Raw genomic sequence first — 57052 nt, forward strand, 5'->3', positions numbered from 1 at the left:
GATCATACAGCTCAGCTAAGGTAAGGCTAATACAGATAAGGACTCCACTGAACCCCACCGATTAAATCGCACCTTCCTTAAATAAATATCATGAATGATTAATGCTACACCAACAATCACTGTCAGTGAGACGCACCAGCAGCACCAATAAAAATCGGCATAATCAATGTCTGGCGCAATGATAAAAATAGATTATAAAAACCACCAATAATAGTGTCAATATTACGCATAAAACGCAAAACAAATATCACTAAATGTAATTTATTTTTAAAAACAAACAATACAATAATTTTATATTAGCCACCGCTAACATACACCGCATTAATATATCAGGTGATACTTCACCCTGGATATATCGCATCCGGCGATAACCATACGGCAAAACAACAAGGAGTATGACCATCCCCCCTGGCAATATTTTGTGATTTATTGCACAAATCTTGATCTGCTCCCGCGCCATCATGAGCACAACCTGTGCTAAAAAGTAGCCATTCGTGCCACATCATGTGGGACTTGAGCAACATCACCAGGGCTATCATGCAGATGCAAGAAGACCAGTCATCACAACGGGCCATCACACGTCTGTGTATTCAGTGCGGCCTTTTTTTATTACAACATGGTGCAGAGAGCGCACTGGTTGAGGAATTATCCACGCGCCTGGGGCTGGCACTGGGTATGGATAGCGTCGAGAGTTCTATTTCGTCAAATGCGATTGTCCTCACCACCATTAAAAATGGGCAGTGTCTGACCTCAACACGTAAAAACAGCGATCGCGGCATTAATATGCATGTGGTGACCGAAGTACAACACATCGTCATTATGACGGAGCATAAATTGCTCGACGCCAAAGATGTCGAAAAACGCTTCTCACAGCTCAAGCCACTGCGTTATCCCCGCTGGCTGGTGACCCTGATGGTTGGGCTTTCCTGCGCCTGCTTTTGTCGGCTGAACAATGGTGGCTGGGACGGCGCTTTTATCACTTTTTGCGCCAGCAGCGTGGCAATGTATGTGCGACTGGTGCTGGCAAACCGCCATATGCATCCGCAAATCAACTTTTGCATTACGGCGTTCGTGGCGACCAGCATATCCGGGCTGATGCTAACATTTCCAACGTTTCTTCATACCTCTACCGTCGCGATGGCGGCAAGCGTGTTACTGCTGGTTCCCGGCTTCCCTTTGATTAACTCCGTAGCGGATATGTTTAAAGGGCACATTAACACCGGCCTTGCGCGCTGGGCTATCGCCAGTCTGTTAACTCTCGCGACCTGTATCGGTGTAGTGATGGCAATGACCTTGTGGGGGCTGCGCGGATGGATGTGATCTGGTTTGTGCTGGCTCTGATTCAGGACATGTTACTTTCCGCCATTCCAGCGGTGGGCTTTGCGATGGTGTTCAACGTACCACACCGGGCGCTGCCCTGGTGCGCGCTGCTTGGCGCTATCGGTCACGGAACGCGTTTCGCGATGGTTCACTGGGGCTTTAATGTCGAGTGGTCAACTTTCGTCGCCTCAATGCTGGTTGGCAGCATCGGCATTCGCTGGTCACGCTGGTATCTGGCACACCCAAAAGTCTTCACCGTTGCGGCGGTCATTCCCATGTTCCCCGGCATTTCTGCCTACACGGCGATGATTTCTGCGGTGAAAATTGGCCATTTAGGCTATAGCGAAGAACTGATGATCTTGTTGTTGACCAACTTTCTTAAAGCCTCATCGATCGTGGGCGCGCTGTCGATAGGCCTGTCCGTTCCGGGGCTATGGCTCTACCGCAAACGCCCGCGCGTCTGAAATTTGAGTTATTGCGACGCCGTGGTAATAATCCTTATCCCGATATGCCTGATAAGGAACGGATGTGGAACAGCAAAGCATTTATGCCCCTGATGATTTTGACGAGTCCCGGGTGAAAGACAAAATCTTCCTTAGCGCCATTGCCCTGTTTGCAGAGTACGGGCTTAATGGCGCGCGCATGGAGCAGATTGCTGAGAAAGCGGGCACCACCAAACGGATGGTGGTTTACCATTATAAAACCAAAGAAAACTTGTACTTACAGGTTCTTGAGTACGTTTATGCTTCAATCCGGGCCAGCGAGAAAGCCCTGAACCTGTCAGCTCTCCCTCCGGTTGAAGCCCTGGTACATCTGGTCGAAAACACCTTTGACTATCACGCTGATCATCCTGATTTCATTCGTATTATTTGTATGGAAAACATGCAGCGCGGGCGTTACATCCAACAGTCCACCTGGCTACGGGATGTAAACCGCAGCGCCCTCACCTTGCTCGAAGATATTCTCAGCCGCAGCCAGCATAAGCAGTTGTTTAATCAAAACGTCTCGGCTCGTGACCTGCACCGGGTGATCAGCAGTTTCAGCTTTCACTATGTCGCCAACAGTTACTCGTTCTCGATGCTCTTTGAAGACCATGAGGACCGCCAGCAACAGCGTCAGCACTCCCGTAAAATGGCCGTGCAGGTCGTATTGCGTTTTATTTGCGCATAAATAACTTGCAATTAAATCGTACACTATCTATATTCAAAAACATGAAAACAAAACAGACCCACAACGCGCAGCTTGAACTCGACAACCAGTTTTGTTTTGCACTTTACTCAACAAATCTGGCGCTGCATAAATTGTACCGACAGCTTTTGACGCCGTTAAACCTGACCTATCCACAGTATCTGGTGATGCTGGTTCTGTGGGAGAAGGATGACGTGACAGTGTCGGATATCGGCGAACGCCTGTTTCTTGATTCGGCAACACTGACCCCTTTGCTCAAGCGTCTGGAAAGCGCAGGGCTTCTTTGTCGCCAACGCTCACGCCAGGATGAGCGCCAGGTGGTCATTACCCTCAGCGACAAGGGTCGTGAACTCCATCAACAGGCACAATCCATTCCGAACGCCGTTATGTGTTCTCTGGATTGTGACCATGGCCAGTTAATGGCTCTCAAGCAGCAGCTTGAGACCCTGCGCCAACAGTTTCAGCGCGTATAACGACCTCAGCAATGAGGTATTATACGCCCATTTAAATAGCGCACGATATTATCGCAATCTACTAAGTTAATAAGGAACCTGTTATGTCTTTAGAAAAAGTGATTTACACCGCTAATGCCAAAGCTACTGGTGGTCGTGATGGTCATGCGACCTCTTCTGACGGCGTGCTGGATGTCAAACTCGGTGTGCCTAAAGAGATGGGCGGCATGGGTGGCAACGTAACAAACCCTGAACAACTGTTTGCCGCAGGCTACTCCGCCTGCTTCCTCGGCGCGATGAAATTCGTTGCCGGACGCGACAAAATCAGCATGCCGAAAGATGCCTGGACAGAAGCAAACGTCGGCATTGGCCCACTGCCTACCGGTTTTGGTATCGAAGTTGAGCTTAAGATCCACCTTGAAGGTATGGACGCTGCTGAAGCGAAAAAACTGGTCGATGCAGCACATATCGTCTGCCCGTATTCCAACGCCACCCGCGGCAACATTGATGTGACCTTAACCATCATCGCGTAATACGAAACCGGACAGGCTTTAGCCAAAGATCCGGTCGCCAGCATCATTGGGAAAACACCGCCGGGGCAACCCGGCTTTTTCCGTTGCCATCCTCCCTCGCCCGCTCTGTGTTACTATGTCCTGATATGCCTGCAAATCTTTAATGCAGTGCGCCCGTACGGTTTTTCCTGTTTGAGAACACGTTATGTCTTCCAGAATCCTGACGTCCACTGTTATCGGTGTTGATGAGTTTATGCGCGATCACGCCAGCGTGCTGGCGCGAACTGAGGGCGGAGCTGTCGCCGTCTTTGCCAATAACGCCCCGGCGTTTTACGCCATTACGCCCGCACGTCTGGAACAGCTTCTGACCCTGGAAGCGCGCCTTGCTCGTCCCGCCAGCGATGTTGCACTGGATAGTCAGTTTTTTGCCGAACCCACTGCCGCGCCAATGCAGGTTCCGATGGGCAAATTTGCCATGTATGCTGACTGGCAGCCGGATAGCGATTTCCAGCGTATGGCGGCACTGTGGGGCGTTGCCCTCGCCCAGCCGGTTGCCCCGGAAGAGCTGGCCGCATTTGTTGCTTACTGGCAGGCCGAAGGCAAAGTATTTCATCACGTACAATGGCAGCAGAAGCTGGCGCGCAGCCTGCAGATAGGCCGGGCGAACAACAACGGGCTGCAAAAACGCGATATCAACACCCTGTCCGAACCGGACAAAGAGATCCCGACTGGATTCAGAGGTGCCAAATGAAAAATATCAGCCACATCCTGCAACGCCTGCAAAAAATGATGCCTGCGAATATTAAGCCCGCGTTTAAATCGGGTGAAGAGCTGATGGCCTGGCAGAAGGAGCAGGGGGAACTTCGCTCTGCGGCGCTGGAGCGCGAAAACCGCGCCATGAAGATGCAGAGAACCTTTAACCGTTCCGGCATTCGTCCGCTGCATCAGAACTGCTCCTTTGAAAATTACAAAATTGAGTCCAAAGGCCAGCAGGACGCCTGCAATGCCGCGCGGCAATATGTAGAAGAGTTTGATAGCAGCATTGCCAGCTTTATTTTTTCCGGTAAACCCGGCACCGGCAAAAACCATCTCGCCGCAGCCATTTGCAACGAACTGCTCCTGCGCGGCAAATCTGTCCTTATTATTACCGTTGCCGATATTATGTCGGCGATGAAAGAGACCTTCAGCAATCGGGAGAGCAGCGAAGAACAACTGCTTAATGACCTGAGTAACGTTGACTTACTGGTTATCGATGAAATCGGTATGCAGAACGAATCGCGTTACGAAAAAGTCATTATCAACCAGATCGTTGACCGCCGTTCATCCTCCAAGCGCCCAACGGGCATGCTGACGAACAACACGCTGGATGAAATGAACAAGCTGCTCGGTGAGCGCGTGATGGACAGAATGCGTCTGGGTAACAGCCTGTGGGTGATATTCAACTGGGAAAGCTATCGTAGCCGCGTTACGGGCAAAGAGTATTGAGATTTATCCTCTGAGAGTCGCTGGCATGCGGGGGTGTATACTGGCCCTTTCCAGTCAAACCCAGGGTTCAACATGATGTCTTTTGCTAAACGCCTTCTCTGCGCCACTCTCGCCAGCGGCGTGCTGTTCTCCGCTACCACATTCGCCGCCTCCTGGCAGGACAGCCTTTCCAGCGCCGCCAGCCAGTTGAGCCAGAACTCGGGCTCGCAGCAGGGCGGTATGTCATTATCGTCCCTGACTGGTTTGCTCAATGGAGGCAGCCAGTCCCTGAGCGCAGGCACCATGAACAACGCCGCGGGCATTATGTCTTACTGTGCGCAAAACAAGCTGGCCTCGCTGACCAATACAGACAACATCAAAAATCAGGTGATGGATAAACTGGGGTTGGGACAGCAGGAGCAGAAACAGGACACGAATTATCTCGAAGGCTTACAGGGGTTGCTGAACACCAAAAACGGTGAGCAGCTCAATCTGAACAACATCGGCAACACGCCACTGGCAGAAAAAGTGAAAACCAAAGCCTGCGATCTGGTCCTCAAGCAAGGTCTGAATTTCCTGTCATAAGTTCCTCTTCTCGGATTTATCCATCACTGGCACAAATACTTTTTTGTCTGAGTGCCGCAAATACCGCTAACTCGCCCCCCGCGTCGGGGTGAGATAGCGGTCAAACTTATACCGTATCTAAACCAATTCCTAATAACTCGCGAAAAAAGTGACACTACAATTGCAGACGTGTTACATCGAAATTAAATTGTATCCCCTTGTAAAAAAGTAAACGCTGACCGTTTCAGTCAGCATCGCAGAGGAAAAACGGTTGGCCGAGTTACTTTCAATGGTCCTCTTTCTCGCATCCGTGGTGATTTACGCATGGAAAGCGGGGCGTAACACCTGGTGGTTCACCGCAATACTGCTGGTACTGGGTTGCTTCGTGGTGTTGAACATCACGCTGTATGCCAGTGACTACTTCACCGGCGACGGGATCACTGATGCCGTTATTTACACCCTGACCAACAGCCTTACTGGCGCAGGTGTCGGTAAATATGTGCTACCTGGTGCGGCCATTGTACTGGCGCTGCTGGGCGTTTTTTTCACCCTGGGCTGGGTGTTACGCCGTCGCCGCCATCTTCCTTATCATTTCGGCTACAGCTTGCTGGCTCTGGTGCTGGCTCTGGGCTCGGTGGATGCAAGCCCGGCGTTTCGTCAGATAAGCGAACTGGTAAAATCTCATTCCCGCGAAGGTGACCCTGACTTCACCGCTTATTACAAAGAACCGGCGAAGAAAATTCCCCATCCAAAGCTCAATCTGGTCTACATCTATGGTGAAAGCCTTGAGAGAACCTATTTCGATAACGATGCCTTCCCGGACCTGACGCCGGAACTGGGGGCACTTAAAGAAGAGGGGCTGGACTTTAGCCAAACCGAACAGTTGCCAGGAACGGATTACACCATTGCCGGAATGGTCTCCTCCCAGTGCGGTATTCCGCTGTTTGCTCCCTTTGAAGGTAACGCATCCGCATCGGTATCCAGTTTCTTTCCACAGAATATCTGCCTCGGCGATATCCTGAAAAACTCCGGTTACGAAAACTATTTTATCCAGGGCGCGAACCTGCGCTTCGCGGGCAAAGATGTCTTCCTTAAATCCCACGGTTTTGATCATCTGGTCGGTGCCGAAGAGCTGAAAACCAGGGTCCAGGACCCGAGCTACCGCAATGACTGGGGTTTTTACGATGACACCGTGCTGGATGAGGTGTGGCAAAAATATGAAGAACTGGCGCGCTCCGGTAAGCGCTTCTCCCTTTTTGCCCTGACGGTGGATACCCATCATCCTGATGGTTTTATTTCCCGTACCTGCGACAGAAGAAGCTATGCCTTTGATGGCAAACCGAATCAATCCTTCAGCGCTGTCACCTGTAGCCAGCAGCATATTGCTAAACTTATCAACAAGATCAAAGCCTCTCCGTGGTTTAAAGACACGGTGATCGTTGTCTCCTCTGATCATCTGGCGATGAACAACACCGCATGGAAATACCTGAATAAAGAAGATCGCAAAAATCTGTTCTTCGTCCTGCGTGGTGATGAAGCGCAGCAGGATACGCTGGCGGTCAAGCGTAGCACTATGGACAACGGCGCTACCGTCCTCGATATTCTCGGCGGGGATAACTTTATTGGCCTTGGCCGCAGTAGCCTTTCTGGTGAGTCGCTCTCCACGGTCTTCCTCAACATGAAGGAAAAAGTGGTGGCCTGGAAACCGGACATCATCCGTCTGTGGAACTTTCCAAAGCAAATGAAGGACTTCACCATCGACAGCGACAAGCAGATGATTGCCTTCTCTGGCAGCAAATTCCGCCTGCCGCTGCTGGTCCGCGTGTCAGATCAACGGGTCGAACCCTTGCCTGAAAGCGAATACTCTGCGCCGTTACGCTACCAGCTTGCTGATTTTGCCCCGCGCGATAAGTTTGTCTGGGTCGATCAGTGCTACAAAATGGCCCGCCTTTGGGCGCCTGAGCTGGTGCTTTCTACCGACTGGTGCGTCTCTCAGGGGCAGCTTGGCGGCCAGCAAAGTGTGCAGCAGGTTACGAAAGCGCAATGGAAGAGCAAAACGGATCTTAAAGAAACGGTGATCAGCGCTGACCGCTATAAGCAAAATATCGATATGCTGAAAATTGTGGATGACGATATACGCTATAAAGCCGACAGCTTTATCTTCAATGTGGCGGGCGCGCCGGAAGAGGTGAAAAAGTTCACTGGGATCTCACGGCCTGAAAGCTGGGGGCGCTGGTCCAATGCGCAACTGGGGAACGAAGTTTCCATCGAGTTTAACAGCCCGCTACCAGAAAATTTTGAGCTGGTGATCACCGCCAAAGCCTTTGGTCCTAACGCTAATCAACCGATCCCGGTTCGGGTGGGAGATGAAGAACAGGAGCTGATGCTCGGCAACGACGTCTCCACCACCACGCTGCGTTTCACTAATCCGACGCGCAGCAGCACGCTGGTTATCGTACCGCCGGACCCTCAGTCCACCAATGAAGGTAATATTCTCGGCCACTCACCCCGCCAGCTCGGGATTGGGATGGTGGAACTCAAAGTGGTGAATACCAACGGCTAAAAAAATGCGCCCAAAATTCCCCGGGCGCTGAATAGCAATCGTCTCACCTCTCCCCTGGCGCTGCCGGATACCCGTGCTGGCGCCAGCACTCTTGTGCATTTCATTGCGCATCCGTCTGATGATCAGAACGAGATAACGCCTTTAATCAGTTCGCGGTTATTAATTACCTGCTGCTCGTAGATCTCCGCAAGGGCGGTAAATTCATAGCGATGAGTAAGCATCATCGCGGCGGTGATACTCCCCTGCGCCATTAAACGCCCGACTTTGGCAAAGTCCTCCCCGGTGGCGTTACGGCTGCCCATCATGGTGGTCTCCTTTTTATGAAACTCAGGGTCAGAGAACTGCAGATCGCCTTTAAACAGGCCAACAAAGGTGATGCTGCCGCCGTGGCGAATCAGATTCACGGTGTTGTTCATCGCATGCTGATTACCCGTCGCATCAATGACTTTTTGCGCCAGCGAACCGCCACACGCCGCCCGTAATTGCGCATCAAAATCCCCGTCAGACGGGTCCAGCGCCACCAGCCCAAGGTGCTTTTCCACATGCTCACGCCGGGCCGGACTGGTATCTGCGACCACCACCTGCGCGCCATCCGCTTTGGCAATTGCAGCCGCTCCCAGCCCAATAGGCCCTGCTCCCACCACCAGCACCGGTTCACCGGGCTGAACGGCTGCACGTCGCACTGCATGTGCGCTGATGGCAAAAGGTTCGATCAACGCAGCGGATTCAGGATCAATGCCATCGACCACCAACAAGTTGCTGACCGGCACGCTCAGGAACTCACTGAATCCACCGTCCTGATGCACCCCAATAACTGAAATATTTTCGCAGCAGTTCGTACGCCCACTTTTGCACGCCGGGCATTTATCGCAGGACACGTAAGGAATAACCGAAACCTGCTGACCATGACTTAACTTATTGATGTTTTTACCTAAGCCAACAACCTCGCCGCATATTTCATGGCCTAACACTCGTGGATAACTAAAAAAAGGTTGATGGCCAGCCCACGCATGAATATCAGTGCCGCATATACCCACCTTTTTAATTTTCACCAGCGCTTCATTATCACCAGGAATGGGGACTTCACGTTTTATCCATTGCATTACTTTCGGTTCCTGGCACACCAAGGTATTCATTTCAGCCATCGCTATTTCTCCCGTATTTTCTGTTGCAACAGATATCGGGGAAAATGGAAAACAAAACGAAATGGTGCTTCTGATTTGTGAAACTCTACACATAAAAATGTTTTAAATACGTTTTTAATAGCGAAAAAGGAGCCATCAATGAGCCGTTCACAAAATTTACGTCATAACGTTATCAACCAGGTTATCGATGATATGTCCCGGGGACATATCCCGTCGCCGCTGCCGACACAAAATGCGCTGGCCGAAATGTACAACATCAGCCGAACCACCGTGCGGCACATCCTCAGCCACCTTTTGGATTGTGGCGTTTTGACGCAAATCCACCACGATTACGTCATCGTACGCAAACCCGATAATAACGATGGATTTACCTGTATTTCGGCCTCCCTGACGGAGCAGACCCGTATCTTCGAACAGGCATTTTTTACCATGATTAACCAGCGCCAGTTGAGCGCAGGTGAGTCATTTTCAGAGCTCCAGTTGGCCCGCTCTGCAGGCGTCAGCCCGGTTGTCGTCCGGGAATATCTTTTAAAATTCGGCCGTTATAACCTCATTCAAAATGAAAAGCGTGGGCAATGGAGCATGAAACAGTTTGACCAGGCCTATGCAGAACAGTTGTTTGAATTACGCGAAATGCTGGAAACCCACGCGCTCCAGCACTTTCTCAATTTACCGGATGATGACCCTCGCTGGCTGGAAGCCAGGACCTTACTGGAGCGCCATCGCATGCTGCGGGACAGTATCGGCAGCAGTTTTCGTATGTTCTCGCAATTAGATCGTGACTTTCACGCCCTGTTGCTCTCCGCGGCAGACAACGTCTTTTTTAACCAGTCTCTTGAGATCATTTCGGTTATTTTTCACTTTCATTATCAATGGGATGAAAGTGATTTAAAGCAGCGTAATATCATCGCCATCGACGAGCATATGACCATTCTTAGCGCATTAATCTGTCGCAGCGATCTGGATGCCATCCTGGCACTGCGTAATCATCTGGATACCGCTAAAGAATCCATGATTCGTTCCATCAGACAATCTCTGGCCACCAGTCATTAAGTACCAATTAAAAACAGCAAATGTCTATCGGGAGCACGCTTCAGATACAAGCTGGAGAAATAAAAATATCGTCACTTCTATGCTCTGATTAAGTCGACTGAAAATAAATAGTAGTTCGTGAGCGGTGCCGAATTAAAACCCGGCATCAGTATATTAATTTTCATCTTTCTTATTCAGGAAAAATGACAAGCTACATTTTGGGAGTCAGGCGTGGAAAAAAATGATATTACACTTGGGCCACGAACAAGTTATGACAAACCGGTGGACACAGATATTCCCGTTCCACCTGCAGGTTCATTACAACGCAGCGCAAGAATTAAAAAGATACAAACCACGGCGATGATTTTATTATTTTTTGCTGCCGTTATTAATTACCTCGACAGAAGTTCACTGTCCGTTGCCAATTTAACTATTCGCCAGGAGTTAGGGCTAAGCGCCACCGAAATTGGCGCCCTGCTCTCCGTATTCTCGCTGGCCTATGGTATCGGTCAGCTTCCCTGCGGCCCGTTGCTGGATCGCAAAGGCCCGAGGATCATGCTCGGCTTAGGCATGTTTTTCTGGTCACTATTCCAGGCACTGTCAGGCATGGTACATAGCTTTACGCAGTTTGTGCTGGTGCGCATCGGTATGGGATTGGGAGAGGCGCCAATGAACCCTTGCGGTGTGAAGGTCATTAACGACTGGTTTAATATCAAAGAGCGCGGTCGCCCGATGGGATTTTTTAATGCCGCCTCAACGATAGGTGTCGCTATCAGCCCACCGATTCTGGCTGCAATGATGTTGATGATTGGTTGGCGCGGCATGTTTATCACCATTGGCATACTGGGCATTTTCCTCGCCATTGGCTGGTATATGCTCTATCGCAATCGGGAAGATCTTGAACTTACCCCTGTAGAGCAGAGCTACCTGAATGCAGGTAGCGTGAACGCTCGTCGCGATCCACTGAGTTTTGCCGAGTGGCGAAGTCTGTTTCGTAACCGAACCATGTGGGGCATGATGCTGGGCTTTAGCGGTATCAACTACACCGCATGGCTGTATCTCGCCTGGCTCCCCGGTTATCTGCAAACCTCATACAACCTTGATTTGAAAAGCACTGGGGTAATGGCCGCCATTCCGTTCCTGTTTGGCGCAGCCGGTATGCTGACGAATGGCTATGTGACCGACTGGCTGGTAAACCGGGGGATGGCACCGATCAAGAGCCGAAAAATCAGTATCATTACCGGGATGCTTTGCTCCGCAGCATTTACTTTCGTGGTACCCCAGGCAACCACTTCGATGGCAGCAGTACTGCTGATTGGAATGGCGCTATTCTGCATCCACTTTGCCGGGACATCCTGTTGGGGTCTGATCCATGTTGCCGTGGCTTCACGCATGACTGCATCGGTAGGCAGTATTCAAAACTTTGCGAGCTTTATCTGCGCCTCATTTGCACCAATTGTCACGGGTTTTATCGTGGATACCACCCAGTCTTTCCGCCTGGCATTAATGATCTGCGGATGCGTCACGGTGTTGGGGGCGATCGCTTATGTTGTGCTGGTGCGCAAGCCAATCAGCGACCCGAAACAGAACTAAACGAACAGGCTGACTCTCAGATCACCGTCCGCATTTCAAGCTGACGGATTTGCATCAACCTGTACCCCGCTGACGCAAACAGCGGGGTAAAAGACTCCGGCACCGCCACGCTGGTACCCAGCCCGGCGAAATGATGGCTCAGAGCAATCAGCATTTCACGGGCAAACCCCTTATGCCGATACTCAGGCTCCACGTACAGAAAACGCAGTTGAGGCGTTGGCGTCAGGGTGGCGATCGCCGCATAAGCATGTTTACGATACTCAAACACCCGGCAAGGCAGCGTGATCAGAGAACAGGGGGCTATCTGCCAGGGCAGGCTCTCTTTGACCTCACCCAATGAACGCCAGACCAGTTCGAGGGGGTTGACCTCGTGCAACAGATTTTCCCCCACCCCGGAAACCCCATCGCTCTGAAATCCGCACAGTACCCTTTGCAGCTCAAATCCCAGCGCGCGGTACAGTCCGATGCCCGGCTGATTATCCGCAATCACCTCCAGCCACATCTGGCGAACACCTTTGGCCCGCAAACTTTGCATAAGGGGTTCCAGCAGGCGTATTCCCAGGCCCATCCCGCGCCAGGCCGGACTCAGGGCAAATGCCGCCAGCCGCGCAGATTCGGCACGGCGAGTGATGATGGCTATCGCAACCAGTACCTCGCCGTCCCACCAGACGCAGGAGTCAGGCAGGCTGATATGTTCGGCGCCGAAACGGTGGGCAAAATGCTCTGCAGCGATCGAGAAGGGAATGCTGTAGCCTGCAAAGCAGTCACTTAAAAAGACTGAAAGCTGTTCGCTACTGTAGTGAAGGGCAGAAATAGAGGTCAGATTCATCATGCATCTCCGTATTTAAAATAAGGATAACATGATGAAAAAGTAAAATGCGCCCCACATCAGCAGGGCGCGAAACGACTTAGAAGGTTTCCCAGTTATCTTCGCCACCGGCCACTTTTGGCGTCTGCGGTTTAGACAAAGTCGGTTTTACCAGCGTCGGCGCAACGTATGCTTCGCGGTTCACACGACGGGTACGGAATACAGCAACGGCCTGAGTCAGACGGCTGGCCTGCTCTTCCAGTGCCGCCGCCGCTGCCGCGGACTCTTCCACCAGCGAGGCGTTCTGCTGGGTAACACGGTCCATTTCAGCCACCGCCAGACCTACCTGGTCGATACCACGGCTCTGTTCATCAGATGCCGAGGCAATTTCGCCCATGATATCGGTCACACGGGTCACCGCGCTGACGATCTCGTCCATGGTTTCACCCGCGCTTTCCACCAGGGTAGAGCCCAGTTCCACGCGATTCACCGAGTCTTCAATCAGCCCTTTAATTTCACGTGCTGCCTGCGCACTGCGCTGGGCCAGGTTACGGACTTCACCGGCCACCACCGCAAAACCACGCCCCTGCTCACCCGCACGCGCTGCTTCTACGGCGGCGTTCAACGCCAGGATATTGGTCTGGAAAGCAATGCCGTCAATAACGCTGATGATATCGGCAATTTTCTGCGAGCTGGCGGTAATGTCGCGCATGGTCTGCACCACGTTATCCACCACTTTGCCGCCTTTTTGCGCAGTACCCGAAGCACTCAGCGCCAGATGGCTTGCCTGACGCGCGTTCTCGGCGTTCTGTTTCACCGTTGCGGTCAGCTGTTCCATGCTGGCTGCGGTCTCTTCAAGAGAAGCGGCCTGCTGTTCGGTACGGGAAGAGAGATCATTGTTGCCGGCAGAGATTTCACTCGCGCCGCTGTAAATGGCATCTGCACCGTTACGCACATCACCTACCGTGCGTACCAGCTCACCCTGCATATGGCGCAGGCTTTCAGCAAGCTGACCCATTTCGTTGGTGCCGTGAACGTTAATGCGCTGCTCCAGATCGCCACCCGCAATATGACGGATGTTTTCGATCAGGTGGTTCATCGGGCCAATCACACCCCGTTTGATGCCCAGCCACGCGGCCACAATCACCACCAGTACCACCAGCAGCACCGTGAAAATGATCCACAAGGCAGTATCATACGAGCTGTTGCTGTCGATGACCGCTTGCTCATACAAATGATCGTTTTGCTGCAAATAATCGAGATACGGCTTCTCAAACGCATCCTGATAGCCCTGAGTCGGCTGATCGAAGAAATCGTTGATTTTACCTGCACCCAGCAGTTGAATCAGCTCCGCCAGCGCATTGTGGTAAATCTCATAGGTGCGGCTAATTTCTGCAGCTGCGGCCTCGCTCTGGCGCGGATCGCGCGGCGTGGACTGATACTCTTTCCAGTGCCCTTCCGCGGCTTTCAACGAGGTGCTGGCGATCTGCATCAGGTCATTGACCGTCGCCCCACTGCCAATATTGTTCTGATCCATCATATAACGCGTACCTGCGCGGTTAAGCGTGTTACGCGTCTGCAACAGCGCAACCCAACTGGCGTTGAGCGTTGACTGCTGCTGACGGATGGTTTGTAAAACGGTGAAATTTTCTTTGTCGTGCTTGAGCGCATTAAAGAACAAGCCGCCAGAGGTGAGTTGTAACAAGCCAAAAAGTCCCAGTACTAAAAGTAAACTGGTGACAAGTTTCATACGATTTAACATGTTTTTTCTTCCATTATCCAGACAACAGAGTTTCGGCCTGGAAAGCGAAAACTTTATGGGGAGACGTGCTAAAAAACACGGGTTTACATTAACAATCAGGCAACAACCCCGGTTAAAGACGCACAGTAAAAATGGGTAATATGAACAATCATACGTGATCATTATCACACATTTTTCGCCGCTTAACCCCCTATAAAACCGCTTACCCCGATGGCTGACCGCTTACCCCCGTTTTCCTGCCACTTAAGCAAATCGCGCCCTTTTTACGCTTGTAATTTGTCATGATCGCCGCCAGCAAAATCGTCTTTCAACACACCATCCCCCATGCCATTTTTCTGATAATCAGGTCTGATATGGATACTAAAAAGCTTTTAAAACATATACCCTGGCTGCTTGTCGGCATCCTCGGCGCTTTCTGCTTATCCGTCGTTGCATTACGACGTGGTGAGCACGTCAGCGCACTGTGGATTGTTGTCGCCGCCGTTTCGGTGTACCTCGTTGCCTACCGTTACTACAGCCTGTACATCGCCCAGAAGGTGATGAAGCTGGACCCAACGCGCTCCACACCGGCGGTCATCAACAATGATGGCCTGAACTACGTGCCGACCAACCGCTACGTGCTGTTTGGTCACCACTTTGCCGCTATCGCAGGTGCCGGTCCATTGGTTGGCCCGGTTCTCGCCGCGCAAATGGGTTACCTGCCAGGTACTCTGTGGCTGCTGGCGGGCGTTGTGCTCGCGGGTGCGGTACAGGACTTTATGGTGCTGTTTATCTCTTCCCGCCGTAACGGCGCCTCTCTTGGTGAGATGATTAAAGAAGAGATGGGCCGCGTACCAGGCACCATCGCGCTGTTCGGCTGCTTCTTAATCATGATTATTATCCTCGCCGTGCTGGCGTTGATCGTGGTTAAAGCGCTGGCAGAAAGCCCGTGGGGTGTGTTCACCGTTTGCTCCACTGTACCTATTGCCCTGTTTATGGGTATCTACATGCGATTCCTGCGCCCAGGCCGTGTGGGTGAAGTGTCAGTCATTGGTATCGTGCTGCTGGTCGCGTCGATTTACTTCGGCGGCATTATTGCCCACGACCCGTACTGGGGCCCGGCGCTGACCTTCAAAGACACCACCATCACCTTTGCGCTGATCGGTTATGCGTTTATCTCCGCATTACTGCCGGTCTGGCTGATCCTCGCACCGCGCGACTATCTGGCAACCTTCCTGAAAATCGGCGTAATCGTCGGTCTGGCGCTGGGTATCGTTATCCTGAACCCGGAACTGAAAATGCCGGCGATTACGCCGTACATTGATGGTACCGGCCCGCTGTGGAAAGGCGCGCTCTTCCCGTTCCTGTTTATCACCATCGCCTGTGGCGCCGTCTCTGGCTTCCACGCGCTGATTGCTTCCGGTACCACGCCAAAACTGCTGGCAAACGAAAACGACGCCCGCTTTATCGGCTACGGCGCAATGCTGATGGAGTCCTTCGTAGCGATTATGGCGCTGGTTGCAGCGTCCATCATCGAACCAGGTCTCTATTTCGCCATGAACACCCCGCCAGCCGGCCTTGGCATCACCATGCCAAACCTGCATGAAATGGGCGGCGAAAACGCAGCGGTTATTATGGCGCAGCTGAAAGATGTCAGCGCCCACGCTGCAGCAACCGTCAGCTCCTGGGGCTTTGTTATCTCTCCTGAGCAGATCATGCAGACGGCAAAAGACATCGGCGAACCGTCGGTCCTTAACCGTGCAGGTGGCGCGCCGACCCTGGCCGTGGGTATTGCTCACGTGTTCCACAAAATCATGCCGATGGCGGACATGGGCTTCTGGTACCACTTCGGTATTCTGTTCGAAGCGCTGTTTATCCTGACCGCACTGGACGCCGGTACCCGCGCAGGCCGCTTTATGCTGCAGGACCTGCTGGGTAACTTCGTGCCGTTCCTGAAGAAAACTGACTCTCTGGTGGCCGGTATCATCGGCACTGCGGGTTGCGTCGGTCTCTGGGGCTACCTGCTGTATCAGGGCGTGGTTGATCCGCTGGGCGGCGTGAAGAGCCTGTGGCCGCTGTTCGGTATCTCTAACCAGATGCTGGCGGCTGTGGCGCTGGTTCTGGGTACCGTTGTGCTGGTTAAAATGCAGCGCACCAAATACATTTGGGTCACCGTGGTTCCGGCTCTGTGGCTGCTGCTGTGCACCACCTGGGCGCTGGGTCTGAAACTGTTCAGCACCAACCCACAACTGGAAGGCTTCTTCTTTATGGCTAACCAGTACAAAGAAAAAATTGCTGCCGGCGGCGCTGACCTGACTGCCCAGCAGATTGCTAACATGAACCATATCGTGGTGAACAACTACACCAACGCAGGTCTTAGCATTCTGTTCCTGGTCGTGGTCTACAGCATTATTTTCTACGGCATCAAAACCTGGTTGCAGGTGCGTAACAACACCGTGCGTACTGACAAAGAAACCCCGTACGTTCCGGTTCCGGAAGGCGGCGTGAAGACCTCTTCACACCACTAAATCGACAACGTCCCCCCTCGTCTTTCCTCCCTCGCCCCTTTGGGGAGAGGGTCGGGGTGAGGGGAACAATACCCGGCAGACTTACCTCGCCGGGTATTTTTATATCTGGATAACCCAATGTTTGGTAACTTAGGCGAAGCAAAAAAATACCTTGGCCAGGCGGCAAAAATGCTGATTGGCATCCCGGATTACGACAATTACGTCGAGCATATGAAAACCAATCATCCGGATAAGCCGTATATGACTTACACCGAATTCTTCCGCGAACGCCAGGACGCACGCTACGGCGGCGGCGATGGTAAAGGTGGCGTGCGCTGTTGCTAATGGAGGCAAGATGACACCGATTGCAGTTACCCTTCTTACCGGCTTTCTCGGCGCGGGCAAAACCACTCTGTTGCGCCACATTCTCAATGAACAGCACGGCTTTAAAATCGCGGTTATCGAAAACGAATTCGGTGAAGTTTCCGTTGATGACCAACTGATTGGCGATCGCGCCACCCAAATCAAAACCCTGACCAACGGCTGCATCTGCTGCACCCGTTCTAACGAACTGGAAGACGCGCTGCTGGACCTGTTAGACAGCCTCGATCACGGCGATATCGCCTTTGACCGCCTGGTAATTGAGTGCACCGGCATGGCCGATCCGGGCCCGATTATTCAGACCTTTTTCTCCCACGAGATCCTCTGCCAGCGCTATCTGCTGGATGGCGTGATTGCGCTGGTGGATGCGGTTCATGCTGATGAGCAGATGAATCAGTTCACAATCGCCCAGTCTCAGGTGGGTTACGCTGACCGGATCCTGCTGACCAAAACCGACGTAGCAGGCGAGAGCGAAAAACTGCGTGAGCGCCTGGGCCGCATTAACGCCCGCGCCCCGGTTTACACCGTGACACATGGCGCAATCGAGCTTGCCTCGCTGTTTAACACCAGCGGTTTTATGCTGGAAGAGAACGTCCTGCCGGGCAAACCGCGTTTTCACTTTATTGCCGATAAGCAAAACGATGTCTCGTCGATCGTCGTCGAACTGGATTACCCGGTCGATATCAGCGACGTTTCCCGGGTGATGGAAAACCTGCTGCTCTCCTTTGCCGACAAACTGCTGCGCTACAAAGGCATGTTGTGGATTGATGGCGAACCAAACCGCCTGCTGTTCCAGGGCGTACAACGCCTCTACAGCGCCGACTGGGACAGGCCGTGGGGTGAAGAACAGCCGCACAGCACCCTGGTATTTATCGGTATTCAATTGCCTGAGCAGGAGATCCGCGACGCCTTTGCAGGCCTGAAAGGTAGCTCATCCCTGGCGTGATGCATCCACGGGTGTTTGCACCGTATTTTCCTCCGGCTCGTCCAGCGCTTCGGCAATCAGCGTCAGGCGTTCGTGCTCAAAGTCACGATGGGAAAGCTCCAGTTTCGGCAGCTCTTTATTGACCTTCTCAGACAGCTTGCCGAAGCGCTCCACCTTGCCGTACAGGCCCTGGTTACCGACCAGTGCCGTGACGGTGGCATTGTACTGATTGCTGGCGGTACTCAGCGTGCCGCCCAGCTTACTTAGCCGGTCAGCCAGCAGGCATACGTTATTGAAGATTTCCCCGGCGCGCTCGCTGATTTCCCGTGCTTCGCTGTTGCTGCGCTCAATCATCCACAGGTTGGAAACGGTGCGCAGAATAGGGATCAGAGTGGTATGGGAGACCAGCACAATACCTTTACGGTAGCCATACTCGAACAGCCCTTTATTGGTCTTCAGCACCTCAATATAGGCCGACTCGATCGGCATAAACATCAGCACAAAGCTGGGGCTGCGGATCCCCGCCAGACGTGTGTAATCCTTCGACGCCAGATCATCGATATGGCGACGGACGGCCATAATATGCTCATCCATCGCCCGTAACTGCTCTTCCGGCGTCGGCGCAGAACAGACCCGGTCCCAGGCATTGAGCGTCACTTTGCTGTCAATGATGATGTGCTTGTTATCCGGCAGACGGATCAGATAATCAGTCTGTTTGCGCTTACCCTCTTCATCGCGAAACGCGCTTTGCACCTCGTAATGCTCGGCTTCCACCAGCCCGCTCATCTCGAGGGTTCGCCGTAACTGCGCCTCGCCCCAGGCGCCGCGCTGCTGGGAATCGCCTTTTAACGCTGACGCCAGGCTGGTCGCCTCGGCACTCATCTGCAAACCTATCTCCAGCACTTTTTTAATTTCAGCGTTCAAATCCGCGTTACCGCGAATCGCGGCATCGTGAACCTCGTTCACCCGCTTCTGGAAACCGTCAATCTGCTCCCGGAAGGGTTTGAGCATGTCATCCAGGCTGGTTTTGCTGGTGGTGGTAAAGGTTTTGCCCTTTTCTTCAAAAATCTTATTGGCGATATTTTCAAACTCGCGCGACAGGGATTTTTTGGTCTCATCAAGGTTGGCAAACTGCTCGCGGAAGTGCTGTTCACGCTGGGCCAGCGTGGTTTTCAGCTCGGTGTAGTCGTGGTCAAGCTGAGCAGACAGACGGCGCTCGTCCGTTAACTGCTCTTCGGCTTTACTCAGACGCTGGAGTAATTCTGCGCCCCGCCCTTTCAGGTCGTTAATCTGCTGGCGCAGGACGCTGGTATCGATATCCAACTGATGTTTTTCGTTGCGCAGCGCTTCCGCTTTTCCTTCCTGCTCGCGAAGCAGCTTCTTGCTCGCCATCAGTTCGTCTTCCGCACGCTCGGTCTCATGTTCAAGAGCCGCCGCTCTTTGCGCAAAGGTCTGCTTTGTCAAAAACCAGCCCAAAGCGCCGCCCAGCAGGGCGGCTATTGCGGCAGCAATCACCGTCACCGTCATATCAGTCATTTATTTCTCCCTCTTGTCTGCGACTACCATACCCGTGGGAATTGCAGATGCAATCTTTGCTTATCCGCCCGCTCGCTTTTCCCCCTTACCTCTGGTTTTTTAACGCCGGGACCTTGAAAATTCAGCGAAATTCGCCCTCTGGCTCTATGCTTAAAAGTATGAACAAAATCACAGAACTTAAACGCGCCAAACGGCTGGCGCTCTCATTACTGCTGATTGCGACGGCAGTTTTTGTCATCACGCTGTTTCTGCCTCCGGGTTTCTGGGTCAGTGGGGTGAAAGCAATAGCCGAAGCGGCAATGGTCGGTGCGCTGGCGGACTGGTTTGCGGTGGTGGCGCTGTTTCGCCGGGTGCCGCTTCCGTTTATCTCCCGACATACGGCAATCATTCCCCGCAATAAAGAGCGGATTGGCGACAATCTCGGCCAGTTTGTGCAGGAAAAATTCCTCGATACCCAGTCGCTGGTGGATCTTATTCGTCGTCATCAGCCCGCGCAGATGATTGGCGTCTGGTTCAGCCAGCCGGAAAACGCCCGGCGCGTGGGCCAGCATCTGTTGCAGGTGATGAGCGGATTTATGGAGATGGCTGATGATACCCGGATTAAAAACCTGCTCAAACGCGCCGTTCACCGGGCGATCGATAAGGTGGATCTCACCCGAACCAGCGCCTCAATGCTGGAGAGCATGACCAAAAATCAGCGCCACCAGGTGCTGCTTGACGCCCTGATAGGGCAAGTGGTGCTACTGCTGCAAAAAGAGAGCAGCCGGGAATTTATCGCCCACCACATCGTTCGCTGGCTGAAAACAGAGCATCCACGCAAAGCGAAAATTCTGCCGACCGAATGGCTCGGGGAACAGAGCGCTGAGGTGGTGACCCGCGCAGTCAACACCCTGCTTGATGATATCTCGCATGACAGCGCACATCAGATCCGCCGCGCCTTTGACCGGGCTGTGCTGCTCCTTATCGACAATCTGAAAACCAGCCCCGAAATGGCCGCCAGAGCCGACACCATCAAACAATATCTGAAAGAAGATGAAGCCTTTAACCGCTACCTTGGCGAGATGTGGGGAGATCTGCGCGACTGGATTAAAACGGATATCCAGACCGATGACTCACGCATCAGACTGCGGATCACCGAAGCGGGCCTGTGGTTTGGCGAAATGCTGCTGGCAGATCAGGCGCTGCGTACCTCGCTGAACGAACACCTGGAGCAGGCAGCCCATAACGTCGCCCCGGACTTTGCCGCCTTCCTCACCCGCCATATCAGCGATACGGTGAAAAGCTGGGATGCGCGAGATATGTCACATCAGATCGAGCTGAATATCGGTAAAGATCTGCAGTTTATTCGTATTAACGGCACCCTGGTGGGCGGATCTATCGGTCTGGTGCTTTATCTGCTGTCACAAATACCGGCCCTGATTGCATAATCAAGGGTCTGCCATCTGGTCAGGGAGTCACTTATGTCATGGAAGCCTGCATTTCTCACTCGCTACGCCGGGGTTTTTATCTTCCCGATGGCGCTGGTGCTCTACGATTTTGCCGCCTACCTGACCACCGATATGATCCAGCCCGGCATTATTCAGGTGGTACATGATTTCGACGGGGATGTCAGCCTTGCCCCGCTGTCGGTCAGCCTGTATATGGCTGGCGGCATGGCGCTGCAATGGGCGCTTGGGCCGCTGTCAGACAGAGTTGGCCGCCGGCCGGTGTTGCTCAGCGGAGCGCTCATCTTTACCCTGGCCTGCCTTGCGACGCTCTTCACCACCACCTTTGAACAGTTCCTGGTGGCCCGTTTCGTACAGGGCACCAGCATCTGTTTTATCTCCACCGTGGGCTACGTCACTATTCAGGAAGCCTTTGAGCCGACCAAAGCCATTAAGCTGATGTCGATGATCACCTCCGTCGTGCTGCTGGCACCGGTTATCGGCCCGCTCGGCGGCGCGGCGCTGATGCATTTTGTGCACTGGAAGGTCATCTTCGCGCTGATCGCCGCGTTCGGTTTCATCGCCTGGCTTGGGCTGCTGCTGGCGATGCCGGAAACCATCCCTCGCCAACGCGAACCGCTACGGGCGATGAGCGTGGTGCAGGACTTTTGCGCCGTCTTTCGCCAACGTATCTTTCTCACCGGCGCGGCCACGCTCGCACTCTATTACATCCCCTTGATGAGCTGGGTTGCCGTTTCACCGGTGATCCTGATCGATGCGGGAGGCATGAGTACGGCAGAATTTGCCTGGGCGCAGATCCCGGTATTTGGCGCGTTGATCGCCGCCAATATTGTAATGATGCGCTATGTCGATGATCCGACGGATCCACATTATATCCGCCGCTCGGTGCCCGTTCAGCTTACCGGGCTGATGATGCTGGTCGCCGGTAATCTGCTGTTCCCGCATCCGTGGTTATGGTCGGTGATGGGCACCAGTATTTACGCCTTTGGTATCGGGCTGATTTTCTCCTCGCTGTACCGTTTTACGCTGTTTTCCAACACCCTGCCGAAAGGTACGGTTTCCGCATCATTAAATATTGTGGTGCTCACGACCGTAGCGCTGGCTATCGAAGGGGGGCGCTGGCTGTGGTTCTCTGCCGGAGGGCTTATCCCGTTCCATCTGCTGGCGCTGCTCTCAGGCACACTGGCAGTATGCTGCCTGCTGGCATTGCTGCGTAAAGTACAGCAGTACGAGCACGCCTGCGAACGCGCTTAATTTCGCGGCAGATCAACAAAACCATATTTTAATCATGGTTATAATCTTTCCTTCGACGGCACTCAGACCGTCTCGTTTTTCATTGCTCCCGTGTTACGGGGAAGGAAAAATTATGTCTCTCATTACAGAGCTTCCACAAATTTTTGAGCAATTCTCCGATGCCCGACAGAAAGGTTTTCTCAGCGTGATGGAGCTGAAGGAGCAAGGCGTCCCGCTGGTCGGCACCTACTGCACCTTTATGCCCCAGGAGATAGCCATGGCGGCAGGCGCTGTCGTGGTCTCTCTTTGTTCCACCAATGACGAAACCATTGAAGAGGCGGAAAAGGATCTGCCACGTAATCTGTGTCCGCTGATCAAAAGCAGCTATGGTTTCGGCAAAACCGACAAATGCCCGTACTTCTATTTTTCTGACCTGGTGGTGGGGGAAACCACCTGCGACGGCAAGAAAAAGATGTACGAATATATGGCCGACTTCAAAGCCGTACACGTAATGCAACTCCCCAACAGCGCCGCCGATGCCGCTTCCCGCGCCTTATGGAAAGCCGAAATTCTGCGCCTGCAACAGCAAATCGAACAACGCTTTGGTCAGCCCATCAGCGAAGCCGCCCTGCGCGAGGCCATTGTGCTGAAAAACCGTGAACGGCAGGCGACAGCCGATTTTTACCGCCTCGGGCAGCTAAACCCCCCGGCGCTCAGCGGCAGCGATATCCTCAAAGTGGTGTATGGAGCCACCTTCCGCTTTGATAAAAACGCCCTGATTAATGAGCTCAATGAGATGACCGCCCGCGTGAAAACGCAGTGGCAGGAAGGCACACGCCTGGAATCGCGCCCGCGCATTCTTATTACCGGCTGCCCGATTGGCGGCGCAGCGGAAAAAGTCGTGCGGGCCATCGAAGAGAACGGCGGCTGGGTGGTGGGCTATGAAAACTGTACCGGAGCCAAAGCCACCGAGCGCAATGTGGCGGAAGAGGGCGATGTGTACGATGCCCTGACCGACAAGTATCTGGCGATCGGCTGCTCCTGCATCTCCCCCAATACCGAACGTCTGCGCCTGCTCAGCCAGATGGTGGAAGAGTATCAGGCCGATGGCGTGGTGGACGTGATTTTGCAGGCCTGCCACACCTATGCCGTGGAGTCGCTGTCCATCAAACGCCACCTGCGCCAGCAACATGACCTGCCTTATATGGCGGTGGAAACCGACTACTCGACCGCCGATATCGGGCAGCTTAGCACCCGCGTCGCAGCTTTTATCGAAATGCTCTGAGGGCCTGCCGTGACCTTTACCGTCGGGATTGATTCCGGTTCGACCACCACCAAAGGGATCCTGCTTGAGGGCAGCACTATTATTCGCCGCTTCCTGTGTCCGACCTCGTTTCGTCCGGCAGACAGCATCAACGAGGCCTGGGAAACCTTGCGGGCAGACCTTGAGGAAAAACCTTTTCTGACCCTTACCGGCTACGGGCGGCAACTGGTGGATTATGCCGACAAGCGGGTGACGGAAATTTCCTGCCATGGGCTGGGTGCGCGCCTGCTGTTGCCCCAGGCACGCACGGTGATTGATATTGGCGGCCAGGACAGCAAGGTTATCCAGCTTGATGAACAGGGTAATCTCAGCGATTTTCTGATGAACGACAAATGCGCCGCCGGAACGGGGCGCTTTCTGGAAGTGATATCCCGCACTCTCGGCACCCGGGTAGAAGCCCTGGATGGGATCACCGAAGGTGTGGAGCCGCATCCGCTGACCAGCATGTGCACCGTGTTTGCCGAATCCGAAGTGATTAGCCTGCGTTCTGCGGGCGTTGCGCCTGAGGCGATTCTGGCCGGAGTGATCCATGCCATGGCGCGGCGCAGCGGCCATTTTATCTCCCGCCTCTCAACCCAGGGCCCATTGCTGTTTACCGGCGGCGTGAGCCACTGCGCACGCTTTCGGGAAATGCTGAGCAGCCATCTGAAGATGGCGGTGCATACCCATGAAGATGCTCAGTATGCAGGGGCGATTGGCGCAGCGCTGGCAGGCCAACGGAAGGGAAAAGGTTGATGGAAGAGTATCTGTTTTTATTTCACTCAACCGTTGGGGTTTTCCAGACCCGTAAACTGTTAGAGGCCTCTGGCGCAACGTTTCGGGTGGCGGACATTCCCCGCTCGCTACGTGGCGGCTGCGGGTTATGTATCCGTCTGCACTGCCTGCCCGGCGAGGAAAAACAGTGGCTGCAGCCGGGTATTACCCAGGCAATTTACCGCTGTACCGGTGAAGCATTTGAGCAGGTCGCAATGCTATGATTGCCCTTTTCACTTTTCGGAAGCCCCATGAGCAAAATTGACCTGAGCCACGGCGAACGCGATCTGCTGCGCGAAAAACTGCAAACTTACTGTGCTGACCACCTTGATCTTGAACTGGAACAATTCGACGCTGAATTTTTCGTGGATTTTATTATCGACAACCTCGGCCCGGTGCTGTTTAACGCCGGGATCGACGAAGCGATCCGCACCCACGTGGCCTACAGCGAACATATTCAGGAAGAGATGGATCTGAAGAAAATCTACTGATCCTCAATCACAAAGCGGGTGGCCTCAAAGCGATTTAAGAAAAGGTGCACCAGGAAGACCATGGTCAGGGTACCCAGCAGCGCCACCGTGACGGAGACGATTCGGTACAGATCGCTGAACACCAGATCGGTATCCGGGTGCAGGTTTTGCCCGAACATAATGCCGATAGTAGTTACGCTGGCAAAACCCACACCCGCCCCCACTTTTTCCATCACATGCAGCCGGGCGCTAAAGGCCAGCCCAAGGCCAATCAGCGGCATCATCAACAGCATATGGCTGCTGTGGTTATAGAGCACCATCTGCACCAGCAGGATATAGAGGCAGGCAATAACCACGCCCACCACACGCCAGAGCGAGCTCATTACCGCGCCGCGATAATGCATCGGGAAGAGGATCAATATGCCCGCCATCAGCGCCGACAGAGAGTCGCTAAGATCGCTCAACTGGAACACGACAAAGACAACCGTCGCCACGCTGCCGGAGAGCAACGACTCGTGGCGCACGCGGGCATCGCTCTTCTCGATCCGCGGCGGCGGATTACGTGGCGTTACATCCGGGATCAGATAGTTCATCAGCGCGCTGAGCGCCACCGCCATCATACTGGCTTCAATATTGGAGAAGATCAGCGTGTGCCAGTCGCTGGTGGGGTAACTCATAAAGTTGAGCATGGTGCTTTGACACACCACCCCGGCGGAGCCGAAAAGAAACAGCGGCCCTTTGCTCATAAAGCGAAAGCGCATGACATACAGGGCAAAGACCACCAGCGTCATCATCAGCGGCCACTGCGCCAGATAGCCAATAATCAACACCATTTCGATGCAGTTAATCACTGCGCTAAACACAAATTGTTTCGCCACATGACGGTTAAACACCGGCACCAGCGAGAGCAGCATAATTGGATAGACGACGTAAAACACGCCATAGCTGGTGTTATAGAAACTCGACACACTCAGCGCCACCATCCCGGTAAAGACAATACGCAGCGTCTGGCGAAAATCATTCGCCGTGTAGACGATATTGCCGTGCGGGGTAAAAACCCGTGCGAGCGTGTTAATAGACATAGTGCAGCCAGCTGACCAGGTGGATTTGCAGCCCGGAGAAGAAGCGCGCAAAAGCCCCTTCGCTGTTGTAAAGCTGCACCGTGGCCCGCGCTCCGGTTGGCAGAGATTTTGGCAGCGCGTCGTCGAGTTCGACGTGAATACGCATCCGCTGTGCGTCACGCACCCAGCGGTTAGAGGTTTCCGGTTCCGACAATGAGCCGTTTACCGCTTCCTGCCCGGCCAGCACCCCGGCATCGCTGCTGGTGACATGCGCGCGGAACACCTGCCCTGGCAGGGCGTCGAAGACCACGGCGGCATCGGTACCCGGATGGGTATGGCGCAAACTTTTCTCGCGGAAATCCGCCACTATATCAGCGTTGTTATGCACCAACGCCAGCGCGGCGCTACCCGCTGCGGCATAAAAACCCGGACTCAGCTGCAGGTTGCTCACCTTGCCATCCACTTCGGCGCGCACCTGCGTCCAGCCAAGGTTAAGCTCGGCCTGCTCAAGGCTATTCTGATATTTTTGCAACGTCACATTGCGGCTGTCGTCGCGTTCGCCACGTTCGATGATAAGCGCATGAATGCTGGCATTCAGGTTATTGACCGACTGGACGCTGCCCTGCCAGGTGGTGCGGACCTTATCCAGATCCGACTGCGAGACGTTCTGCATGGCGCTCAGGCGCTGATAGCGGTCAAAGGTCACCTTGTCATTCTGCGCAGTTAACTGGGCGGTTTTCAGGTTCGCCTGCGCCGCCGCGATTTGGGCATCCAGCTGTTGATTGGTTAACCGGGCCTGGGCGAGGGCAATCTTTGCCGCATCCACCTGAGTGTTAAAGGGAGTGGGATCCAGTTCGAACAGCAGATCGCCTCTCTTCACCACGCTGTTATTCTGCACATGAACTTCAGCGACATATCCCGCCACGCGTGAGGAGACCGGGGTCACCACGCGCATAACGGTGGAGTCCGGCGTGAGCGGGATCCAGATATCCGCAACGATAAAATAGACAAACATCAGCAGGAAAGAGGCAATACTGACCCTTACCCAGCGGGCAAACTTTTGTTCAGGCGTCATCATGATTTATTGAGTCTTGTTATCTTCACTACGCATCAGGCGTAAATTGCAGGCGATTTGGTTCAGGGTGGCGCTGAAGATATCCATATTTTCAGCCGGGATGTTTTGTGATGCCCGTTGCTGACAGGTCTCAATCACGCTGGTGATTTTCTCCAGCATCACCCGCCCTTCAGCAGTCAGAGTGAGCAGGCGAATACGCCTGTCGTACGGCGATGTGCTACGCACAATCAGCCCCAGGGTTTCGAGTTGCGTGAGGGTGCGCATCAGCGGCGGCAGTTCAATGCCCTGAACCTCGGCCAGCTCGCTCACCGACACATTATCTCCCAGTTGACGAAGCTGCATCAGCACTGTCCAGCCTGACTGCGTCAGTCCGGTATCGGCCAGCGCATGATCAATAGTTGCACGCCACTGGCGCACAAGCATTGCCATACGCATCCCCAGCGGACGGCGGGCAAAGAGTTCATCTTCAGTCACAGGAGGCTCCTCTTTAAGCAATGAGGAGGATAATAGTTACCATGGTAACTATCAAGAAACAGCGATCGGAAAGAGCATGGAATGTGAAAAGGCCAGCGCAGCGTGGCCCGGATTATTTCTTGTTCAGGTCGCGCAGCATGGCCTCACGTAAAATAGCGTTCAGCCGCGTCTGATAGCCTTTGCCAGGCCGTTTCAGCCACGCCATCACATCGGCATCAATACGCACGGAGGCCTGGGTTTTCAGTGGGCGATAAAATTTTCCCCGTTCCGCTTCAGACCACTGCGTATCTTCTGTTGCGGGGAGATCGCCGTAGTCGATTTCATCATCAGGTTTATTGGCCAGCGCATCCAGTTCTGCCTCACGCCGGGCATCACGAGCAAGTGTTTCGCCGCGTTTATGTTTAACCATGCTCATATCGATTCCTCTCCTTTCTGCCAGCCTTGCGTGCCATTCAAACTCCGTCGGCATAGTGTATCCTCCCTTTTTGTATATACAAAAAAGAATATACAAAAAAGCTCAAAATACACACGAAAATAAGGTCTGGCTCAGCAAAAAATGGAAGGCGGATTCAGAAAACGTCCACCAGTTGCTGCCTGAGCCATTGATGCGCGGGGTCACGATGCAGGCGCTCATGCCAGAGCATCAGCATATCAAAGCCGGGTAGCGGCAGCTGCGGCTCCACCACCTGCAATTGCGTGTTGTTCTTCACCAGACGTTCCGGCAGCACCGCCACCAGGTCGCTGTTCGCCAGGGTCTCGAGCATAAACAGGAAATGCGGAACTGACAGCACCACCTTTCTTTTGAGACCGCTTCTGGCCAGAACCTCATCCGTCATCGCGCTGAAGCCACCGCCATCGGGGGAGACAATCACATGCTCCAGTTTGCAAAATTGAGCAAGCGTCAGGCGGCGTTTTAACGCTGGGTGATTCAACCGTCCGGCCAGCACATAACGTTCGCTAAACAGCAGCCGCTGATGCAAAGAAGCCGGAGAACCCTCGCGAAGATGGAAGATCAGATCGACATCGCCCTGCTCCGCCTGACGTAAAATCCGCGAAGGATTGAGTTCAAGTATCGCCAGCCGGGTGTCGGGGGCTGCGCTGCGCAGACGATTCAGCGCAGGCAGCACCACCACTGACTCGGTGTAATCGGTCGCCACAACGCGCCAGGTGTTGTCGGCGTGTAGAGGGTCAAAGACACCGCCCGTTGATACAGCCCCTTCCAGTGCCTCCAGCGCACGACGCAGTGGCGCACGCAATTCGTCTGCCCGCGCTGTTGGTTGCATCCCACGTGGACCCGGCAGCAGCAGGGGATCGGCAAAAATTTCCCGCAAACGGCCAAGTTGCACGCTTACCGAAGGCTGGGACAGATTCAGACGCTGCGCTGCCCGGGTAACATTCAGTTCGCTCAGCAGCACATCCAGCGTCGCCAGCAGATTCAAATCAATTTGCCTGAAATTAACCATAACTATACCTGAATTATCAGCAATTAATTTCTACTATACCCAGGAGCTGCCTATTGTGAAGAGACATTCTCTCACCGGTACAAACGATGAATATTTTAATTGTTGCAGCTTATCCTAACGCGCACTCCCTGAACGCTGCGCTCAATACTTTTGCCATTCAGCATCTGGAAAATGCGGGCCATCAGGTGCAGGTTTCCGACCTTTACGCCATGCAATGGAAATCGCAACTGGATGCGAATGACAGCCAGGCCTCTCCCGTTGGTGAGTTTTACCATCCCTCCCTCGACTCGAAATATGCATTTGAGCACGGCACACAGAGCGCCGATATCACCCGTGAACAGGAAAAATTACGCCAGGCAGATGCGGTTATTTTCCAGTTTCCGCTCTGGTGGTTTTCAATGCCTGCCATCATGAAGGGTTGGTTTGATCGGGTGTATGCCTGCGGTTTTGCCTACGGCGTGGGTGAACATAGCGAGACGCACTGGGGGGATCGTTACGGTGAAGGGAAACTCGCGGGCAAACGGGCCATGCTGCTGGTCACCACCGGCGGCTGGGCGTCCCATTACGGCCCGCGCGGAATTAACGGGCCAATGGATGACATCCTGTTTCCCATTCAGCACGGCATGCTGTTTTATCCCGGCTTTACGGTGCTGCCGCCGATGGTGATTTACCACACCAGCAAAATGACCGAGGAGAAATTTGCCGCCCATTGTGCGGAGCTTGCCGGGCGACTGGACAGCTTATGGCAGACGGAACCTGTCCCCTTCCGCCAGCAAAATGCTGGGGATTACAGCATTCCTGCACTCACCTTGCGTTCGGATATCGCCCCTGACGCAAGCGGCTTTGGGATACATGTGCGGTGATGCGGTAGCCTTTAAAGGTTAAAGGCAGGAGCCATGCGCTCCTGCTCACTGCGCGAAATCATCAGGCTTGCGGCGACGGCTCGCCGGAATAGAGTTCAAGATCGGGGTCGATTTTCAACGCACCCGGCGCGATCAGCCATGCTTCATCATAGCGAAAGCTAAAATGTTCGCCGCTACGTATAGCATCCGAGCGCAAATTTCCGATACAGGCAGGATGTTGATAGTCCTCCCAGTCGGCATACACCCACACATCCGTCGCCATCTTCGCTATTCTCCCTTCTTCCTGAGCAGTTCAATATCCTGCAATTTGCGGCCCAGCTCATCATCCCTGGCAACCCCCAGTAAATCATCGACCAGGCCCAGCACCGCCAGCACCGAAACGTAATGCCCGATGGCAACGCTGGCATCGCCCTGCTCAATTTTACGAATGGTCATACGGCTTAATCCGGTGCGCTCGGCAATCCTCGTCTGCGTGAGTTTTCTACGCTTACAGGCAAGCTTGATGTTTTCACCCAGTTGCAAAAGAACTTTTTGATGGCGAGGAAAAACAACCGGACTGCGTTTTTCTGCGATACCCATAGCTACTACACTTACCAATAGTTACCTTTTTGGTAATTATAGTGTTCAATTAAACCCGGGTAAAGTTTATACATTTCAAAAAAATGGCATATCTGCTTACCAAATTACCCATATATGGATAGCAGAGATGCCATTATTGCAAAACGGGTTTTATTCCGGCTCTTTTACCTGGGCCACAAATGACGGGAGATCCCAGGTGCCGCCCGCGCGAATATAGCGGCACATGCCGGTGGAAGACTGACTGCTCCGGGCAAAGGCTTTGCCATCCCACACCCATTCAGAAGAAGCCCAGCAATCACCAATGCCACGACCGCGCTGGCCCAGCGAAATCAGACCATCGCTGTAATCTGAGGCAGAATCCGTGACCAGCACCGGCGTAGCCTGCATTTTGCTGTCGGTCACCCAGAAACCATAGCCTTCGTTATAGGCCGCCCGCCAGCAGAGGGCAGAAATAAGCACCTGATCGCCACTGAGCGGCGTCAGCGTGATGTCATTATCGCCCTCTTCCGCTGTTTCATCCGGCGTTTGCAGGCGATCGCAGCCGCTGTCTTTGCCAAGAGTAGCGATAAGCTTCGGCTTCAGTGCCGCCACTTCCACGGCATTCAGCACGCGTTCCGGGGTATCGCTGACTCTTGCTGCGTTGATAACCGGCGGCGCCACGGCAGCGGCCACGCTGCTTTCTGGTTTATCGCCTTTTTTGATAAGCGCGCCCGGCGTGCCGACACGTCCCTGCACATCGTCCATTTTCAACAATACCGCCGTCGCGCCATCGCCGGAGAGGACAAAAGGCTTCGCATCGCCCTTAAATTCCACGTTGCCGCTGCCTTTAACTGCGCTAATCAATGCCGCGGTCTGGGCTTGGGAGAGACGCCAGGTATCGCTGTCCTGAGCTTCCACTTCCCCCTGCTCCGCCCCGTCAATCCACAGGGTGAGTTTGGGCTGCGGTGCTGTTTCATCGCTTTCCATTTCCGCCAGCACAACGTCGGCGGTGACAGGAGCGTCAGCCCCCGCTTTTCGCGTCAGCAACACCGAACCGCTGGCCTCTTCTTCCTGACTGTAACCAGCCGCGCGGCAGGTCAGGGTGTTGTCGCACACCACTTCCCAGTTCTTGTGGTTAAAAGCGGTGCCGCTGTTGTCCGCAAGCACCGGCGCACTGACCGTCGCCATCATCACCAATGCGGCTTTATAACTATTATTCATGCCGTTTCTCCGTAATCAGAATCATCGACAGTGTGAATAAAATCGGCCGTGCGGAAAAGTGAATTTTTGAGGATAAGCAGAGGAAAAAACGTTGATTTTTGCCCCCGCCTGATGGGCGAGGGCAGCGGGCAGATAAATCAGTCCAGATTCAGCTCTTCATAGCTTTTGACCACGCGGGAAACGATTCCATAATCAATGGCTTCCTGCGGGTTCATCCAGTAATTGCGATCCGTATCCTGTTCCACTTTTTCGACCGTCTGGCCGGTCGCATCGGCGATAAGACGGTTAACGCGATCGAGCATGCGAATGATCTCTTTCGCTTCGATCTCAATGTCGCTGGCCTGACCGCGAACGCCGCCCAGAGGCTGGTGGATCATAAAGCGGGTATTCGGCAGCGCGTAGCGATGCTCTTTTTTCGCCGCGAGTAAAATAGTGATCCCGGCGCTGGCGACCCAGCCGGTGCCAATCACATGCACTTCCGGCTTGATAAACTTGATGATGTCGTGAATGGTGTCCGCCGCTTCAACATGGCCGCCCTGGCTGTTGATATAGATCTTGATAGGCTTGTCACTAATGCCCTGCAACAGCAGAAGCTGGGTGACCACTTTCTCGGTCAGCGTCTGGTTGATTTCACCGGAGATGATAATAGAGCGCGAATCCAGCAGTTTTTGCTGCATCAGTTGCGTCACATTGCCGCCCTCGTTCTCTTTTTTCTCGTCGTCCTTACCGCCCATATAATGCATGTTGTGTCCCCTGTACCTGTAATGGTGATGGCATTAAGCATAGTTTACGCCAGAAAAGGCGGAACATAACAAGATGTTATCTCCGCGCTTTGGGGGGATCAACAACCAAGGTCATGACGGGTTAAACCCACGTCTTTTAATTGCTCATCGCTTAAGCGTAACAATGCCTTACGGGTACGGTATCGCAGCCATTTTTGCCCCAGCCAGTTCCAGCTGTGCACGAACAGTAAAAATGGTCGTTTTGGTCGATTTTCAAAGAATTCCATCGCGTCTCTCCTCATCTTCGCAGAGCCTTATCTTCGCCGGAATTCACCATGACAATACAGACCCAGAAAACACTTTTCTTTAACATACAGATCGGCTAAAAATAACTCTGCATGGCTAAATACAGGCTTTTCTGTACTGGTTTAAAAATCTGTATGGTGACAATTGGGGATACAGAATGACACGTTATGAACATCTGGCCACCTTACTGGCCGAACGTATTGAGCAGGGGCTGTATCGTCACGGTGAAAAATTACCTTCCGTGAGAAATCTCAGCCAGGAACATGGCGTCAGCATTAGCACCGTCCAGCAAGCCTATCAGGTGCTGGAAAATCTCCAGCTGATTCGCCCCCAGCCGCGTTCGGGCTATTTTGTTGCCCCCCGCAAGGCTCAGCCGCCGGTCCCCTCCATGTCGCGCCCGGTCCAGCGCCCGGTTGAAGTGACCCAGTGGGATGAAGTGTTAACGCTTCTTGAGGCCCGGGGCGATCGTGAGATCACTAATTTCGGTGGTGGCTCGCCGGATGTCACCCAGGCGAGCCTGAAGCCGCTGTGGCGTGAAATGAGCCGCCTGGCTCAGCACAACGTGATGGATGTGCTGAGCTACGATCCGCTGGCCGGGCAGCATGAACTGCGCACGCAAATTTCCCGCCTGATGCTCGACGGCGGATCCGTTGTTGATCCCGACGATATTGTTATCACCAACGGCTGCCATGGCGCACTGGCCCTTGCTCTGCTCGCAGTCTGTAAACCCGGTGATATTGTCGCCGTCGAATCCCCTTCGTTTTACGGCACCATGCAGTTGCTGCGTGGATTTGATATCAAGGCCATTGAGATCCCGACAGATCCACAAACCGGGATCAGTATTGAAGCGCTGGAAATGGCGCTGGAGCAGTGGCCGATCAAAGGGGTGATCCTCGTCCCTAACTGCAATAACCCGCTGGGATTTATCATGCCCGAGGCGCGTAAGAAAGCAGTGCTGGCCCTGGCCCAGCGCCACGATATCGTGATTTTTGAGGACGATATTTATGGCGAGCTGGCATGTGAATACCCTCGCCCGCGGACCATTAAGTCTCTGGATATCGATGGCCGGGTGCTGCTGTGCAGTTCGTTTACCAAGACGGTAGCGCCTGGCCTGCGGGTTGGCTGGATTGTGCCGGGTCGCTATCGTGACCGGGTGCTGCATATGAAATATGCCGCTATCGGCACGAATGTTCCCTCCACCCAACTGGCGGTGGCGGCGTTTATCCGTGACGGGCATTATCATCGCCACCTGCGGCGGATGCGCCAGATTTATCAGCAGCACATGGAAACTTACACCTGCTGGGTGCGCCAGTATTTTCCTTGCGAGATCTGTGTTACCCGTCCGCAGGGCGGCTTTATGCTGTGGATTGAACTGCCGGAAACCGTTGATATGCTCTGCGTGTCGCGCCAGCTCTGCCGCATGAAGCTGCAAATCGCCCCCGGCTCTCTGTTCTCAGCCTCGGGTAAATACCGTAACTGTCTGCGCATTAACTGCGCCATGCCGCTTTGCAACAGCAACCGGGAAGCGATTCAGAGAGTGGGTGAAGCAGTACATATTGCGATGGAAGAGAGCTGAGAGTTGAGTTTTGCGTCGTCTGCTCCCCTCACCCAAGGGCGAGGGGGTTTGCCGTGCCCATTTTTTAACAATGGGCCGCTTTATCAGAACGCGTAAGAGACACTGCCCACAATGCTGCGCTCGGCGCCAAAGTAGCAGTAAGACAGGGAGTTACAGGCGGCAATGTAGCGCTTATCGGTCAGGTTATTGACGTTAACCTGCGCGCTCAGTCCTTTCAGCCCGACATTGCTCAGGTCGTACCCCACGGCCATATCCACCAGCGTATAGGACGGCAGGGTATGGGTGTTCTGGCGATCGGAGGTAATGCCGTTCACGTAACGCACGCCGGACCCAACGGTCAGACCGCTCAGCGGGCCGCTCTTCACATCGTAGCTCAGCCATGCGCTGGCCTGGTTACGCGGCGCATAGACAGCACGTTTACCCTGCTCTTCCGGGCTGCTCTTCTTATAACGAATATCGGTGTAGGTATAGGCTGCCTGGAGACGCAGGTTATCCGTTAACTGACCCACGGCTTCAAGCTCCACACCTTCAGATTCAATTTCGCCAATCGAACGGTACGGATCGGTTGGCTCCTCTTTGGTGGCGATATTTTCCTGATTGATGCGGAATACCGACGCGCTGTACATCGCCTGCATCCCTTCCGGTTCAAACTTCAGCCCGGCTTCCCACTGCTTACCCTTCATCGGCTCGAGTATTTTGCCGTTCTCATCGGTAAAGCTGGTCGGTGTGAAGGCGGTGGAATAACTCACATAAGGCGCAACTCCGTTATCGAACAGATACAACAGCGCCGCACGGCTGCTGAAGTGGCCTTTGTCGAGGGTGTCGCTGGTGTCGTTCAGCTTATTGACGTTGGTGACTTTCACCTGGTCATGACGGCCGCCCAGCGTCAGACGCCAGTTGTTCAGCGACATCTGATCCTGCACATAGATCCCGGTCTGTTCCAGCTTGTGTTTCTCGCGGCTGTACATGGTGATGTAGTCCGGATCCGCGCCATAGATCGGGTTGAAGGCATCAATCGCCGGGAAGCCGCCGTAATAGCCGGTGGTGTTATTGCTACGACGCTGGTAGTCCACACCCAGCAGCACACGGTGGTTCACTATGCCGGTGTCGATACTGCCATCCAGCTGGTTATCCACCGTGATGGCATTCATCTTCTCATCAGAGCCGGAATAACCACGGTTCAGTTCCGTGTCGTTCAGCCAGCCTGCCGCATACACCTGATTCAGGTTCACTTTGGTGTGCAGATAACGCAGTTTCTGACGAACGGACCAGCCGTTATCGAAACCATGTTCAAAGTTATAACCGACCATATTTTCACGACGATCGTATTTGTCGTAATCGTCTTCCCCTTCAAAGAAGGTATTGGAGACTTTTTTACCCGCATGCGAAACCACCGTGCCCTCATACGGCAGACCAGAGTGGCTGCCGCCTTCCGGATCGCGGTGCAGATAGGCCATCAGATCCAGACGCGTCTTGTCGGTAATACGCCAGGTCAGACTTGGCATCAGGGCATAACGTTCTTCTTTGAGCTTATCAAACTGGGAGTCCGCGTAACGGGTCATCCCGCTCAGGCGCACGGCCACACGCTCGTCATCATCCACCGGGCCGGTGACATCAAAAGCCGCACCGCGCTGGTTATTAGTACCGGCAAACAGTTTGACCTCGCCACCGGCATCAAAGGATGGCTTACGCGAGTTCAGCGCCACAATACCGCCCGGTGAGGAGCGTCCGTAGAGTACCGAGGCCGGGCCACGCACCACTTCAACGCTGTCGAGGAACCAGGGATCCACCACCAGCGAACTGTGCGAGTTGGTATCGCCCATCATTTTCAGCCCGTCCAGATAGATGTTATCCAGACTGCCGTCAGAAAAACCACGCATCACGATGTAATCAAAGCGGTTAGAGGCGCCAATCTGATTGGCATACACCCCTGGCGTGTAAGTAACGGCCTGGCGGACGCTGGTTGCGCCCTGCTCTTCAAACTGCTGACGCGTAACGATGGAAACAGATTGTGGCGTCTCGATATCCGGCGTTGCCAGTTTGGTGGCGCCGCTCTGCATTTGCGAGGTGACCACGACCGTATCGTTCGGGGTCGATGAGGTGGTGTCCTCAGCATAAACCATCAGGCTGGATCCACCCGTAATACAGCCAATCATTAGCGCCAGCCGCGTTTTTGCGAACATGAAAATCTCCAGAAGCCGTTATTATTGTAAATAAGAATTATTACCCTTTTCCCATTATCCACAGCTATGCGCAATGCCAGGACGCGTATGCCTGATGCCAAACTGCATCACAACAGGGGAACTTTCAGCTACACAGCGGGTAAAAGCGGTGATTTCCCGGATAAAATGCGGGGGTTAACAGGCCGCCCTGACATCGCTCGGAGCAATACCATAGCGGCGACGAAAGGCAGTGGAAAAGTTGGTGGCGTGCTGATAACCCGACATCCAGGCCGCCTGCTGCACGCTGTAGCCCTGGGCCAGATAGCGACGAGCCTGCTCAAGGCGGCAGTCACGCAGATAATCAAAAACGGAGTGTCCATAGGCCTGGCGGAACTTGACCCGCAGACTGCTGCTGCTCATGGCCGCCAGTTGAGCAAGCTCGTTGAGGGTGTACTCTTTTTCGGGCTGCTGCTCCAGCAAGCGGCGCACCGTCTCCAGACGCTGATGTTCGCTGCCAGGAGAGAGATGCCGCGCCGCATGGCCTTCCAGCCGGTGAGCAAGACCCTGCCCAAGCAGCTGCAACATCACCCCTTCCAGCATCAGCTGCCGTGATAACCCCGGCACGCCCGACTGCTGGGTGTATTGCAATCCGGAGAGTAAAAAGCCCGGCACCTGCCATAAGAAGGTCGGCGATCCGCTGCTTTCCCATTGCTGGAGCAGCGCCGAAAGTAACGGCGATTGCCAGCAATTGTACGGATCGACGCCCAACGAGAGCGTACGTAAATGGTGATCGGCAAGATGGCTGGCGTTCATCACCTGCCGCTCGTCCAGCCTTGAGGTAAAGGCCATACCGGAGCGCACCACAAACTCCTGGCCGCTCAGGCGCAGCATCACGCTGCCTTCGAGTACCACCAGCATATAGAGCGGGCAGCTGTGCAAAGATGTGGTGTCATAAGGTTGCAGTACGCGGATGTCAGAGCTGGTCAGGTTGAGGCCGGAAGAGAGCGCGATCTCTTCCACATCGCCCTGAATAACAATGCATTTTTCTTTAGTGACGTCACGGGTTTGCGACAGAGAGGGAAAGCGATAGTCAATGCCGTAGCGTTCGCCAAACACGATAAAATCATCGACGGAAAAGTGTTTTTTTTGCATAAGCAGGTAACCGTTGCGATCCTGTTCAGCATTCCTGAGGAACGCTCTGTAAAGCGCGTTACACCTTACCATTGCCACTTAAGCGCCGCAATAATACTGAGAACTATTCTCACTATCAGCCTGGCATCTGCAAGGTTTCTCTCTTCCAGAAAAAAAGAACAGAATGCAAAAATATCTCAGCCGTATTATTTTAATAATGATATTCCAGGTATCCTGAAATATATTTCCTTAATTTCACCGCAACCTTCTCCACTATTTCTCCACAATATGGACTTTTGTAAATCCATATTATCTCCGCAGAAAAAGGTTCCTCTTTACGCCAGAATTGTTTTATTCTTCTCGCCTCTGAGAACGATCATTCTCAAACTTATTCCACGGAGTCGACATGCAACCTAAAGTCTCGCAGCAGGAACGCCATCAAATCCGTCAGGATGAGATCATTGCCGCTGCCCGGCACTGCTTTCGCGCCAGCGGTTTTCACGCGGCCAGCATGTCGCAAATCGCCCTTGAGGCTCAGCTCAGCGTTGGGCAGATCTATCGCTACTTCAGCAATAAAGACGCCATTATTGAAGAGATGATCCGCCGTATCATCGACTACCGTATTGCCGAAATGGAAGGCAACACCCAGACCCAACTCTTCCCGCAGGTACTGGCCTGGCGGCAGACGCTCAACCAGGATGACGACGCGCTGATGCTGGAAGTGGCCGCCGAAGCCACGCGTAATCCGCGGGTGGAAGCGATGATGACGGAAGCGGATGCCCGCATGTATGAGAACGCCTGCGCCCATCTGAAAAAAACGCATCCCCACCTTGATGATGAACGTGTGCGCTGCTGTGTGGAAATCATGGCGGTGTTAATGGAAGGCACGATGTTTCGTCGCCTCACTCCGCAAAAATGCGACCCGACACAATTACATAAGATGTATCAGGACATAATACAAATGCTGTTTACTGACCAGTAATCTTAATTCAACGAATTTCAGACAGTGCCTGCTTTGCACTGCCTGCCATCATTTTCGCCAGCGGCGAAAGTGACGTATGACTATTGGGAAATAATCGTTAAAACCGCCTTTGCTTTATCAATGGGCAGGCCTTTTACACGCCAGGAAAATATAATGAAGTTAATAAAAACCACCCTTGTGGCCTTATTCGCGCTGACCGCCTGCGATAATGCCACACCACCTGCACAACAATCCGCGCCCCCGCAAGTCGGCATCGTCACGCTGAAAACGCAGCCGCTGCCCATTGTCAGCACCCTGACCGGGCGCACCGCGGCGGCCCTTACCGCCGAAGTGCGCCCGCAGGTCAGCGGCATCATTCAGAAGCGTCTGTTTAACGAAGGAGATACGGTAAAAGCCGGGCAGGCGCTCTACCAGATTGATCCGTCGAGCTACCAGGCGGCCTTTGATGAAGCCGATGCCGCCCTGAAACAGGCGCAAGCGCTGGTGACATCCGACTGCCAGAAGGCTCGCCGCTATGCACTGCTGGTAAAAGACAACGGCGTGTCGCAACAGGACGCCGATGATGCCAAATCCACCTGCGCGCAGGACACCGCCAGCGTCAGCGCCAAACAGGCTGCGCGCGAGAGTGCCCGTATCAACCTCAACTGGACCCGGATCGCATCGCCGATTGCCGGGCGCATTGGGATTTCATCCGTTACGCCAGGCGCGCTGGTTACCGCCGAACAAACCACGGCGCTTGCCACCGTGCGCGGCCTCGACACCATGTATGTTGACCTGACCCGCACCAGCGCAGACCTGCTGCAACTGCGCAAACAGGCCCTTTCCAGCAACGACAGCACGCTGTCGGTGACCCTGACGCTGGAAGATGGCAGCACCTACGCACAAACCGGCAGGCTGACGCTCACCGAAGTGGCGGTCGATGAATCCACGGGGTCCGTCACCCTGCGCGCCGTCTTCCCGAACCCGCAACAACAGCTGCTGCCGGGTATGTTTGTTCGTGCCCTCGTCAATGAAGGGGTGATGGATGACGCCATTCTCGCGCCGCAGCAAGGCATCACCCGCGACAGCAAAGGCAACGCCACCGCACTGGTGGTCAGTAAAGATAACAAGGTCGAACAACGCAGCGTCGAAACCAGCGACACCTACGGCGACAAATGGCTGGTGCTCAAAGGCCTGCAAAACGGCGACAAACTGATTGTCGAAGGCACCGACAAAGTCACACCGGGCACCTCGGTTAACGCCGTAGAAGTGCAGAATAACGGAGGCAATGCCTGATGTTCTCCAGCTTCTTCGTGCGTCGACCGGTCTTCGCCTGGGTGATAGCCATTCTGATTATGATGGCGGGGGTGCTGGCAATCCGCACCCTGCCCATCGCCCAGTATCCGGACGTTGCTCCGCCCTCGGTAAAAATCAGCGCCACCTATACCGGCGCGTCAGCACAGACCCTGGAAAACAGCGTGACCCAGGTGATTGAGCAACAGCTTACCGGTCTTGATAACCTGCTCTATTTCACCTCCACCAGCAGCTCCGACGGCCGGGTGGACATCACCGTCACCTTCGCCCAGGGCACCGACCCGGACACCGCCCAGGTTCAGGTACAGAACAAAGTACAGCAGGCGGAATCCCGCCTGCCGACTGAAGTGACCCAGTCCGGCGTAACGGTAGTGAAGTCCCAGAGCAACTTTCTGCTGATCATGGCGCTGTATGACACCAACGATCGCGCCTCCAGCTCCGACATTGCCGACTGGCTGGTCAGTAACGTGCAGGATCCTCTGGCCCGTGTGAGCGGTGTGGGGAGTCTGCAGGTGTTCGGCGCCGAATATGCCATGCGGATCTGGCTGGATCCGGACAAACTCGCCTCTTACTCCCTGATGCCTTCGGACGTGCAGTCCGCGATTGAAGCGCAGAACGTGCAGGTTTCGGCAGGTAAAATTGGCGCGCTGCCGGCATCAAACAATCAGCAACTGACCGCCACGGTACGGGCGCAGTCGCGCCTGCAAACCGTGGCGCAATTCAGAGATGTCATCGTCAAAAGCCAGAGCAACGGCGCAGTGGTGCGCGTGGGCGATGTGGCCCGCGTGGAAATGGGCAGTGAGGACTACTCGGCAATGGCTAAGCTCAACGGCCACCCCGCTGCGGGCCTGGCGGTCATGCTGGCGCCGGGGGCAAACGCGCTGGATACCGCGACCCTGGTGAAGGACAAAATCGCCGAATTTCGCCACAGCATGCCTCAGGGTTATGACATCGCTTACCCGAAAGACAGCACCGATTTTATTAAAATCTCCATCGAAGATGTGGTGCAAACGCTGATTGAAGCCATCGTGCTGGTGGTCTGCGTCATGTACCTGTTCCTGCAAAACATCCGCGCGACGTTAATCCCGGCGATGGCAGTCCCTGTTGTGCTGCTGGGCACCTTCGGGGTTCTGGCGCTGTTCGGCTACTCGATTAATACCCTGACGCTGTTTGCAATGGTACTGGCCATTGGCCTGCTGGTGGATGACGCGATTGTGGTGGTGGAAAACGTCGAGCGTATTATGCGCGACGAAGGGCTGCCCGCCCGTGAAGCCACCGAAAAATCGATGGGGGAAATCTCCGGCGCGCTGGTGGCGATTGCGCTGGTGCTCTCGGCGGTGTTCCTGCCGATGGCCTTCTTCGGCGGCTCCACCGGGGTGATTTACCGCCAGTTCTCAGTAACCATCATCTCCGCCATGACCCTCTCAGTGGTGGTTGCCCTGACCCTGACGCCAGCGCTGTGCGGCACGGTTATGCAGCACAGTACGCCTCATAAAAAGGGATTTTTCGGCGCATTTAACCGCTTTTACACCCGCACTGAACGCAAATACGAGCATCGGGTACTGCGTGTCCTGCGCCGTTCCTTCTCGGTGATGGCGACTTATGGCCTGCTGTGCGCAGCTATGGCTTTCGTGATGTGGCGACTGCCCGGCAGTTTCCTGCCGACCGAAGACCAGGGGTCGATTATGGTGCAGTTCACCCTGCCTGCCGGGGCCACCGCTCCCCGTACCGATGCGGTCGCCAAACAGGTGACCGACTGGTTCCTCACCAAAGAAAAAGCCAATACCGACGCCATTTTCACCGTCACCGGCTTTAGCTTTAGCGGCAGCGGGCAGAACGCCGGGATGGCCTTCGTCTCGCTAAAAAACTGGTCGCAGCGCAAAGGGGAAGAAAATACCGCGCAGGCCATTGCTCTGCGGGCCAGCCAGCAGCTGAGTACCATTCGTGATGCCAGTATTTTTGCCATGACGCCGCCCTCGGTGGACGGTCTGGGGCAGAGCAACGGTTTCACCTTTGAGCTACTGGCCAGTGGCGGCACCGATCGCGATCAACTGCTGAAGCTGCGTAACCAGCTCATTGGCGAGGCGACGAAAAGCGAGCAATTACATGCAGTGCGCGCCAACGATCTGCCGCAAATGCCGCAGCTCCAGGTGGACATCGACAGCAATAAAGCCGTCGCGCTCGGCCTGTCTCTCAGCGATGTCAGCGATACCCTCTCCAGCGCCTGGGGCGGGACCTACGTCAACGACTTTATCGACAGAGGTCGGGTGAAAAAAGTCTATATCCAGGGCGACAGCGAATTCCGCGCCGCGCCGTCGGATCTGAAAAAATGGTTTGTCCGTGGCAGCGACGACAGCATGACGCCATTCTCCTCTTTCGCCACCACCCACTGGGAATACGGTCCGGAAAGCCTGGTGCGCTACAACGGATCCGCCGCCTATGAAATTCAGGGGGAGAACGCCAGCGGGTTCAGCTCCGGGGTGGCGATGAGCAAAATGGAAAATCTTGCGGATAGCCTGCCCGCCGGCACAACCTGGGCCTGGAGCGGTTTGTCATTGCAGGAGAAGCTCGCCAGCGGCCAGGCCATGAGTCTGTACGCGCTGTCCATTATGGTGGTGTTCCTGTGCCTTGCCGCCCTCTATGAGAGCTGGTCGGTGCCGCTGTCAGTGATCCTGGTTATCCCTCTGGGCCTGCTGGGCGCCGCCCTGGCGGCGTGGATGCGTGATCTCAACAACGACGTGTATTTCCAGGTGGCGCTGCTAACCACCATCGGCCTGTCGTCAAAAAACGCCATTCTGATTGTCGAGTTTGCCGAAGCGGCAGTGCAGGAGGGTTACTCCCTGAGCCGTGCGGCACTGAGAGCCGCCCGTACCCGTCTGCGCCCCATCATGATGACCTCGCTGGCGTTTATCGCCGGGGTGCTGCCGCTGGCGGTCGCAACAGGCGCAGGAGCCAACAGCCGCGTTGCTATCGGGACCGGTATTATCGGCGGGACCCTGGCTGCGACCCTGCTCGCCATCTTCTTTGTGCCACTTTTCTTTGTGCTGGTGAAACGTCTGTTCGCCGGTAAACGTCAACGTCAGGAGTAATGATGTTTCGTATTAGTGTGTTAGTACTTGCTCTCCTGAGTGCGGGCTGTGTTTCCCTCGATCCGACGTATCAACGTCCAGAGGCTCCTGTTGCCGCGACCCTGCCCGGCGGCAGCGGCCAGGCCGATGCTGTGGCGACCGACTGGAAACAGGTGGTCAATGACCCTCGCCTGCAACAGGTGGTCAGCCTGTCGCTTAAACAAAACCGCGATGTGCAAAAAGCGATCGCCGACATGGATTCCGCCCGGGCGTTGTATGGCGAGCAACGGGCAGCGCTGTTCCCGACGCTGAATGCAGAACTGAGCACCACCCGCAGCCGAAGCGTCGCCAGCGGTATCACCTCCAGCGCCGAAGCCAGCGGCGCTGTCTCGAGCTTCGCGCTGGACTTGTTTGGCCGCAATCAGAGCCTGTCCCGCGCCGAGCGGGAAACCTGGCTTGCCAGCGAATACACCGCCCGGAACACCCGGCTGACGCTGGTCGGGGAAATCACCACCGCGTGGCTCACCCTCGCCGCAGACAACAGTAATCTGGCGCTGGCGCAGCAGACTCAGGCCAGCGCGCAAAACTCGCTGAAAATCGTGCAGCGCCAGCAGCAGGTCGGCGTGGCGGCCGCCACCGATGTCAGTTCCGCCACGGCGGTTTACCAGCAGGCGCGCGCCAGCGTTGCCAGTTACCAGACGCTGGTGGCGCAGGATATTAACGCCCTGAATCTGCTGGCAGGCACGACGGTGGCGCAAAACCTGTTGCCCGGCCCCCTGGAAAGCCTCGGCAAAGACAGCATCAGGCTAACTCCGGCTGGCGTCTCGTCGTCCATCCTGCTGCGTCGCCCGGATATTCAGGAAGCCGAGCACAACCTGAAAAGCGCCAATGCCGATATTGGCGCCGCAAGAGCCAACTTTTTCCCGTCGATTTCGCTGACCACCAGCGCCGGGGCGGGCAGTAATTCACTCTCCTCGCTCTTCAGCCACGGCATGAAAGTGTGGTCATTTGCGCCGTCCATCTCTCTGCCGCTGTTTACCGGTGGCAGTAATCTGGCGCAGTTGCGCTACGCCGAGGCGCAGAAAAAGGGGCTGATTGCCACTTACGAGAAGACCATTCAGAGCGCGTTTAAGGACGTTGCCGATGCCCTTGCCCGTCGCCAGACGCTGGACGAGCAGCTGGATGCCCAGCAGGAGTACGTTGCCGCAGAACAGAAGACGCTGGATATCGCTCAGCGTCAGTATCAGGCAGGCACCGGAGATTATCTGTCGGTACTGACCGCGCAACGTTCACTGTGGTCAGCGCAGGAGGGATTGATTTCACTGCAGCAGACGGACCTGGAAAATCGGGTGACCCTGTGGCAATCCCTGGGCGGCGGCGTGGGGTAAGTCTTTTCCCCCTCTCCCTCTAGGGAGAGGGCCGGGGTGAGGGGGAACAGGCCGCACTGCAGCTAAATTCCGTAACTAATAACAACGAGAATAACAATGCAAAAGCTGTCTTTTTCATACGCGCTGGTGCTCGGCTTGCTGACGGCGATTGGCCCGATTTGCACCGATCTTTACCTGCCTGCTTTGCCCGATATGACCCGGCAAATGGCAACCACCACCTCACTCACCCAACTCTCTCTGACGGCATCGCTGATTGGTCTCGGGCTGGGGCAACTGTGCTTTGGCCCGCTGAGCGACAGGCTCGGGCGCAAACGTCCCCTGCTGCTGTCGCTGGCCTTATTTATCGGCTCCTCGGTGCTTTGCGCCACCACCCGCGATATTCATCTGCTGATTTTATGGCGCTTTATTCAGGGCTTTTCCGGAGCGGGCGGGTCGGTGCTTTCACGCGCCATCGCCCGGGATAAATACTCCGGCACCCAGCTCACCCGCTTTTTCGCCCTGCTGATGACCGTCAATGGTATCGCCCCGGTTATCTCTCCGGTGCTCGGCGGTTATATCGCCGAAACCCTGCACTGGCGTGCGCTGTTCTGGACCATGGCTCTGGCGGGTGGCGGGCTGTTTGTGCTCAGTCTGACGGTGCTTAAAGAGACCCATCAGCCACAAAGCACCGCGGAAAGCATGCTCAGTACCACCAGGGCCGTCATCAAAAACCGTGATTTTCTTGGCTTCTGCTTCGTGCAGGCCTTTATGCTGGCGGGATTGTTCTCTTATATCGGCGCATCGTCATTCGTGCTGCAAAATGAGTACGGCATGAGCCCGATGCAGTTCAGCTTACTGTTTGGCATTAACGGTATTGGCCTTATCGTCTCCGCGCTTATCTTCTCGTCGCTGGCCCGTCGTGTCCCACAGGCGTTGCTGCTCAGACGCAGCCTGATCCTGGCGGTGTTAACAGCCCTGGCAACCTTTGCCTTTGCGCACAGTGGCTATCACACCCTGGCGCTTATCGGGCTGTTCTTCACCGTTGCGTTCAATAGCGGCGTCTGTACGCTTGCCGGATCTGCGGCCATGAACTGCGTCGACGCTCGCTATTCCGGCACCGCCTCGGCGCTGCTCGGCATGCTGATGTTTGTCTTCGGCGGTATTGCCACCCCGCTCTCAGGGCTGGGGGGCGAAGCAATGTGGAAAATGACGCTCGCCATTGCCCTCGCTTACAGCGCGGCGCTGGTTATCTATAGCCTCTCACGTCGGGCGCATTAAACCTTTTTGCCGCCCGGTTTTAGCCCCCGGTGGAACTCATTAATACGTTTCACCGTTTTGATCGCCCGCTGGGAGGTGGCGGAAGCCACGGACAAAATAATCATCTCCAGACACAGCAATACCGTGCCATGCAGCGGGATTTTGCCCTTTTCGCCGCCGCGCGGCACGTGAATAACCACATCCACTTCTTTGCTGAAACGGGAATCCAGCGCGTTGGTCAGCAAAATGGTGGGGATCCCCAGACGTTTGGTCTCTTTAAGGGTGGTCAGCCCTTCGCGGTGGGCGGATTTTTGCGCCATCATCACCAGCACATCTCCGCGTTGCAGGCTGATAAGCTGTTCAGCCAGACCGATGCCTGTGCGATTAAATGCCACCGCAGGCAAGCCCACGCGACTGAATAAGCGCGCGCTGTAGTCCGCGAGGATCCCCGAGGCGCCAATACCGAAAATCGCCACCTGGCGGGCGTCCACCAGCAGGGCCACCGCCTGGGCGATGGCGTAACGGTTCTGCGGTTGCGACAAGATTTCGCAGGTGTACTGATGCCCTTCCAGCACAAAATCGATACCGGAATTGACATCACAGGAGAGCGCCCCGACGGTGGTGCTCATCTTCTCCGCAGAGCTGGCCGAGGGACCAAACCACTGCTCCATGGTCTGTTTCAGGTCCCGCAGCCCGGCAAACCCCAGCGCCTGAATCGCCCTCACCACCGTGGCATCGGAGGTTTGGGTCGCGGCGGCGATTTCAATGGCCGTATGCTCCAGCACCACCTCCCGGTTTTCATGAATATAGCGCGCTACCGCCTGCAGACGCGGCGACAGTGACGGCGCCCGCGCCCGATAGCGTTCGCCATAGACATCCACCCGACTTTTGGCTTTCTTCGCATCCAGCATCAGTACATCCTTTTACTTCACGGCGGGCAACGGACGCCCGGCAATTTGCGACTGCACCTGGGCGGCCATCAGGCCAAGGGCAGCAAATGAGTTTGAAATGGCTTCTTCGCGGGAGATCAGCACGTAATGTCCGCTGCGACAGGCGCTGAGGAAGTCACACCAGCCGGGCATCACCGCATCCATCGCCGCCATCTCATCCTGCGGCTTGCCCCCGGTGTCGCCGCGCCAGGTGGCAAAAACAAAGTCAGCGTCCAGCTCAGGAAGACGCTCGGCGCTGACATCGATGCGCCCGCCCTGCGGGATGCTGTCGATAAGCGGCGGGAAGGTAAACCCGGCATCACGCAGCACCCGTCCCAGCGAATGGTAAGTATGCAGCGCGTTGATTTTCCCCTGGCTGGCCTGGATTACCGACACGCGGATCCTGCTGGTGTCTACCGTGCTTTTCAGAGCCGCGATCTGAGCCTGATAACGGCGCTCCAGAATCGCAAGCTGCGCCTGGGTACCGGTCAGCTGCGCCAGTTTGCTATAGATACGCGGCGCACCGCCGTCCAGGTGATCGATACTGACGGTCGGGGCGATTTTCTCCAGCTGTTCAATTGGCGTATTGCGGCTCGGCTCGGTGATGATCAAATCCGGCTTTGCCGCCGCAACCGCTTCGATATCAATGGTTGCCGTGCCAATAAAAGCAATCTTGCTGTTATCAAAATCGACCCCGGTCAGCATGGCGCTGGAGCGCAGCACATGGCTGCCGTCAGGACGTGTGCGACCGTGACTGGCCACCGGCGGCACGCCCAGCTCAATCAGCGGAATGGTGATGTCGAGATCGTGCAAAGAGACAATACGCTGCGGGTGTAGCGGCACGGTCACCGTCCGTCCCAGATCGTCGGTAAAGGTTTGGGTGGCAGGTGCGGCCCAGGCCGTCGTCACCGCCAGGGCGAAAAAAGCAAAGAGTAAGCGCATAAAGCTCCCTGAAGTTACAGCCTGTCACGCCGCTGCCAGAGCAGCAGCAGGAAAAATGGCCCGCCGATCAATGAAATCACGATCCCCGCCGGGATCTGTAACGGGGCGAAGGCCAGTCGACCGATACTGTCTGCGACCAGCACCAGCAAAGCGCCCAGCAGCGCACTGCCTGAGAGCAACGTCACCTGGCCGCCGCGCAGCAGAAAGCGCGCCATATGGGGCGCAATCAGCCCGACAAAACCAATACTGCCCGCGCTGGAAACGCAGGCGGCGGTCAGCAACACCGGGGCGATAAAGCGCAGACGCATCAGCCAGGGAAGATGCACACCCAGCCCTACCGCCGCCTGGTTACCCAGTAATGCAACATCTGACGCGCGGGCGGTCAGAAACAGGATCGCCGCCGCAGGCAACGCCCAGCAGGCGGCCACCAGCAGCAATGGCCAGGTCGCCGCATGCAGGCTTCCCGCCATCCACACCAGCGCGGTCTGCACATCACGCACGTCTGCGGTAGTCATAAAGACGCCAATGCCCGCCGCAAAAGTCCAGGAAACGCCAATGCCTGTCAGGATAAAGCGAGGACGGGAAAAGTCGCGCGCCAGTAGCAACACCACCAGCGCCGCCAGCAGACCTCCGGCCATGCCAACCACGGGTCTTAAGGCCACGCCTGCCGCCGGAAAGAGCAGGATCAACGCCAGCACCGCCACGCTGCTCCCCTCTTTCACCCCCAGCAGTCCTGGATCTGCAAGACCGTTACGGGTAATCGACTGCATCGCCGCGCCCGCCATCCCCAGCATGCCGCCGCATAACAGGGCCATTAGCAGGCGCGGCAGACGAATATCCCGGACCACATAAAGCTGCTCGTGGCTAAGCCCCTCTGGGAAAAAGATTGCCCGCCCGATGGCCGAAGCCGGGACGGGCAGCGAGCCCTGCATCAGGCCATACAACAGCACCCCGGCGGCAATCACCAAAAGCGCAAGACCCCAGCAGGCGGTCTGCGGTCGCCACAGGCGGGAAAAGCGCCCGACTCTGAAGGCCCGGAACCCGGCACGGTGCAGACTCTGGCTCATTTGAACAACCTCGATGCCAGCAGAATAAACAGCGGTGCGCCCACCAGCGCGGTCATCACGCCGGTTGCCAGCTCCTGAGGGGAGATAAGCGTTCGGGCGGCAATGTCTGCCAGCGTCAACAGCAGCGCCCCGGTGAGGGCGCAAAGAGGAATGCCCGGGCGCAGATCGTCGGTCGCAAAGCAGCGGACCAGATGCGGCACAATCAGCCCGATAAAGCCAATGGGCCCGGCCAGGGAGACTGCCGCGCCGCATAACAGGGCGATGGCAATCAGACCCAGCATTCGGGTACGCGCCAGCGACACGCCCAGCCCCGTCGCCACCTGGTCGCCGAGCGTCAACATATTGAGCGCCGGGGAGATCCACAGCGCCAGCGCAAAGCCGGTACCGGCAACCCCTGTCGCCGCGCCAAGCGCAGCCCAGCTCAATCCCGCCAGATCTCCCGCCAGCCAGATGCGCATCTCCGTCAGGGTTTGTTCATCGAGGATCAGCACTGCCGCCGTAATCGAGGAGGTAAACGCCGTCAGCGCGACCCCGCTAAGGGTGACTTTCATCGGCGTCAGCCCAACGCGCCCGGCGCTGGCAATCCCCATCACCAGCGCAAACAAGGCGCCGGCGCCAGCAGCGGCAATCAGAGGTCTGACCGGGCCTGAAGCCAGGCCCAGCGCGGTACTGACCACCACCGCCAGTGCCGCTCCGGCATTCAGGCCGAGAATATGCGGTTCGCCAAGCGGGTTGCGGATAACTGACTGCAATAAGGCTCCCGCCACGCCGAGCGCCGCGCCGACCAGCAGCGCAGCCACAAGGCGCAGTAAGCGCAGGTTAACGATTATCTGATGTTCGAAGTTACGCGGATCAAACGCCAGTACGGCCGTAAGGACGGTGCGAGGAGAAACAGGCCGCGCGCCCAGCCCCAGATGAACAACCGCCGCCGCGGCCAGCAACAACAGCGCAACCCCGCTTGCCAGCAACGCTCGCCCACGCTGGCGGCGTAAAATCAGCGATGGCGCGCTCATCGCTCCTGCTCGCTCTGGCGGCGAAACGGCATAAAGAAGGGTTTGCCGTTCATGGGATTAATGGAGACATGCACATCCACATCGAAGACCGTTTTGATCAGTTCCGCCGGGCAGGGATCGCCCTCATGCAGCACCCCCTGCACTTTGCCCTGGCGCAAAAACACCAGGGTATCGCCATAGTTGACCGCAAAATTAAGATCATGGAGCACCACCACCACGGTGCGCCCAAAGCGGCGGGTCAGAGAGTGAAGCAGTTCGAGGATCTCCACCTGGTAGCGCAGATCGAGATAAGTGGTGGGTTCATCCAGCAGAATAACCGGCGTCTGTTGCGCCAGCGCCATCGCAATCCAGCAGCGCTGGCGCTGTCCCCCGGAGAGGCTGTCGACCGGAAGATGGGCAAATTCTGCGGTATTGGTGACCGCCAGCGCATCCTCAACGGCGAGCTGATCTTCCTGCGACCACTGGCGCATAAAGCTTTGCCATGGGTAGCGCCCGCGTGACACCAGCTCGAAAACCGTTAAGCCTTCGGGTACCAGCGGCGACTGCGGAAGGATCCCTAACTGACGGGAGATAACTTTGCCCGGCTGCTGATGAATGGCTTTGCCATCAAGCTGAACGCTGCCGCCAAGGGGCTTAAGCAGGCGTGCAATGGTGCCAAGTAGCGTCGATTTTCCACTGCCGTTGGCGCCGATTAGAACCGTCATTTTTCCGGATGGAATAGCCAGATTGATGCCATCGACAATAACCTGGTGCTGATACCCCGCAGAGAGGTTTTCCAGCACAAGTCCCGCTGGCGGGGTCGCGTTTTCCAACTGCTGTGGCATCTTCACTCCTGCACCGCCACCCGGTTATCACCGCTGCGCGCGACAGCTTAATAAATAAAAATAAATATCATTCTCTTTTAGATTTTGCCGTTGCAACATGTAGTAGTCAAGATATTCAAACGGGTAGTCGGTAGCGGAAAACTCGTCGCTATTACAGAAACTTTTTTATTACACAAAAAACAGTAAACACTTATATTTCAATCAATTAATAATATTAATCCCCTGCTTTTTCTGTGTCATCGCCTGCGAATTTGTCGTGTAGCGAATTTATCTCTTTTTTCATTTACTACTACATTTCGCCATGTTTGAATGATTCTCAATAACATATCCGGCGTCAATATTTCGGGCTAACGGATAGATTCTGGCATCGGGCAATGAATAAAAAACCTTCCCCCTCATGGGTGACTGGCAGGGGCTTTTTGGAATAACAAACAACATGGCTGAGTTAACTTCTTATATCTCCGGGAAAAAAGGGCGCGCACTGTTTTCAGCGCTGTTTCTGGGCACCACATTTTCACCACTGGCAGCGGCTGCGGATAATACCGCAGCGGTCAAAGATGCCGACACCCTGACCGTGCTGGCGGGAGCGTCATCGGCCGATCAGCCGGCGACATCGGGCTATCAACCCCTGACCTCTTCCTCCGCCACACTGACCACCATGCCGTTGCTGGACATTCCGCAGGTGGTCAACACTGTCAGTGACGAGGTGCTACAGGATCAACATGCCACCACGCTTGATGAAGCCTTGTATAACGTCAGCAATGTGGTGCAAACCAACACCCTGGGCGGCACTCAGGATGCCTTTGTGCGCCGTGGTTTTGGTGCCAACCGCGACGGCTCCATCATGACAAACGGCCTGAAAACCGTGCTGCCGCGCAGCTTTAATGCAGCCACCTCGCGGGTGGAAGTACTGAAAGGCCCGGCCTCGACGCTGTACGGCATTCTTGATCCTGGCGGCCTTATCAATGTTGTAACCAAAAGGCCGCAGACCACCTTTGGCGGCTCAGTTTCCGCAACCTCCACCAGCTTTGGTGGCGGGACGGCAGACTTTGATGTCACCGGGCCGATCGAAGGCACCCGGCTGGCGTATCGCCTGATTGGCGAATACCAGAACGAAGATTACTGGCGCAATTTCGGCAAAGAGAAAAGCACCTTTATCTCCCCATCACTGACCTGGTTTGGTGATGATGCAACGGTGAGCGTGCTTTACTCCCACCGTGATTACAAAACACCTTTTGATCGCGGCACTATCTTCGATCTCAATACCAAAAAAGCGGTGAACGTCAGCCGTGAAACCCGCTTCGACGAGCCGTTCAACATTACCGATGGCGAGTCGGATCTGGCCCAGCTGAATGCGGAATACCGCCTCAACAGCGCCTGGACGGCGAAGTTTGATTACAGCTTCAGCCAGGACAAATACAGCGACAATCAGTCCCGCGTGATGGCCTATGATGCCGCCACCGGCAACCTGACCCGTCGCGTGGATGCCACTCAGGGATCCACCCAGCGCATGCACAGCACCCGCGCCGATCTGCAGGGCAACGTCGATATCGCCGGGTTCTACAATGAGATCCTGACCGGTGTCTCCTATGAGAACTACGATCTGCTGCGCACCGACATGATCCGCTGTAAGAACGCGAAAGATTTTAATATCTACAACCCGACTTACGGCAATGCCAGCGAATGCACCTCCGTCTCGGCGGCTGACAGCGATCAGACCATCAAACAGGAAAGCTACTCTGCTTATGTCCAGGACGCGCTGTATCTGACGGATAAATGGATCGCCGTTGCCGGCGTGCGCTATCAGTACTACACCGAATACGCCGGGAAAGGCCGCCCGTTCAATGTCAACACCGACAGCAGCGACGAGCAGTGGACGCCGAAATTCGGCATGGTCTACAAGCTGACTCCGTCCATTTCCCTGTTCGGTAACGTCGCGCAGTCGTTTATGCCGCAGTACTCCATCGCCAGCTATATCGGTGATTTGCCGCCGGAAACTTCCACGGCCTGGGAAGTGGGGGCCAAGTTTGATCTCTTTGACGGCGTGACCGCCAATATCTCCCTGTTTGATATTCACAAGCGCAACGTGATGTACAGCGAGATTGTCGGCGACGAGACGGTGGCGAAAACCGCCGGACGCGTGCGTTCGCAGGGCGTGGAGATGGATATCGCCGGGGCGCTGACCAGCAATATGAACGTGATTGCCAGCTACAGCTACACCGACGCGAAAGTGCTGGAAGATCCGGAATACGCAGGCAAACCCATGCCTAACGTACCGCGCCACACCGGTTCCGTATTCCTGACCTATGACATTCACAATATGCCAGGCGGCAATACCCTGACCCTGGGCGGCGGCGGCCACGGGGTGAACCGTCGCTCGGCCACCAACGGCGCGGATTACTACCTGCCAGGCTACTTTGTTGCCGATGCCTTTGCCGCCTACAAAATGAAGCTGCAATATCCGGTCACGCTGCAACTGAATGTGAAAAACCTGTTCGATAAGACCTATTACACGTCGTCGATTACCACCAATAACCTGGGCAACCAGATTGGCGATCCACGTGAAGTGCAATTCACGGTCAAAATGGATTTCTAAGTCTTAATAGTGAGTGTGTTTGCCCTGCTAATTGCAGGGCTTTTGATATAACCCCTTTCTGCTTAACAGCGAGGACGTTTATATTGACCTGCTGACCGACTCCGGCACCGGTGCAATGAGCGATCGCCAGTGGGCCGGGCTGATGATGGGCGACGAAGCCTACGCCGGTTCGCGTAACTACCAGAATTTATGTGCAAAAGTGAAAGAAATCATCGGCTATCCGTTTACTATTCCGACCCATCAGGGGCGCGGCGCGGAGCAGATCCTCTTCCCTGCCCTGATTGCCCGCTGCCAGTCGAAAAAACCGGTGTTTATCTCCAACTTCCACTTTGACACCACGGCGGCGCATGTGGAGCTGAACGGGGCAAAAGCCATCAACGTGGTGACGCCGGGTCTACACCAACGACCATATGGACTATATCGCTGATTCGCTGATTGCCGTAAAACAGCGCGCCGCCTCGATCAAAGGCCTGACGTTTACCTATGAGCCGCCGGTGCTGCGTCACTTCGTCGCCCGCTTAAAACCGGTTAATTAAAGCCCCTCTGACGCGCCTGTAGCGGGCGCGTCTTTTTGATATCACATCTGAGTCGCTTCTTTTACCCTGCGGGCTTTCTTACTCGTCGAAGTACCAGTAACCCTGGTTGACCAGCTCAGTGAGTTCGGCGACGAAGGTTGGGTTGTTTAACGCCTCGCCCAGCTCCTCTTTACCAATCAGCAGATGGCGGCACAGCGCTTCTGCGGCCTCTGGCGCAACGGTATCAAAGCGTTCGCTGTTCACAAACACGCTACCGCTGACCTGCAACACGCGCAGACCACCAAGACGCGTCAACACCTCGCCGTCCATCAGCGCATCCAGCACTTCCTGCGCTTCATACGGCGGCTCTGCCGGGGCAATATCCAGCTCGTGGCGCGGAGTGGTAATAAAGCGGCCAAACCACTGTTTAAACTCTTCCGGCTGGTTGATCATCTCGATCATCATGCCGCGCAAACGTTCCAGTTCATAATCCTCTACACGGCCTGGATTTTCACGGCTCACTAAGTCCGGATCGCTGTAGTGATCGCCGCCAAGATCTTTATCGACCGCGTAATCCGCAAAGCTGCTGATCAGATCGCGACCGTTAGGCCCACGAAAACCAATCGAGTAGTTAAAAGCGGTTTGATGGGTGATGCCGTCGTGCGGGAATCCAGGCGGAATATAGAGGATATCGCCCGGTTCAAGATCTTCATCAATGATAGGTGTGAACGGCTCAACATGGAGCAGCGCCGGATGCGGGCAGAACTCTTTGAGCGGCAGTTTGTCACCCACGCGCCAGCGGCGGCTACCCATCCCCTGAATGATAAAAACGTCATACCAGTCAATGTGCGGCCCGACACCGCCGCCCGGTACAGAGAAGGAGATCATCAGGTCATCAAAGCGCCATTCCGGAATAGCACGGAAGGGTTTGACCAGTTCCGCAGAGGGTGCGTGCCAGTGGTTTACCGCTTGCGCCAGCAGAGACCAGCCGGTTTCGCCCAGCCCGTCGAAATGCTCGAACGGACCATTGCTGGCCTGCCATTCACCATTGAAATGGCTGACAAGGCGGCTGTCGACTTCCACTTCCATCGCCAGACCTGCCAGTTCATCTGGCGTAATAGGATCGACGAAGTTCGCAAACGCGTTTTTCAATACAACCGGCTTTTTCTGCCAGTATTTCTCTAAAAATTCAGGCCAGTTAAGGTTTAGTTGGTAAGCCATGTGGTCACACCCGTGAAAAGATAAGCGGGCGTGATTATGCGAGGGATCGGCAGGCGTTACTTTGTCGGTGGTCAAGGGTGGGGTGGAATGAGGCATGGCAAAATACGGGCGGTGGAAAAGCGCAATAATGCGTGACGGCTTCCAGACTTAGCGTGAACAATCCCCCTGCACTGCGGCTCTAATCACCAGCGATCCTTAATGCCAACACCAATCTCAGGGAATGACGATGAACAAATTACAGGCCCAGCAGCTATTACAAACCGCGCTGGCCAATCCGACGGCAACATTTCGGGATGGCCAGTGGGAAGCCATCGATGCGGTGGTCAATCAACGGCAAAAACTGCTCGTCGTGCAGCGAACGGGCTGGGGAAAAAGCTCGGTTTACTTTATCAGCGCCAAAATATTCCGCGATCGGGGACTCGGGCCAACCATTATCGTCTCGCCGTTGTTGGCGCTCATGCGCAACCAGATTGACTCCGCGCGTCGCCTGGGCATCAAAGCCGAAACCCTCAACTCCACCAATACGGAGAATTGGTCTGCGGTGACGCAACGTATTCTCGACGACCAGATTGACTGCCTGCTGATCTCCCCCGAGCGGCTGGCAAACGACCGCTTTATCGAAACCGTATTGCAGCCAATTGCCGACCGTATCGCGCTGATGGTGATTGATGAAGCGCACTGCATTTCGGACTGGGGGCATGATTTCCGCCCGGATTATCGCCGAATCGTGAGTATCCTCCGCCAGCTACCGGGTAACACACCGGTATTAGGCACCACCGCAACAGCCAATAATCGCGTGGTGGCGGATATTCAGGTGCAGCTGGGGAATATTGCGATTCAAAGAGGACCGCTGGTGCGTAAAAGCCTGGCGCTGCAAACCATGATTCAGCCCGATCAGGCATCTCGTCTGGCGTGGCTTGCGCAGACTGTCCCGACACTGCCAGGCACCGGCATCATCTATACCCTGACCGTGCGCGACACGGAACAGGTCGCCACTTGGCTGCAACAACAGGGTATTGATGCGCAGGCCTATCATGGCGGCGTTGAAGCCAAAGGATTCGAAAGCAGCGATGCATTACGCCAGCACCTGGAAAACCAGTTGCTCAACAACCAGCTGAAAGTCCTGGTCGCCACCACCGCGCTGGGAATGGGCTATGACAAGCCGGATTTAAGCTTTGTTATCCATTACCAGGCACCGGGTTCTATTGTGGCCTATTACCAACAGGTGGGGCGCGCCGGGCGTGGTATCGACAGTGCCGTCGGCGTACTGATGTCCGGCGTTGAAGACAAAGATATTCATGCATTTTTCCGTGATGCCGCCTTCCCTTCAGAAGGTCAGGTTAATCAGATCCTTCAGGTACTGGCTGACAGTGATGGACTGTCGATGCGCGGCATTGAAGAACGCACTAATCTGCGGCACGGTCAGATAGAAAAAGTGCTCAAATTGCTGAGCGTTGAAAATCCGGCACCGATAATCAAAGTGGGCAGTCAGTGGCGCAGAACGCCTCTGCATTACACGATGGATAAAGCGCGTATCGCCCATCTGACCCACCAGCGTGAAAAAGAGTGGGATGAGGTTAACGCTTATCTCGCCACGCCCGGGTGCAAAATGACCTTCCTGCGCGATGCTCTGGATGACGATGATAAGACACCCTGCGGGAAATGCGCGTCCTGTCTCGGCCTGCCAGTGCTGGCGCATGTCGTCGATGCTACGCTCGCACATCAGGCCGCCACTTTCCTCAGACAAGCAGAAGCCACCATCGCGCCAAAAATCCAGGTTGCCGCCAATGCCTTTGTGGAATATGGCTTTAAAGGCAATCTGCCAGCGAATCTCCGGACGCAGGAAGGACGAGTGCTTTCCCGCTGGGGCGATGCCGGTTGGGGGCGAACCGTGGTGAACCAGAAATATGCGGGCCATTTCAGCGATGAATTAGTCCAGGCCATGGCGGAGATGATCCAGTCGCGCTGGCAGCCCGAACCCGCACCAGGTTGGGTCTGCTGCGTTCCTTCTCTCAGACACCCTGAACTGGTACGCCATTTTGCCCGTCGGTTGGCAGCTTTACTGGGGCTTCCTTTTATCGATGCCATTCGTAAGGTGAAAAGTAACCCACCGCAAAAAGAGCAGCAGAATCGCTTTCATCAGTGCCATAACCTCGATGGCGCTTTTGCTATTAACCCCAAAATACCTAATACTCCGGTCTTGCTTATTGATGACATTGTTGATTCTGGCTGGACACTCGCCGTGCTGGCAGCCTTGTTACAACAGGCTGGCAGCGGCAGCGTCTACCCTGCCGCGCTGGCAACTTCTTCGGTGAAAGACGCATGAATTTATCGCCTATGGCTCAGGCTACGTTACTCCTCACCAGCTATTTTTCGCAGGCGAGCCGTGATGATGTGAAGCCCCTTAGCA

At 55.1% G+C, this 57052-nt stretch carries 53 protein-coding genes and 1 pseudogene (1 of these 54 cut by a window edge); 32 read left to right on the forward strand and 22 right to left on the reverse strand.

The features are described 5' to 3' along the window. Positions 1-543: 543 nt before the first annotated feature. The 9 genes from ACSZO4_RS03070 to opgB all read left to right on the forward strand — a co-directional run bounded on the left by ACSZO4_RS03070 (position 544) and on the right by opgB (position 8063). On the forward strand, positions 544-1320 hold the full coding sequence (locus tag ACSZO4_RS03070; protein ID WP_437887433.1) for a threonine/serine ThrE exporter family protein: 777 nt from the start codon (positions 544-546) through the stop codon (positions 1318-1320). Beyond that, positions 1311-1784: a threonine/serine exporter gene (locus ACSZO4_RS03075; protein ID WP_437887372.1), complete on the forward strand. Its 474-nt coding sequence runs from the start codon at positions 1311-1313 to the stop codon at positions 1782-1784. The genes ACSZO4_RS03070 and ACSZO4_RS03075 overlap by 10 nt, the downstream gene beginning before the upstream one ends. A gap of 64 nt (positions 1785-1848) precedes the next feature. Next, entirely contained in the window at positions 1849-2490 is a 642-nt protein-coding gene (locus ACSZO4_RS03080; RefSeq protein WP_437887373.1) for a TetR family transcriptional regulator, read from the forward strand. 41 nt (positions 2491-2531) lie between these two features. After that, positions 2532-2981: a MarR family winged helix-turn-helix transcriptional regulator gene (locus ACSZO4_RS03085; protein ID WP_437887374.1), complete on the forward strand. Its 450-nt coding sequence runs from the start codon at positions 2532-2534 to the stop codon at positions 2979-2981. A gap of 83 nt (positions 2982-3064) precedes the next feature. Then, a complete protein-coding gene (locus ACSZO4_RS03090) occupies positions 3065-3493 on the forward strand; it encodes an organic hydroperoxide resistance protein (protein ID WP_437887375.1) in 429 nt (142 codons plus the stop codon). Between the two features lie 184 nt (positions 3494-3677). Next, positions 3678-4223, forward strand: coding sequence for a primosomal protein DnaT (gene dnaT, locus ACSZO4_RS03095; protein ID WP_437887376.1), 546 nt, complete (start codon positions 3678-3680; stop codon positions 4221-4223). Then, positions 4220-4957: a DNA replication protein DnaC gene (gene dnaC, locus ACSZO4_RS03100; RefSeq protein WP_437887377.1), complete on the forward strand. Its 738-nt coding sequence runs from the start codon at positions 4220-4222 to the stop codon at positions 4955-4957. Before dnaT ends, dnaC begins: the two co-directional genes overlap by 4 nt. Before the next feature lie 75 nt (positions 4958-5032). Continuing rightward, the gene (locus tag ACSZO4_RS03105) at positions 5033-5521 is read left to right on the forward strand and encodes a DUF2501 domain-containing protein (RefSeq protein ID WP_437887434.1); all 489 of its coding nucleotides are present in this window, start codon (positions 5033-5035) and stop codon (positions 5519-5521) included. Between the two features lie 250 nt (positions 5522-5771). Continuing rightward, the gene (gene opgB / locus ACSZO4_RS03110; protein WP_437887379.1) at positions 5772-8063 is read left to right on the forward strand and encodes a phosphatidylglycerol--membrane-oligosaccharide glycerophosphotransferase; all 2292 of its coding nucleotides are present in this window, start codon (positions 5772-5774) and stop codon (positions 8061-8063) included. Positions 8064-8185: 122 nt separating this feature from the next. Here opgB and ACSZO4_RS03115 read toward each other — a convergent pair whose 3' ends face one another. Then, positions 8186-9208, reverse strand: a complete 1023-nt coding sequence (locus ACSZO4_RS03115; protein WP_437887380.1) for a zinc-binding alcohol dehydrogenase family protein — start codon at positions 9206-9208, stop codon at positions 8186-8188. A gap of 138 nt (positions 9209-9346) precedes the next feature. On the opposite strand from ACSZO4_RS03115, the gene ACSZO4_RS03120 reads away from it, so the two are divergent. After that, entirely contained in the window at positions 9347-10261 is a 915-nt protein-coding gene (locus ACSZO4_RS03120) for an FCD domain-containing protein (RefSeq protein ID WP_437887381.1), read from the forward strand. Positions 10262-10471: 210 nt separating this feature from the next. Next, positions 10472-11833 carry an MFS transporter gene (locus tag ACSZO4_RS03125; protein ID WP_437887382.1) on the forward strand — a complete coding sequence of 454 codons (1362 nt, stop codon included), beginning with the start codon at positions 10472-10474 and terminating at the stop codon, positions 11831-11833. Between the two features lie 16 nt (positions 11834-11849). Here the strand turns inward: ACSZO4_RS03125 and ACSZO4_RS03130 are convergent, their stop codons facing one another. Beyond that, entirely contained in the window at positions 11850-12665 is an 816-nt protein-coding gene (locus ACSZO4_RS03130; RefSeq protein ID WP_437887383.1) for a GNAT family N-acetyltransferase, read from the reverse strand. Between the two features lie 76 nt (positions 12666-12741). Continuing rightward, a complete protein-coding gene (gene tsr / locus ACSZO4_RS03135) occupies positions 12742-14565 on the reverse strand; it encodes a methyl-accepting chemotaxis protein (protein ID WP_437887385.1) in 1824 nt (607 codons plus the stop codon). 191 nt (positions 14566-14756) lie between these two features. Here tsr and ACSZO4_RS03140 point away from each other — a divergent pair, with 191 nt between their 5' ends. From ACSZO4_RS03140 to yjiA, 3 genes are all read left to right on the forward strand, one after another. After that, on the forward strand, positions 14757-16910 hold the full coding sequence (locus tag ACSZO4_RS03140) for a carbon starvation CstA family protein (RefSeq protein ID WP_437887386.1): 2154 nt from the start codon (positions 14757-14759) through the stop codon (positions 16908-16910). A 117-nt stretch (positions 16911-17027) separates the two neighbouring features. Further along, positions 17028-17234 carry a YbdD/YjiX family protein gene (locus tag ACSZO4_RS03145; RefSeq protein WP_437887387.1) on the forward strand — a complete coding sequence of 69 codons (207 nt, stop codon included), beginning with the start codon at positions 17028-17030 and terminating at the stop codon, positions 17232-17234. Positions 17235-17244: 10 nt separating this feature from the next. Further along, positions 17245-18216: a GTPase gene (gene yjiA, locus ACSZO4_RS03150; protein ID WP_437887388.1), complete on the forward strand. Its 972-nt coding sequence runs from the start codon at positions 17245-17247 to the stop codon at positions 18214-18216. Here yjiA and rmuC read toward each other — a convergent pair. Beyond that, a complete protein-coding gene (gene rmuC, locus ACSZO4_RS03155) occupies positions 18202-19731 on the reverse strand; it encodes a DNA recombination protein RmuC (RefSeq protein ID WP_437887389.1) in 1530 nt (509 codons plus the stop codon). The two genes, yjiA and rmuC, sit on opposite strands and share 15 nt — an antisense overlap. 158 nt (positions 19732-19889) lie before the next feature. On the opposite strand from rmuC, the gene ACSZO4_RS03160 reads away from it, so the two are divergent. From ACSZO4_RS03160 to ACSZO4_RS03185, 6 genes are all read left to right on the forward strand, one after another. After that, positions 19890-21158 (forward strand): DUF445 domain-containing protein, encoded by a 1269-nt coding sequence (locus tag ACSZO4_RS03160; RefSeq protein WP_437887390.1) that lies wholly within the window; start codon positions 19890-19892, stop codon positions 21156-21158. 33 nt (positions 21159-21191) lie between these two features. Continuing rightward, positions 21192-22430, forward strand: a complete 1239-nt coding sequence (locus ACSZO4_RS03165; protein ID WP_437887391.1) for an MFS transporter — start codon at positions 21192-21194, stop codon at positions 22428-22430. 112 nt (positions 22431-22542) lie between these two features. Further along, positions 22543-23694, forward strand: a complete 1152-nt coding sequence (locus ACSZO4_RS03170) for a double-cubane-cluster-containing anaerobic reductase (RefSeq protein WP_437887392.1) — start codon at positions 22543-22545, stop codon at positions 23692-23694. A gap of 9 nt (positions 23695-23703) precedes the next feature. Beyond that, the gene (yjiL, locus tag ACSZO4_RS03175; protein ID WP_437887393.1) at positions 23704-24468 is read left to right on the forward strand and encodes a putative 2-hydroxyacyl-CoA dehydratase activator YjiL; all 765 of its coding nucleotides are present in this window, start codon (positions 23704-23706) and stop codon (positions 24466-24468) included. Further along, positions 24468-24710 carry a DUF3343 domain-containing protein gene (locus ACSZO4_RS03180; protein ID WP_437887394.1) on the forward strand — a complete coding sequence of 81 codons (243 nt, stop codon included), beginning with the start codon at positions 24468-24470 and terminating at the stop codon, positions 24708-24710. The genes yjiL and ACSZO4_RS03180 overlap by 1 nt, the downstream gene beginning before the upstream one ends. Positions 24711-24737: 27 nt before the next feature. Beyond that, the gene (locus ACSZO4_RS03185; RefSeq protein ID WP_437887395.1) at positions 24738-24977 is read left to right on the forward strand and encodes a DUF2164 domain-containing protein; all 240 of its coding nucleotides are present in this window, start codon (positions 24738-24740) and stop codon (positions 24975-24977) included. On the opposite strand, the gene ACSZO4_RS03190 is transcribed toward ACSZO4_RS03185, so the two are convergent. The 5 genes from ACSZO4_RS03190 to ACSZO4_RS03210 form a co-directional block, all read right to left on the reverse strand. After that, positions 24971-26038, reverse strand: coding sequence for a DUF2955 domain-containing protein (locus ACSZO4_RS03190; protein ID WP_437887396.1), 1068 nt, complete (start codon positions 26036-26038; stop codon positions 24971-24973). The two genes, ACSZO4_RS03185 and ACSZO4_RS03190, sit on opposite strands and share 7 nt — an antisense overlap. Further along, complete coding sequence (locus ACSZO4_RS03195) at positions 26028-27095, reverse strand: HlyD family secretion protein (RefSeq protein ID WP_437887397.1); 1068 nt, start codon at positions 27093-27095, stop codon at positions 26028-26030. Before ACSZO4_RS03195 ends, ACSZO4_RS03190 begins: the two co-directional genes overlap by 11 nt. A gap of 3 nt (positions 27096-27098) precedes the next feature. Next, entirely contained in the window at positions 27099-27566 is a 468-nt protein-coding gene (locus ACSZO4_RS03200; protein WP_437887399.1) for a MarR family transcriptional regulator, read from the reverse strand. A 112-nt stretch (positions 27567-27678) separates the two neighbouring features. Continuing rightward, complete coding sequence (locus ACSZO4_RS03205; protein WP_437887400.1) at positions 27679-27981, reverse strand: BrnA antitoxin family protein; 303 nt, start codon at positions 27979-27981, stop codon at positions 27679-27681. Positions 27982-28135: 154 nt separating this feature from the next. Next, positions 28136-29029 carry a LysR family transcriptional regulator gene (locus ACSZO4_RS03210; protein ID WP_437887401.1) on the reverse strand — a complete coding sequence of 298 codons (894 nt, stop codon included), beginning with the start codon at positions 29027-29029 and terminating at the stop codon, positions 28136-28138. 86 nt (positions 29030-29115) lie between these two features. Here ACSZO4_RS03210 and ACSZO4_RS03215 point away from each other — a divergent pair, with 86 nt between their 5' ends. After that, on the forward strand, positions 29116-29892 hold the full coding sequence (locus tag ACSZO4_RS03215) for an NAD(P)H-dependent oxidoreductase (protein WP_437887402.1): 777 nt from the start codon (positions 29116-29118) through the stop codon (positions 29890-29892). A 61-nt stretch (positions 29893-29953) separates the two neighbouring features. On the opposite strand, the gene ACSZO4_RS03220 is transcribed toward ACSZO4_RS03215, so the two are convergent. From ACSZO4_RS03220 to ACSZO4_RS03240, 5 genes are all read right to left on the reverse strand, one after another. Next, a complete protein-coding gene (locus tag ACSZO4_RS03220; RefSeq protein ID WP_437887403.1) occupies positions 29954-30154 on the reverse strand; it encodes a hypothetical protein in 201 nt (66 codons plus the stop codon). 5 nt (positions 30155-30159) lie between these two features. After that, positions 30160-30489: a helix-turn-helix domain-containing protein gene (locus ACSZO4_RS03225; protein WP_437887404.1), complete on the reverse strand. Its 330-nt coding sequence runs from the start codon at positions 30487-30489 to the stop codon at positions 30160-30162. Positions 30490-30621: 132 nt separating this feature from the next. Then, on the reverse strand, positions 30622-31671 hold the full coding sequence (locus ACSZO4_RS03230; RefSeq protein ID WP_437887406.1) for a DUF1176 domain-containing protein: 1050 nt from the start codon (positions 31669-31671) through the stop codon (positions 30622-30624). A 137-nt stretch (positions 31672-31808) separates the two neighbouring features. After that, positions 31809-32414, reverse strand: a complete 606-nt coding sequence (locus tag ACSZO4_RS03235) for an ATP-dependent Clp protease proteolytic subunit (RefSeq protein WP_437887407.1) — start codon at positions 32412-32414, stop codon at positions 31809-31811. Positions 32415-32512: 98 nt separating this feature from the next. After that, positions 32513-32680: a DUF1127 domain-containing protein gene (locus ACSZO4_RS03240; protein WP_437887408.1), complete on the reverse strand. Its 168-nt coding sequence runs from the start codon at positions 32678-32680 to the stop codon at positions 32513-32515. 176 nt (positions 32681-32856) lie between these two features. Here ACSZO4_RS03240 and ACSZO4_RS03245 point away from each other — a divergent pair, with 176 nt between their 5' ends. Then, positions 32857-34275 (forward strand): PLP-dependent aminotransferase family protein, encoded by a 1419-nt coding sequence (locus ACSZO4_RS03245; RefSeq protein ID WP_437887409.1) that lies wholly within the window; start codon positions 32857-32859, stop codon positions 34273-34275. 83 nt (positions 34276-34358) lie between these two features. On the opposite strand, the gene foxA is transcribed toward ACSZO4_RS03245, so the two are convergent. Both foxA and ACSZO4_RS03255 read right to left on the reverse strand, forming a co-directional pair. Continuing rightward, positions 34359-36458: a ferrioxamine B receptor FoxA gene (gene foxA, locus ACSZO4_RS03250; RefSeq protein ID WP_437887410.1), complete on the reverse strand. Its 2100-nt coding sequence runs from the start codon at positions 36456-36458 to the stop codon at positions 34359-34361. 174 nt (positions 36459-36632) lie between these two features. Next, positions 36633-37589 carry a helix-turn-helix transcriptional regulator gene (locus ACSZO4_RS03255; protein WP_437887411.1) on the reverse strand — a complete coding sequence of 319 codons (957 nt, stop codon included), beginning with the start codon at positions 37587-37589 and terminating at the stop codon, positions 36633-36635. Positions 37590-37974: 385 nt separating this feature from the next. Here ACSZO4_RS03255 and ACSZO4_RS03260 point away from each other — a divergent pair, with 385 nt between their 5' ends. The 5 genes from ACSZO4_RS03260 (at position 37975) to ACSZO4_RS03280 (ending at position 45556) form a co-directional block, all read left to right on the forward strand. Continuing rightward, positions 37975-38550: a TetR/AcrR family transcriptional regulator gene (locus tag ACSZO4_RS03260; protein ID WP_437887412.1), complete on the forward strand. Its 576-nt coding sequence runs from the start codon at positions 37975-37977 to the stop codon at positions 38548-38550. Between the two features lie 153 nt (positions 38551-38703). Then, complete coding sequence (locus ACSZO4_RS03265) at positions 38704-39825, forward strand: efflux RND transporter periplasmic adaptor subunit (protein ID WP_437887413.1); 1122 nt, start codon at positions 38704-38706, stop codon at positions 39823-39825. Further along, positions 39825-42932 carry an efflux RND transporter permease subunit gene (locus ACSZO4_RS03270; protein WP_437887414.1) on the forward strand — a complete coding sequence of 1036 codons (3108 nt, stop codon included), beginning with the start codon at positions 39825-39827 and terminating at the stop codon, positions 42930-42932. Before ACSZO4_RS03265 ends, ACSZO4_RS03270 begins: the two co-directional genes overlap by 1 nt. A 2-nt stretch (positions 42933-42934) precedes the next feature. Next, a complete protein-coding gene (locus ACSZO4_RS03275) occupies positions 42935-44299 on the forward strand; it encodes an efflux transporter outer membrane subunit (protein WP_437887435.1) in 1365 nt (454 codons plus the stop codon). Between the two features lie 96 nt (positions 44300-44395). Then, a complete protein-coding gene (locus ACSZO4_RS03280) occupies positions 44396-45556 on the forward strand; it encodes a multidrug effflux MFS transporter (protein WP_437887415.1) in 1161 nt (386 codons plus the stop codon). Here ACSZO4_RS03280 and ACSZO4_RS03285 read toward each other — a convergent pair. From ACSZO4_RS03285 to ACSZO4_RS03305, 5 genes are read right to left on the reverse strand one after another with little or no spacing between them, the layout of a single operon-like run. Continuing rightward, a complete protein-coding gene (locus ACSZO4_RS03285; RefSeq protein ID WP_437887416.1) occupies positions 45553-46446 on the reverse strand; it encodes a MurR/RpiR family transcriptional regulator in 894 nt (297 codons plus the stop codon). The genes ACSZO4_RS03280 and ACSZO4_RS03285 overlap by 4 nt on opposite strands. A 12-nt stretch (positions 46447-46458) precedes the next feature. Continuing rightward, entirely contained in the window at positions 46459-47406 is a 948-nt protein-coding gene (locus ACSZO4_RS03290; RefSeq protein WP_437887417.1) for an ABC transporter substrate-binding protein, read from the reverse strand. 14 nt (positions 47407-47420) lie between these two features. Then, positions 47421-48473, reverse strand: a complete 1053-nt coding sequence (locus ACSZO4_RS03295; RefSeq protein WP_437887418.1) for a FecCD family ABC transporter permease — start codon at positions 48471-48473, stop codon at positions 47421-47423. Continuing rightward, positions 48470-49486: a FecCD family ABC transporter permease gene (locus tag ACSZO4_RS03300; RefSeq protein WP_437887419.1), complete on the reverse strand. Its 1017-nt coding sequence runs from the start codon at positions 49484-49486 to the stop codon at positions 48470-48472. Before ACSZO4_RS03300 ends, ACSZO4_RS03295 begins: the two co-directional genes overlap by 4 nt. Continuing rightward, complete coding sequence (locus tag ACSZO4_RS03305; RefSeq protein WP_437887420.1) at positions 49483-50310, reverse strand: ABC transporter ATP-binding protein; 828 nt, start codon at positions 50308-50310, stop codon at positions 49483-49485. Before ACSZO4_RS03305 ends, ACSZO4_RS03300 begins: the two co-directional genes overlap by 4 nt. 436 nt (positions 50311-50746) lie before the next feature. On the opposite strand from ACSZO4_RS03305, the gene ACSZO4_RS03310 reads away from it, so the two are divergent. The 3 genes and pseudogenes from ACSZO4_RS03310 to ACSZO4_RS03320 all read left to right on the forward strand — a co-directional run bounded on the left by ACSZO4_RS03310 (position 50747) and on the right by ACSZO4_RS03320 (position 53442). Continuing rightward, positions 50747-52906, forward strand: a complete 2160-nt coding sequence (locus ACSZO4_RS03310) for a TonB-dependent siderophore receptor (RefSeq protein WP_437887421.1) — start codon at positions 50747-50749, stop codon at positions 52904-52906. A gap of 46 nt (positions 52907-52952) precedes the next feature. Further along, positions 52953-53297 (forward strand): annotated as a pseudogene (locus ACSZO4_RS03315) (beta-eliminating lyase-related protein); the annotation flags it as partial. Positions 53298-53316: 19 nt separating this feature from the next. After that, complete coding sequence (locus ACSZO4_RS03320; protein ID WP_437887422.1) at positions 53317-53442, forward strand: hypothetical protein; 126 nt, start codon at positions 53317-53319, stop codon at positions 53440-53442. Positions 53443-53520: 78 nt separating this feature from the next. On the opposite strand, the gene ACSZO4_RS03325 is transcribed toward ACSZO4_RS03320, so the two are convergent. After that, positions 53521-54642: a JmjC domain-containing protein gene (locus ACSZO4_RS03325; protein WP_437887423.1), complete on the reverse strand. Its 1122-nt coding sequence runs from the start codon at positions 54640-54642 to the stop codon at positions 53521-53523. Positions 54643-54868: 226 nt separating this feature from the next. Here ACSZO4_RS03325 and ACSZO4_RS03330 point away from each other — a divergent pair, with 226 nt between their 5' ends. Both ACSZO4_RS03330 and ACSZO4_RS03335 read left to right on the forward strand, forming a co-directional pair. Next, a complete protein-coding gene (locus tag ACSZO4_RS03330; protein ID WP_437887424.1) occupies positions 54869-56968 on the forward strand; it encodes a RecQ family ATP-dependent DNA helicase in 2100 nt (699 codons plus the stop codon). Beyond that, on the forward strand, positions 56965-57052 hold the 5' end (the start) of the coding sequence (locus ACSZO4_RS03335; RefSeq protein WP_437887425.1) for a DNA-processing protein DprA. It continues 1181 nt past the right edge of the window; the window shows 88 of its 1269 coding nt (coding positions 1-88); its start codon is at positions 56965-56967; its stop codon lies beyond the right edge, outside the window. Before ACSZO4_RS03330 ends, ACSZO4_RS03335 begins: the two co-directional genes overlap by 4 nt.

Origin of the sequence: Phytobacter sp. V91 (assembly GCF_965644225.1) — a bacterium.
In the GTDB taxonomy this organism is placed as follows: domain Bacteria; phylum Pseudomonadota; class Gammaproteobacteria; order Enterobacterales; family Enterobacteriaceae; genus CBFFRJ01.

What these genes read in the sequence shown, in the direction of transcription:
- ACSZO4_RS03140 (WP_437887386.1), top strand. Translation starts at nt 14,757, where the DNA reads ATGGATACTAAAAAGCTTTTAAAACATATACCCTGGCTGCTTGTCGGC.
- ACSZO4_RS03320 (WP_437887422.1), top strand. Translation starts at nt 53,317, where the DNA reads ATGGACTATATCGCTGATTCGCTGATTGCCGTAAAACAGCGCGCCGCC.
- ACSZO4_RS03280 (WP_437887415.1), top strand. Translation starts at nt 44,396, where the DNA reads ATGCAAAAGCTGTCTTTTTCATACGCGCTGGTGCTCGGCTTGCTGACG.
- ACSZO4_RS03185 (WP_437887395.1), top strand. Translation starts at nt 24,738, where the DNA reads ATGAGCAAAATTGACCTGAGCCACGGCGAACGCGATCTGCTGCGCGAA.
- ACSZO4_RS03085 (WP_437887374.1), top strand. Translation starts at nt 2,532, where the DNA reads ATGAAAACAAAACAGACCCACAACGCGCAGCTTGAACTCGACAACCAG.
- ACSZO4_RS03265 (WP_437887413.1), top strand. Translation starts at nt 38,704, where the DNA reads ATGAAGTTAATAAAAACCACCCTTGTGGCCTTATTCGCGCTGACCGCC.
- ACSZO4_RS03210 (WP_437887401.1), bottom strand. Translation starts at nt 29,029, where the DNA reads ATGGTTAATTTCAGGCAAATTGATTTGAATCTGCTGGCGACGCTGGAT.
- foxA (WP_437887410.1), bottom strand. Translation starts at nt 36,458, where the DNA reads ATGTTCGCAAAAACGCGGCTGGCGCTAATGATTGGCTGTATTACGGGT.
- rmuC (WP_437887389.1), bottom strand. Translation starts at nt 19,731, where the DNA reads ATGACTGATATGACGGTGACGGTGATTGCTGCCGCAATAGCCGCCCTG.
- ACSZO4_RS03255 (WP_437887411.1), bottom strand. Translation starts at nt 37,589, where the DNA reads ATGCAAAAAAAACACTTTTCCGTCGATGATTTTATCGTGTTTGGCGAA.
- ACSZO4_RS03075 (WP_437887372.1), top strand. Translation starts at nt 1,311, where the DNA reads ATGGATGTGATCTGGTTTGTGCTGGCTCTGATTCAGGACATGTTACTT.
- ACSZO4_RS03195 (WP_437887397.1), bottom strand. Translation starts at nt 27,095, where the DNA reads ATGATGACGCCTGAACAAAAGTTTGCCCGCTGGGTAAGGGTCAGTATT.
- ACSZO4_RS03090 (WP_437887375.1), top strand. Translation starts at nt 3,065, where the DNA reads ATGTCTTTAGAAAAAGTGATTTACACCGCTAATGCCAAAGCTACTGGT.
- ACSZO4_RS03170 (WP_437887392.1), top strand. Translation starts at nt 22,543, where the DNA reads ATGTCTCTCATTACAGAGCTTCCACAAATTTTTGAGCAATTCTCCGAT.
- ACSZO4_RS03260 (WP_437887412.1), top strand. Translation starts at nt 37,975, where the DNA reads ATGCAACCTAAAGTCTCGCAGCAGGAACGCCATCAAATCCGTCAGGAT.
- ACSZO4_RS03230 (WP_437887406.1), bottom strand. Translation starts at nt 31,671, where the DNA reads ATGAATAATAGTTATAAAGCCGCATTGGTGATGATGGCGACGGTCAGT.
- ACSZO4_RS03105 (WP_437887434.1), top strand. Translation starts at nt 5,033, where the DNA reads ATGTCTTTTGCTAAACGCCTTCTCTGCGCCACTCTCGCCAGCGGCGTG.
- ACSZO4_RS03300 (WP_437887419.1), bottom strand. Translation starts at nt 49,486, where the DNA reads ATGAGCGCGCCATCGCTGATTTTACGCCGCCAGCGTGGGCGAGCGTTG.
- ACSZO4_RS03070 (WP_437887433.1), top strand. Translation starts at nt 544, where the DNA reads ATGCAAGAAGACCAGTCATCACAACGGGCCATCACACGTCTGTGTATT.
- tsr (WP_437887385.1), bottom strand. Translation starts at nt 14,565, where the DNA reads ATGATCACGTATGATTGTTCATATTACCCATTTTTACTGTGCGTCTTT.
- ACSZO4_RS03270 (WP_437887414.1), top strand. Translation starts at nt 39,825, where the DNA reads ATGTTCTCCAGCTTCTTCGTGCGTCGACCGGTCTTCGCCTGGGTGATA.
- ACSZO4_RS03180 (WP_437887394.1), top strand. Translation starts at nt 24,468, where the DNA reads ATGGAAGAGTATCTGTTTTTATTTCACTCAACCGTTGGGGTTTTCCAG.
- ACSZO4_RS03285 (WP_437887416.1), bottom strand. Translation starts at nt 46,446, where the DNA reads ATGCTGGATGCGAAGAAAGCCAAAAGTCGGGTGGATGTCTATGGCGAA.
- ACSZO4_RS03245 (WP_437887409.1), top strand. Translation starts at nt 32,857, where the DNA reads ATGACACGTTATGAACATCTGGCCACCTTACTGGCCGAACGTATTGAG.
- ACSZO4_RS03145 (WP_437887387.1), top strand. Translation starts at nt 17,028, where the DNA reads ATGTTTGGTAACTTAGGCGAAGCAAAAAAATACCTTGGCCAGGCGGCA.
- ACSZO4_RS03115 (WP_437887380.1), bottom strand. Translation starts at nt 9,208, where the DNA reads ATGGCTGAAATGAATACCTTGGTGTGCCAGGAACCGAAAGTAATGCAA.
- ACSZO4_RS03130 (WP_437887383.1), bottom strand. Translation starts at nt 12,665, where the DNA reads ATGATGAATCTGACCTCTATTTCTGCCCTTCACTACAGTAGCGAACAG.
- yjiA (WP_437887388.1), top strand. Translation starts at nt 17,245, where the DNA reads ATGACACCGATTGCAGTTACCCTTCTTACCGGCTTTCTCGGCGCGGGC.
- ACSZO4_RS03190 (WP_437887396.1), bottom strand. Translation starts at nt 26,038, where the DNA reads ATGTCTATTAACACGCTCGCACGGGTTTTTACCCCGCACGGCAATATC.
- ACSZO4_RS03165 (WP_437887391.1), top strand. Translation starts at nt 21,192, where the DNA reads ATGTCATGGAAGCCTGCATTTCTCACTCGCTACGCCGGGGTTTTTATC.
- ACSZO4_RS03160 (WP_437887390.1), top strand. Translation starts at nt 19,890, where the DNA reads ATGAACAAAATCACAGAACTTAAACGCGCCAAACGGCTGGCGCTCTCA.
- ACSZO4_RS03305 (WP_437887420.1), bottom strand. Translation starts at nt 50,310, where the DNA reads ATGCCACAGCAGTTGGAAAACGCGACCCCGCCAGCGGGACTTGTGCTG.
- ACSZO4_RS03310 (WP_437887421.1), top strand. Translation starts at nt 50,747, where the DNA reads ATGGCTGAGTTAACTTCTTATATCTCCGGGAAAAAAGGGCGCGCACTG.
- ACSZO4_RS03235 (WP_437887407.1), bottom strand. Translation starts at nt 32,414, where the DNA reads ATGCATTATATGGGCGGTAAGGACGACGAGAAAAAAGAGAACGAGGGC.
- ACSZO4_RS03290 (WP_437887417.1), bottom strand. Translation starts at nt 47,406, where the DNA reads ATGCGCTTACTCTTTGCTTTTTTCGCCCTGGCGGTGACGACGGCCTGG.
- ACSZO4_RS03295 (WP_437887418.1), bottom strand. Translation starts at nt 48,473, where the DNA reads ATGAGCCAGAGTCTGCACCGTGCCGGGTTCCGGGCCTTCAGAGTCGGG.
- ACSZO4_RS03275 (WP_437887435.1), top strand. Translation starts at nt 42,935, where the DNA reads ATGTTTCGTATTAGTGTGTTAGTACTTGCTCTCCTGAGTGCGGGCTGT.
- ACSZO4_RS03220 (WP_437887403.1), bottom strand. Translation starts at nt 30,154, where the DNA reads ATGGCGACGGATGTGTGGGTGTATGCCGACTGGGAGGACTATCAACAT.
- dnaC (WP_437887377.1), top strand. Translation starts at nt 4,220, where the DNA reads ATGAAAAATATCAGCCACATCCTGCAACGCCTGCAAAAAATGATGCCT.
- ACSZO4_RS03215 (WP_437887402.1), top strand. Translation starts at nt 29,116, where the DNA reads ATGAATATTTTAATTGTTGCAGCTTATCCTAACGCGCACTCCCTGAAC.
- dnaT (WP_437887376.1), top strand. Translation starts at nt 3,678, where the DNA reads ATGTCTTCCAGAATCCTGACGTCCACTGTTATCGGTGTTGATGAGTTT.
- ACSZO4_RS03205 (WP_437887400.1), bottom strand. Translation starts at nt 27,981, where the DNA reads ATGAGCATGGTTAAACATAAACGCGGCGAAACACTTGCTCGTGATGCC.
- ACSZO4_RS03120 (WP_437887381.1), top strand. Translation starts at nt 9,347, where the DNA reads ATGAGCCGTTCACAAAATTTACGTCATAACGTTATCAACCAGGTTATC.
- ACSZO4_RS03325 (WP_437887423.1), bottom strand. Translation starts at nt 54,642, where the DNA reads ATGGCTTACCAACTAAACCTTAACTGGCCTGAATTTTTAGAGAAATAC.
- ACSZO4_RS03330 (WP_437887424.1), top strand. Translation starts at nt 54,869, where the DNA reads ATGAACAAATTACAGGCCCAGCAGCTATTACAAACCGCGCTGGCCAAT.
- ACSZO4_RS03240 (WP_437887408.1), bottom strand. Translation starts at nt 32,680, where the DNA reads ATGGAATTCTTTGAAAATCGACCAAAACGACCATTTTTACTGTTCGTG.